Source organism: Mycobacterium kyogaense, assembly GCF_003254575.1.
Classification (GTDB): Bacteria; Actinomycetota; Actinomycetes; order Mycobacteriales; family Mycobacteriaceae; genus Mycobacterium; species Mycobacterium kyogaense.
The window spans coordinates 1-57103 of record NZ_QJUA01000001.1; the positions used below are offsets into that span (position 1 = coordinate 1).

The following is a 57103-nucleotide window of genomic DNA, read 5'->3' on the forward strand; positions in this document are numbered from 1 at the left end:
GAAGATGGTTATAAGAGACAGTGAGCCACCGGCGTCATGGGTCATGATCACCATCTTGTCGACCGCGCCGAATCTTGTCGACGCGGCCCCCACCGGGCGGGTCGTTTCGGCACGGGCGTGCCGGGTACTCCCGCCGCATGACCCGATTCGGCTACACCCTGATGACCGAGCAGAGTGGCCCCAAAGATCTTGTCCGATACGCTGTTTCGGCAGAACAAGCCGGTTTCGACTTCGAAGTCTCCAGCGATCACTACTTCCCGTGGCTGGCCTCGCAGGGGCACGCCCCCTATGCGTGGACAGTGCTGGGCGCGGTGGCACACGCGACCGAACGTGTCGAGTTGATGACGTATGTGACGTGCCCGACGATGCGCTATCACCCCGCCGTCGTCGCGCAGAAGGCGGCGACGCTGCAGATCCTCGCCGACGGCCGGTTCACCCTCGGGGTGGGCACGGGGGAGAACCTCAACGAGCACGTGGTGGGGCAGCGCTGGCCGACCGTCGCACGCCGCCAGGAGATGCTGCGCGAGGCGATCCAGATCATCCGCGAACTGCACACCGGTGAGCTCGTGGACTGGAAGGGCGAACATTTCGAGGTCGATTCGGCCCGCATCTGGGACGTGCCCGAGGTGCCGGTGCCGATCGCGGCGGCCGTCTCCGGGGACCGGTCGGTGGAGGCGTTCGCCCCGTTGGCCGACCACCTGATCGCCGTGGAACCCAAGAAGGATCTCGTCGACGCCTGGCACGACGCCCGGCGCGCGACCGGGCTTCCCGGAGACGTCCGGGTGATCGGTCAGATCCCGATCAGCTGGGACCCCGACCGTGACGCCGCCGTCGAGCGCGCGCACGACCAGTTCCGGTGGTTCGCCGGCGGGTGGGCGGTCAACGCCGACCTGCCGACGACGATGGGCTTCGACGGAGCCACCCAGTTCGTGCGACCGGAGGACACCGCGGACTCGATCCCGTGCGGGCCCGACCTCGACGCGATCGTCGACGCCGTCTCGGAGTACTGGAAGGCCGGGTTCACCGACATCGCGCTGGTGCAGGTCGGCGGCGATACGCAGGACGCGTTCCTGAGCGAGGCGGCGGGACCGCTGCTGGAGAAACTCCGCAACGCTGCGTCCTGAAAGGAGATCGACATGACGCGAGGTAGCGGAATCTACGACGACGAGAGCGGCTCTACGGCCGACAAGGCCGGGGACGCGGAGAAGGATCCCGACCGCGACACCCCGGACGTGGACAAGGACGGCGGCGAACCGACGGCCTAACGCGTCGAGACCGGGTCGTGGCGGCGCTTGGTCTCCAACCGGTACCACGTCCACCAGAACAGCAGCGCCGACGCGATCGACCCCGCCGCAGCCAGCCACTGCGAACTGAGGAACAGCCGCCACGCCGTCGGCTCGTCCTCGACGTGCGCCGCGATCGCGTGCAGCATCTGCACGGCACCGAGGGCGAGGCAGGCCGCACCGATGAGACCCGCGGCGACGACGAACACCGTGCGCAGCACGTAGCGCTGCGGACTCGGAGACATCACGGCGCGGATTCGTCCCGTGCGCGACAGCAGCAGCGCCGCCAGGCACGCCACGGCCAACGCGACCGCATCGGCGGCCAGCGTGTCCGACAGCCGGTGCGCCTGGATGATCACGGTGTACGCGCCCATGCCGACCGCCCACGTCAACGTCAGGAACATCGCGATACCGCGAAACCGGTACGGCATCACGATCATCGTCGCGAACAACAGGCACATCGCCGCCGTCGTGTGTCCGCTGGGCAGCGTGTTCTCCGCGAACTGCCCGTCCACCTCGGTCAGGTCGGGCCGCGTGAGCAGGTGGAACTTCAGGATCTGTGTCACCGCCTGGCCGCCCAGGATGACGCCCACCCCGGCAACGGCCAACCACACCTGACGACGCAGCAGGCCGATCGCCGCCACCAACACCGTGGCGGCGATCTGCGAGCTCACCGAGATGGTGTGGAACGCGCGCAGGGCAACCCGGTGCAGATCGGGATCCACCTGGTCGGCGCCGCGCAGCGCGGTGTCCTCGACACGCTGGCCGAGGGTGGTCTGCACGGCCAGGAGATACACCGCGACGAACACGAGCACCGCCACGATCAGCACGGCCGTCCACTGGCGGCGTGCGCGTCGGAGCCGGTCGTCGCCGACGTCGGCGATCCGCCGCCGTGCCCTCGTCACCGGGTGAGTGGGTGTCATGGTGATCCCCGAGAGTAGTCAGGTGCCGGTCCACCCGCCCGGTTCCGGAGGTAGCCGAGATCGGGGCGCGCTGGGGGGCCGAGTCACACCCCCCGTTCGCGCCGACGGGGGGCCGACCATGGCTGCATGACCAGAGCTCACGACGTCGACGTCCGCCACGGTCGGGCCTGGGTCGGCCCCGATCAGACGGTCCGCATCGGCTACACCGTGGCGACACCGGCGGAACCCACGAAGACCACGAAGACCACGAAGACCGTCGTGCTTCTCCACGGCGCCCCCCAGACCCGATACGAGTGGCGCAAGGTCATGATGCCGCTCGCTGCCGCCGGCTACCGGGTGATCATGCCCGACTATCGCGGCGCCGGTGCATCCGACAAACCCCGAGACGGATACGACACATGGACCATGGCCGGCGACATCTTCAGTCTGGTGCGCGAGACGCTGGGTGTGACGGAACCCATCTCGCTCGTCGGCCACGACCTCGGATCGATGCTGGCCCTGAGTTTCGCGCTGCGCTACCGCGACGACGTCGTGAGCGTGACCTTCATGGAGGCTCCGCTGCCGGGCACCGCGTACTACGACCGGCGAGTCGGGCAGAAGTCGGCGTGGCAGTTCGCCTTTCACGCCAACACCGACATCGCGGTGTACCTGACGCACGGACGTGAACGGTGGTACATCAACCGGTTCTTCGACGACTTGAGCTATCAGCCGGACGCGATCTCCGACGACGACCTCGACGTGTACGCCCGCGCTTACGAAGCGCCCGGAGCCATGCGGGCGATGTGTGAGGTGTACCGGGAACTCGACCGCGACGCCGACGACAACCGGGCCGCGCTGGCCGAACACGGCAAGCTCACCATCCCGGTGCTGGCCTCCGGCGGTGCCTCCAATCCTCTGGCCCGCAACTTCCGGGCGATGTGCGAAGAGGTCGCCCATTCGGTGACCGAGCAGCTCGTCCCCGACTGCGGCCACTGGGTGGCCGAGGAACAGCCGGAGTACTTCACCCAGATGTTCTGCGACTTCGACGCGTCCGCTCGCGACGCGCACAGTGGAAGATGGAGGAATCCGCAATGAGTGAAGTAACCCCGAAGACGATCGACATTGCTGGAAAGGCAGTGTCACGCTTGGGTTTCGGATCGATGAGATTCACGGGCCGCGGAATCTGGGGTGAGCCACAGGACCGCGACGAATGCATCGCCGTGGCCAGGCGGGCAGTCGAGTGCGGCGTGCAGTTCATCGACACCGCCGACTCCTACGGCCCGCACGTCGCCGAACAGATCCTGTTCGAGGCGCTGCATCCGTACCCCGACGACGTCATCATCGCGACGAAGGCCGGCTTGACCCGCAACGGGCCCGATGTCATCGACACCCCGTCCGGCCCGAAGCGACTCGGCCCTGCGGCATGGCCGCCGGTCGGACGGCCCGAGTATCTGCGGCAGCAGGTGCTGATGAGCATGCGCCGCCTGGGGGTCGACCAGATCGACCTGTTGCAGCTGCACCGGGTCGACCCGAAAGTGCCGTTGGCAGATCAGATCGGTGAGCTCAAGGCGCTGCAGGACGAGGGCAAGATCCGGCACATCGGAATGTCGCAGTGCACCGCCGAGCAGCTCGACGAGGCGCGCCAGATCGCCGAGATCGTCAGCGTGCAAAGCCGATTCAACGTCATGGATCGCAGTGCGGGCGACATGCTCGAAGTGTGTGAACGCGACGGGCTCGCGTTCATACCGTGGGCGCCGGTGGCCCAAGGCGGGCTCGATGCCGCACACCTTGCGCTCGCCGACGTGGCCCGCGCACACGGGTGCACGGTGGGCCAGGTGGCCATCGCCTGGTTGCTGCATCTCTCACCGGCGATGCTCCCGATCCCCGGCACCTCGCGCCGCGCACATCTGGAGGAGAACCTGGCCGCCGCCGAGGTGCACTTGACCCCCGAACAGATCCACCAGCTCAGCGCGGCTACGTAGAGGCGCCCACCGTCACGAGCGGCGCCAGCTGACCGACGGCGTCCGGATGCGACCCGCTCTCGACCGGGCAGTAGATGAACAGCCGCTGGTCGGGCGCACCCGCCACCTCGAGCGCCTCGAAGTGCAGGTGCAGCTCGCCGGCCTGCGGATGGCGGAACACTTTGTCCTCGCTGGTGCGTGGCCGCACGTGGTGGGTGGCCCAGAGGTCGTCGAACACAGAACTGAGTGCGGAGATCTCCTCGACCACCTGGGCGATGCGGTCGTCATTCGGGAAACCGGTCAGACCGGACCGGAGATTGCCGACGACCTGTGCGGCCACCTGGTGCCAATGGGTGTAGAAGTCATCGGCGGCAGGATCGAGGAACACCATGCGGGCGAGGTTGTCCGTGTCACCGAAGCCGCTGTACATCGCGCGAGCGGGCGCGTTGATCGCCAGGATGTTCATGCCGATGTCGACCACGTATGCCGGCACCCGCATGCCGTCGTCGAGGAGAGTCTGGACGCCCTTAGAAACCGTGGAGACCGTGGACACCGGCGTTGCGAGCGGGACGGGATGGACGAGGGAGACGAGGTAGGCGGTCGCGTGCCCATCGAGCCGCAGCGCACGTGCGAGCGCGCGAAGTACCTGCAGTGACGGTCGCTGCTCCCGTCCCTGTTCGAGCCGCCGGTAGTAATCGGTGCTCAACCCGGCGAGGAGAGCCAGCTCTTCGCGACGAAGGCCACGAACCCGGCGACCGTCGCCGGGCACCAGGCCGACGTCGCGCGGCGTCACCGCTTCCCGCCTCGCGCGTAAGAACGACGAGAGCTCCGCGGATCGGTACGTCATAGCTCAGAAAAGCGAGACGGCCCCGACCGGTATTCCCAGTCGGGGCCTCTCACCTGTCACACGAGTCGGGGTGGCGGGATTCGAACCCACGACCTCTTCGTCCCGAACGAAGCACGCTACCAAGCTGCGCCACACCCCGTGTGAAGCCACGACAGCGTATCGCACGGGGTGCGGAAGAAGCCAAACGCATGACACGCCGCGGGATGGAATGGGTATGTCAGTGGTGTTGTGCACACTAACGAACAGCAACAACCGAAACGAGGCGGGTCATGACCGGACTGGGTGCATCGCTCTACCTGGGCTTCTTCGCGCTGGCAGCGCTGTGGCTGTTCCTCACCTCGGACGGGCCGCTGACCCCGCTGTCGCGGAGGTCACACGATCAGGGCCAGGAGCCGGACCGTTCGAACTCGGCGAGCGCCTCGGCCGGTTCTGACGGATCGAGTCCGTGGCTGGTGAGCCACTCCTCGCGAAAGTAGGTGTCGGCGTAGCGTTCCCCGCCGTCGCACAGGAGCGTCACGATCGAGCCGGACCGGCCGGCCTCTGCCATCTCACACAGCAGCTTGAACGCACCCCACACGTTCGTCCCGGTCGACGGACCCACCCGTCGGCCCAGTACCCGGCTCACGTGATGGGCCGCCGCCACCGAGGCGGCATCGGGCACCACCATCATCCGATCGACCACACCCGGCAGGAACGACGGCTCCACCCGCGGCCGGCCGATGCCTTCGATGCGTGAGGACATCCCGGTGACCACGTGGGGGTCGTCGTGCACATACGACGGGTAGAACGCCGAGTTCTCCGGATCGACCACGCACAGTCGGGTCGGGTGCCTGCGATACCGCAGGTAGCGGCCGATCGTCGCGCTCGTACCGCCGGTGCCCGCCCCGACGACGATCCACTCCGGAATCGGATGGGTCTCGCGCACCATCTGGTCGAAGATCGACTCGGCGATGTTGTTGTTGCCGCGCCAGTCGGTGGCGCGCTCGGCGTTGGTGAACTGGTCGAGGTAGTACCCGCCCGTCTCCTCGGCCAGCCGCTGCGCCTCGGCATACACCTGCGCCGACTCGGTGACGAAATGGCAACGCCCGCCCTGGGATTCGATCAACGCCACCTTGGTCGCACTGGTCGACGCGGGCATCACCGCGATGAACGGCAACCCGATCATCGATGCGAAGTACGCCTCCGACACCGCCGTCGAACCCGACGAGGCCTCGATCACCGTCGTCCCCTCGCAGATCCACCCGTTGCACAGCGCGTAGAGGAACAGCGACCGCGCGAGCCGGTGCTTGAGGCTGCCCGTGATGTGGGTGCTCTCGTCCTTCAGATACAGCGCCAGATCGCAGTCGTGGCCCCACCGCGACGGCAGCGGATAGCGCAGCAGATGAGTGTCAGCGCTGCGGCGCGCGTCGGCCTCGATGAGCCGAACGGCGTTGTCGACCCAGGAACGGGACCGATCCTGCGCGGCGGAGGCGGCCGGGTGGCTCACCGCGCCGATACGGTCGGATGTGACTGTCCGGCAACGCTTCCCGCATCGGAACCACCGGTCGGAGCTGCGACCAGCGTCAACAACGTGGCCTCCGGCCGGCAGCAGAACCGCAGCGGCGCGAACGGCGACGTGCCGATCCCCGCCGACACGTGCAGCTGGGTGCGTGCACCCCACCGGGACGGGCCCTTGACCCGCGACCGGTCCAACTCGCAGTTGGTGACGATCGCGCCGTAGAACGGCAGGCACAGCTGCCCACCGTGAGTGTGCCCCGCCATCACGAGCTGATAGCCGTCGGCGGCGAAACGGTCGAGCACCCGCGGCTCGGGGGAGTGCGTCAACCCCAACGTCAGGTTCGCCGTCGGATCGGCCGCCCCTTCGACGGTCGCGTAGCGGTCCCGCGACAGGTGCGGATCGTCGACGCCGGCCGCAGCGATCCGCAGGCCCGCGACGTCGAGATCGCGGCGGGTGTGTGTCATGTCCAGCCAGCCGCGCTCGGTGAACGCCGCGCGCAGATCCTGCCAGGGCAGCGGTTCACCGTGAATGCGGTGCGTGGGCTTGGTCAGATAGTTCGCCGGGTTCTTCAGCCGTGGCGCGAAATAGTCGTTGCTGCCGAAGACGAACACCCCGGGCACCGACAGCAGGTCGCCGAGGGCCTGCACCACAGCCGGCACCGCCTTCGGGTGCGCCAGGTTGTCCCCGGTGTTGACCACCAGATCCGGCTCCAGGCCCGCGAGGTCACGGAGCCAGGCCTGCTTGCGGCGCTGCCCCGGACGCATGTGGATGTCGCTGATGTGCAACACCTTCAGCGGTGACGAACCCGGCGACAGCACCGGCATGGTCGCCTCCCGGACCACGAACGCGTTGCGTTCGATCACCGAGGCGTAGGCGATGCCGGCCACGAGCGTGCCGGCCGACACGAGGGTGGTGTTCTTTGCGGCGCTTTTCACCTTCGAACCAGCAGAACCAGGCATCGTTCAAGCGTACTGCCACCGGCTGAGCCGCGAGCGGCGCGCGCCGATCAGGGGGGTGGTGGCGGCGCGGGCGGCGGCGGGCCGAGCACCGGCACGGTGATCGGCGGCAGACCCGGGATGTTGATCACGGTCTCCCCGACCGGAGGCGGCGGGGCACCCGGCGGCAACGCGCCCGGCGGAGGCGGCGGCGGAGCCGGGGCGATGCCGTTGGAGATCTGGATCGTGATGATCGACCCCGGCACCGTCTGCCCACTCGGCGACGTCCCGACGACGGTGCCGTAGGACGACCCGCTGTTCACCGGGGTCGCCTGGTCGGCGACCTGGAAGCCGGCCTCGCGCAGCCGGGCGCGCGCAGTGTCCTGGCTCATCCCCGCCACGCTCGGCACCCGCGACCCGGGCGCGCCGTCGACGTAGCGCGGGTCGGTCGGCGGCAGCGTGACATCGGTGAACGGGGTGGTCAGGGGTTCCATCGCGGTGAACCAGGTGCGGGCCGGCTCGTTGCCGCCGAACAGATTTCCGTCGCCGCACTGACGCAGCGGGAACGAGCACAGTTCACCGGGGGAGTTGGAGTCGTCGTAGATGTAGTTCGCGGCCGCGAAGTGGTTGGTGAAACCCAGGAAGCCTGACGAGCGGTGCGCCTCGGTGGTGCCGGTCTTGCCGGACATCGGCAGGTTCCAGCCGACCGAGCCCGCCGCCCCGGCCGCGGTACCGCCGCCCTGGTCGTCCTTGCTCATCGCATTGGCCAGCGTGTTTGCCAGGCCCTCGGGCACCGCCTGCTCGCACGTCTCCGTCGTCACGGCGACCTCTTCGCCGCGGCGGTCCAGGACCTGCCCGATCGGGTTGGGCGGGCACCACGTGCCACCGGAGGCGAGCGTGGCGGCGACGTTGGACAGTTCCAGCGCGTTCACCTCGACCGGACCCAGCGTGAACGATCCGATGTTCTGGCGCTTGATGAAGTCGGCGAGGCTCTCGTTGCTCTCGGGGTCGTAATCCCTGGCCGTCCCGGGCAGCGCGTAGGAGCGCAGCCCGAGCCGCACCGCCATGTCGACCGTGCGCTGCACGCCGACCTGCGCGATCAGCTTCGCGAATGCGGTGTTCGGCGATGTCGCCAGCGCATCGGTGACGCTCATCTGACCGCGGTAGTTGCCCGCGTTCTGCACACACCAGGTAGCCGGTGGGCAGCCCTTGGCGCCGCCGGAGCCCAGCCCCTTGGCCTCGAACCGCGACGGCGCGTCGAGCGTGGCGTTGATGCCCATCCCCATGTCCAGGGCCGCGGCGGTGGTGAACACCTTGAAAATCGATCCGGCGCCGTCACCCACCAGGGAGAAGGGCTGCGGCTGCATCGTCTCCCCGGCGTCGAGGTTCAGCCCGTAGGTACGGTTGCTGGCCATCGCGAGCACCGGGTGGCTCTCCTTACCCGGCTGGATCACGCTCATCACGCTCGCGACGCCGTCCAGGTCGGGAGCCGCGATGCCGTCGATCGACGACTTGACCGTGTTCTGCACGTCGGGGTCCAGCGTCGTCTTGATCAGATAGCCACCCTTGGCCACCTGGTCCTTGCTGATCCCGGCGCGCGCCAGGTAGTCGAGCGCGTAATCGCAAAAGAACGCCCGGTCACCGGCGGCGATGCAGCCACGCGGAAGCTCCTTGGGCGTCGGCAGGATGCCCAGCGGCTCCTGCTTGGCGGCGCGCAGCGCATCCGCCTGGTCGGGGATGTTCTCGATCATCGTGTCGAGCACCAGGTTGCGCCGCGCCAGCGCGCCGTCGGGGTTGGTGTACGGGTTCAGCGTGCTCGTCGACTGCACCATGCCGGCCAACAGCGCGGCCTGCTGCCAGTTCAACTCCGAGGCGTTGACACCGAAGTAGGTCTGCGCCGCGTCCTGGATACCGAAGGCGCCGTTGCCGAAGGACACCAGGTTGAGGTAGCGGGTCAGGATCTCCGGCTTGGTGAAGGTCTTGTCCAGCGTGAGGGCCATCCGGATCTCGCGCAGCTTGCGCGCCGGCGTGGTCTCGATGGCGGCGCGCTTCTCGGCGTCGGTCTGGGCGATCACCAACAGCTGGTAGTTCTTCACGTACTGCTGCTCGAGCGTCGACCCGCCGCGGGTGTCGAGGTTGCCCGACAGGTAGCCCGAGAGGCCTGTCAGCGTGCCCTGCCAGTCCACACCGTTGTGCTCGGCAAACCTCTTGTCCTCGATCGAGACGATGGCCAATTTCATCGTGTTGGCGATCTGATCGCTGGGTACCTCGAAGCGCCGCTGGCTGTAGAGCCATGCGATGACGTTGCCCTTGGCGTCGACCATCGTCGACACCTGGGGGACCTCACCCTCGACCAGTTGGGCCGATCCGTTGGCGACCACATCGGAGGCGCGATTGGACATCAGGCCGATTCCGCCGACGACGGGGAACATCAGCCCCGCGGCGATCACGCTGGCCAGAAGTACGCACCAGGCGAGCTTGATCACCGTGACCGCACGCGGCGGCCCGGCCTTGTCCTCCTCCGGCATGGGTACAGAGTAGCGACGCCCGCTCAGCACACCGCCCCCGAGCGCCTCCTCCTGCCTCCTGGCAGGACCTGACAAACGCCGAGGTCGCGCACCAGGTTGGGCACTGTACCGCCGGGACTGCACGGTTGTCCCAAAAAAGTGGTCACGAACGTATTGCGCAAAACGCCGGTGACCACCTAAATTGAGCGCACAGTGCGATACAGGTCACACAAGGACCTCGCAGTGTGGCGTAGATCGCACCTAGGTGATCGACGTCGGGGAATCAGCCGTCTGCGTTGTCGGGGCGCGGCCAGAACTAAGGGGATCGCTGGTGTCAGTTACCAAGCCCGCCGCACGCAAGACCACGGAGAATCCTTCGGGCGATTCCATTCTGCACGGCGCGGAGGCAGAAGCCCGTATTGCTTGGGTTTCGCAAGCTCGGTGTCGCCAGACTGATCCCGACGAGCTGTTCGTCCGCGGCGCCGCACAGCGCAAGGCCGCGGTCATCTGCCGGCACTGCCCCGTCATCGCCGAGTGCGGCGCCGACGCTCTCGACAACCGCGTGGAGTTCGGTGTGTGGGGCGGGATGACCGAGCGTCAGCGTCGCGCCCTGCTCAAGCAGCACCCGGATGTGGTCTCCTGGTCGGACTTCTTCGCCGCTCAGCGCAAACACCGCAGCGCGGGCTAGAGGCTTAAGTCCTTCCCGGGCGTCAAAATTTGCCTGGGGTCATCTGATCGCCGACCGAGCGGCCTGACTGTGTCAGGCCGCTGTCGTCTCTCCGGTGATCTGATCGGCGATGGCGCGGAGCGCCTCGAGGTCCGACACGTCGAACGGCAGGGACGGCACACCAACGATCGCCACATGGGGGTTGGCGCCGGTGAAGCGCGACAGCAGCCGCACCTCCCGCTTGGCCGTCGACGCCCGGTCGGCATGCACCCGCAGCACCCCGGCCGTGAGCGAGCCCGGATCGGAGCCGTCCAACTGATCGGCGGCCTTGCTGGCCGTGTCTGAGTTCAGGTCGCACAGCGTCGGGTGGGTTCGGTTGAGGATCAGCCCGGCCAGCGGCATGCGCTCCGAGGACAGCCGGTCGACGAAGAACGATGCCTCGCGCAGGGCGTCCGGTTCCGCCGCCGAGACGACGACGAACTGGGTGCCGCGGCGCTTGAGGAGTTCGTAGGTCCGGTCGGCCTTCTCCCGGAACCCGCCGAAGGTCGCGTCCAGCGACTGGACGAAACCGGCTGCGTCCGAGAGCATCTGGGAGCCCAGGATCGTCGACATGCCCTTCATCGCCAGGCCCACCGCGCCGGTGACCAGGCGGCCGATGCCCCGGCCGGGTGCCAGCAGAACCCGCCACAGCCGGCTGTCCATGAAGCTGCCCAGCCGCTTCGGCGCATCCAGGAAGTCCAGCGCATTGCGCGACGGCGGGGTGTCCACGACGATCAGATCCCACTTGTCTTCGGCCAGAAGCTGTCCCAGCTTCTCCATGGCCATGTACTCCTGCGTACCCGCCAGTGACGTGGCCACGGTTTGGTAGAACTGGTTGTCCAGGATGGCGTCGGCGCGCTCGGATCCGGAGTACTGGATGACCATCTCGTCGAACGTCCGGCGCATGTCGAGCATCATCGCGTGCAACTCACCGGAGACCTCCGGCGCCAACGGGACACGCTGGGGGACGTTGCCCAGATCCTTGATACCGAGTGCCTGGGCGAGCCGCTTCGCCGGGTCGATGGTCAGCACGACGACGGTGCGGCCGTACTCGGCGGCCCGCAGCGCCATCGCGGCGGCCGTCGTGGTCTTCCCGACCCCGCCCGCGCCACAACACACGACGACGCGATTGGCCCTGTCGCGCAGGATCGACCCCATGTCCAGGGCCACCGGAGCGGTGCTCATCATCTGCCTCTCGTCACCGCACGCCCTGCTGGGCGAGCGCTTCGGCCAATTCGTACAGACTGCCGAGATCGACGCCGTCGGCGATTGCCGGCAGGTCGAGGCGCGGGACCGCGAGATCGGTCAGCTGCTCGGCGCTTTCCGCCCGCGCCGCGATACGCGTTGCGTGCTGGATCGTCTCGGTCAGCAGCCCTGCGAAATCGTTGTCCGACAACGTGATCCCTGCACTCGACAGTCCCGCGCGGACCTCGTCGGCGTCGATGCCGCCCTCGGCCGCCTTGGCCAGATCGTCAGGCGGTAGGTACGCCGGGATGTTGCGGTTGATGATCACCGAACCGATCGGCAGTTCCATCTCGCGCAGTTCGGCGATCGCCTCCAGGGTCTCCTGCACCGGCAGCGCCTCGAGCAGCGTGACCAGGTGGATCGCGGTGAGGTCGGAGTGCAGCAGCCGCACCACGCCGTCGGCCTGCGAGTGCACCGGTCCACCCTTGGCCAGATCGGACACCGCCTTGGTCACGTCGAGGAAGCGTGCGATCCGGCCCGTCGGCGGCGAATCGACGACCACCGCGTCGTAGTAGCCGTACTTGCCCTTGGCTTCCTTCGGGGTGCGGGTGACCACCTCTTTGATCTTCCCGGTGAGCAGCACGTCCCGTAGGCCAGGAGCGATCGTCGTCGCGAATTCGACGGCTCCGATGCGGCGCATCGCGCGCCCGGCCAGCCCCAGGTTGTAGAACATGTCGAGGTATTCCAAGAACGCGGCCTCGGTGTCGACGGCCAGGGCGTTGACCTGCCCGCCGCCCTCGGCGGTCGCGATCTTGACTTCCTCGTACGGCAGCGGCGGGACGTCGAAGAGCTGCGCAATGCCTTGCCGCCCTTCGACTTCCACGAGCAGCACCTTGCGCCCCCCGGCGGCCAGGGCCAGAGCCAGCGCGGCTGCGATCGTCGACTTACCGGTGCCACCTTTGCCGCTGACGAAATGCAGGCGCGCCTCGGTCAGCCGCGCCGGCCACGAACCGTGCGGTGAGCCCTCTGCTGTGGTTGCCACCACTGCATGCTAGCCATAGCGGTTCGGCCGCCGGATAAGCTCAGCCGCATGAGCGAATCGACCCGGTGGGAATACGCGACCGTCCCGTTGCTGACGCATGCGACCAAACAGATCCTCGACCAGTGGGGCGAGGACGGCTGGGAGCTGGTGTCGGTGCTGCCGGGTCCGACCGGCGAGCAGCACGTCGCTTACCTGAAGCGCGCCAAGTGACGTCCGGCGGGCAGGAGCGGAGCGACCCGGGGAATCGTCGGTGGTCCGAGCGGCTGGGCGAACTGGGTATCGCCCTGCCCGAGGTCGTCGCCCCGCTCGCGGCCTACGTGCCCGCGGTCCGTACCGGAAACCTCGTCTACACCGCCGGGCAGCTGCCCATCTCCGGTGGTGAGCTCGTCGAGACCGGCAAGGTGGGCGCCGAGGTGTCGGTCGAGGACGCCGCCCACCTGGCCCGTCGCTGCGCGCTCAACGCGCTCTCGGCCGTCGACGCCCTCGTCGGGATCGACGCGGTGGTGCGGGTGGTCAAGGTCGTCGGCTTCGTCGCATCCGCGCCCGGATTCGGCGGCCAGCCCGTCGTCATCAACGGCGCCTCGGAACTGTTGGGGGAGATCTTCGGTGACGCGGGTGCGCACGCCCGCTCGGCCGTCGGGGTGTCGGAGCTGCCGCGCAATGCACCGGTGGAAGTGGAGCTCATTGTCGAGGTCGCCGGAGGCGACGATTAGGCCGAGGTTCAGTAGATGGAGCACCCCGCGTACGGACTGCTGCGGCCGGTCACCGAGACCGCGTCGGTGCTGCTGTGCGACAACCCGGGGCGCATGACGCTCGACGGCACCAACACCTGGGTGCTGCGCGGCCCCGGCACCGATGAGATGGTGGTCGTCGATCCCGGCCCGGACGACCGCGACGAGCACATCGAGCGGCTCGCCGCGCTGGGCCGCATCACCCTGGTGCTGATCAGTCACCGGCACGAGGACCACACCGGCGGGATCGACCGGCTCGTCGACCTGACAGGCGCGGTCGTGCGGGCGGTGGGCAGCGGGTTCCAGCGGGGGATGGGCGGGCCCCTGGTCGACGGGGAAGTGATCGACGCGGCCGGGCTGCGCATCACCGTGATGGCCACGCCGGGCCACACCGCGGACTCGCAGTCGTTCCTACTCGACGATGCCGTGCTGACCGCGGACACCGTGCTGGGCCGCGGCACGACCGTCATCGACAAAGAGGACGGCGCCCTCGGCGATTACCTGGAGTCGCTGCACCGGCTGCGTGGTCTCGGCCACCGCACGGTGCTGCCCGGGCATGGTCCCGACCTCGACGATCTGGTCGCGGTCGCCGACGCCTACCTGGCGCATCGGCACGACCGCCTGGATCAGATTCGCGGTGCGCTGCGAGACCTCGGCGACGACGCCACGGCGCGGTCGGTCGTCGAGCACGTGTACACCGACGTCGACGAGAAGCTGTGGGACGTGGCCGAGTGGAGCGTGCAGGCGCAGTTGGACTACCTGCGCCGCTAGATCCCTAGCGGGCCCGCCTCGCCAGCCGCTCGGAGTCGCTGATCAGCACGCTCTTGCCCTCGAGGCGGATCCAGCCGCGGTGGGCGAAGTCGGCGAGCGCCTTGTTCACGGTCTCGCGGGACGCGCCGACGAGCTGCGCGATCTCTTCCTGCGTCAGATCGTGGGTGACGCGCAGCGCGCCGCCCTCCTGCGTGCCGAAGCGCTGGGCCAGCTGCAGCAGCTGCTTGGCCACCCGGCCCGGCACGTCGGTGAAGATCAGGTCCGCGAGGTTGTTGTTGGTGCGGCGCAGCCGGCGGGCGAGTACCCGCAGCAACTGCTCGGCGATCTCGGGGCGATCGGCGATCCACGCGCGCAGCGCCTCACGGTCCATCGACACCGCCCGCACCTCGGTGATGGTGGTGGCACTCGACGTGCGCGGGCCCGGATCGAAGATCGACAGCTCGCCGAACATGTCCGACGGTCCCATGATCGTCAGCAGGTTCTCGCGGCCATCCGGTGAACGCCGGCCGATCTTCACCTTGCCGGTGATGATGATGTAGAGCCGGTCGCCGGGCTCACCCTCGGCGAACACGGTGTGCCCGCGGGGAAAGTCGACAGGCTGGAGCTGCTTGGTCAGCGCGGAAACAGCGCTGGGTTCGACCCCTTGGAAGATTCCGGCCCTGGCCAGGATCTCGTCCACGTTGCCCCTTTGGAAGATGTTGGTGGTCAGACACGTCCAGCCGACGTCGGTGACGACGGCTGGATCAGTCTAGAGCCATGCCCTGTCGTGACCAGCCCACGCTACACAGAATTGGCATGTCGGGTCTGCTGAAACCCGTTATTGAGGCTGTGTGGGAACGACGCAGTCGTCGGCAAACCCGATGCGGCCGGCGCGCGCACGGGCGCCGCCGCCACCTCGCGCTCCACCCGCCGCCGGTTCTGGTCGCTGATCGCGGTGTCCAGTCCGTCGCGCACGAGTGCGTCGACGTCGCTGGCCTCGGCCTGACTCAGGAAGTCGGCAACCTCGGCTGCCGAGATGGTCTGCTCGCGCAGCCCGGCCTCCACCCTCTCGAGCCCGAAGGTCGCCAACATCAACAACCCGGGTATCAGCGCGACGAGCAACCACGACACATGCGGAAGTAAACACGGCCAAGGTCTCGGAGGGATCACGAAAAGCCCTCGTTAACGACCTTTCTGAGGTCGACTCGCCCTCTGCCGTGTCGGGGGTGGTCAGTACCCTGACGAGGTGACCGCGACGAGCCGTACCGGCAAATCGGTAGCCAAATGGGACCGAGAGACGCACCTGGGTCTGGTGCGGCGGGCCCGCCGGATGAATCGCACACTGGCCGAAGCATTTCCGCATGTGTACTGCGAGCTCGACTTCACCAACCCCCTCGAGCTCACCGTCGCCACCATCTTGAGCGCGCAGAGCACCGACAAGCGCGTCAACCTGACCACGCCCGCGTTGTTCGCCACCTATCGCACCGCGCAGGACTACGCCCAGGCCGACCGGGCGCAGCTCGAGGAACTGATCCGTCCCACCGGGTTCTTCCGCAACAAGGCGTCCTCGCTGATCCGGCTGGGGCAGGAGCTGGTCGAGCGGTTCGACGGCGAGGTGCCCGCCACTCTCGACGAACTGGTGACGCTGCCCGGCGTGGGGCGCAAGACCGCCAACGTCATCCTCGGCAACGCGTTCGACGTCCCCGGGATCACCGTCGACACCCATTTCGGCCGGCTGGCCCGGCGCTGGCGCTGGACCGCCGAAGAGGACCCGGTCAAGGTCGAGCACGCGGTCGGAGAACTGATCGAGCGTCGCGAATGGACGCTGCTTAGCCATCGGGTGATCTTCCACGGCCGGCGCGTGTGTCATGCCCGCAAGCCCGCCTGCGGGGTGTGCGTGCTCGCCAAGGACTGCCCGTCCTACGGCATCGGGCCCACCGATCCGCTGGTGGCGGCCCCGCTGGTGAAGGGCCCCGAAACGGAGCACCTGCTGGCCCTGGCCGGCCTCTAGAGCGCCGATGAGCACATCGGCACGGTGGAGCGTCGTGGCGCTGGTGGTCCTCATCGCGCTCGGCATCGCGCTGTTCAACGAGTTGGGTGACGATCCGGCCGGTCCCGACGCACCCGCGGAGCCCGGAGCGGTGTCCGCGCGCGACAAGCGGGACGCCGACACCCCCGCCGCCCTGGCGGGCCCGCGAGCCGAGGCCGCTCTGGCTGCCTGCCCGACCCCTGGTGCTGTCCCCGGGCCGGAGGTACTGCGGGGCATCGTCGTCGAATGCGCCGGCGACGGAGCCCCGGTCGACGTCGCGCGGGCGGTCGCGGGGCGGCCGACGGTGCTCAATCTGTGGGCCTACTGGTGCGGTCCGTGCGCCGACGAACTACCGGCGATGGCCGAGTACCAGCGCCGCGCCGGGTCGCAGGTCCAGGTCCTCACCGTGCACCAGGACGAGAACGAGACCGCCGGGTTGCTCCGGCTCGCCGAGCTCGGCGTGCACCTGCCCACACTGCAGGACGGCCGGCGCCAGATCGCCGCTGCGCTGCAGGTCCCCAACGTGATGCCGGCGACGGTGGTGCTGCGCGCGGACGGTAGCGTGGCGCAGATCCTGCCCCGGTCGTTTGCCACCGCCGACGAGATCGCCGCCGCAGTGGACCCGACGATAGGAGTGAGGTGAGCTGGGAGATCGCCGACGGTGAGCTGACGCCTGACGCCGCACCGCCCTGGTTGGCCCCGCTCGTCACCGATCCGACCTTGATCAAGGACGCCTACCGCCGCCGCGTCCCGGCCGAGGTCCTCGCCGCGCTGACCGCGGCCAACGCCACCGCAGCCGTCACCGGCGCCCGTCGCGACGCCGCCGTGCTCGTGCTGTTCTCCGGCCCGCAGGACGGCGCGCCCGGCGAGCTCCCCGCCGACGCGGACCTCCTGGTCACCGTCCGGGCCGCCACACTGCGCCATCACGCCGGTCAAGCGGCGTTCCCGGGCGGCGCCGCCGACCCGGGCGACCGCAGCCCCGTGCACACCGCGCTGCGTGAAGCCACCGAGGAGACCGCCCTTCAGGCGTCGCGACTGCGAACTCTGGCCACCCTGGACACGATGTTCATTCCGCCGTCGGGATTCCAGGTCGTACCGGTGCTCGCGTACTCCGCCGACCCCGGGCCCGTCGCGGTCGTCGACCAGTCCGAGACCGCCGTCGTCGCCCGGGTCCCCGTACGCGCGTTCGTCAACCCGGCGAATCGGCTCATGGTGTACCGCAAGGAGAACACCCGCCGCTCGGCCGGTCCGGCGTTCCTGCTCAACCAGATGCTGGTGTGGGGATTCACCGGCCACGTGATCGCCGCGATGCTCGACGTCGCCGGCTGGACGCAGCCCTGGGACACCGACTCCGTGCACGAACTCGGCGATGCAATGGCGCGTCTGGAGGCCGAGGGCAGCTACGGTGAGGTCCAACGATGACATCGTCACAGTGGCTGGACATAGCCGTACTCGCAGTAGCGCTGATCGCCGCCATCTCGGGCTGGCGATCCGGCGCGCCCGGTTCTGTGCTGGCCCTGGTCGGTGTCGTGCTGGGCGCGGTCGCCGGTGTGCTGCTGGCCCCGCACGTGGTGAACCACATCGACGGGCCGAGGACCAAGCTCTTCGTCACGCTGTTCCTCATCCTGGCGCTGGTGGTGGTCGGTGAGATCGCGGGTGTGGTCCTCGGGCGCGCGGTCCGCGGCGCCATCCGCAATCCCACTCTGCGCGTGGTGGACTCGGTGATCGGCGTGGCCGTGCAACTGGTGCTGGTGCTGACCGCGGCGTGGCTGCTCGGCACCGCCCTGATCTCCTCGCCGCAGCCGAACCTGGCCGCCGCCGTGCAGGGGTCGAGGGTGATCGCCGAGGTCGACTCGGTGGCGCCGAACTGGTTGCGCTCCGTCCCGGGCCGGCTGTCCGGGCTGTGGGACACCTCCGGGCTGCACGACGTCCTGAAGGACTTCGGCCCGACCCCGGTCGCCGCCGTCGACGCGCCGGACGCGTCGCTGGCCACCTCGGCCGTCGTCGGGACCACGCGATCCAGCGTCGTCAAGGTGCGCGGTGTCGCGACCAGCTGCCAGAAAGTGCTGGAGGGCAGCGGGTTCGTCGTCGCCCCCAACCGGGTGATGTCCAACGCCCACGTCGTCGCCGGGTCGGACAGCGTCACCGTCGAGGTCGACGGACAGACCTACGACGCCAAGGTCATCAGCTACGACCCCAACGCCGACATCTCGATTCTCGACGTGCCCAACCTGCCGTCCGCGCCGCTGCAGTTCGTCGACACCGAGGCCCCCGCCGGCACCGACGGCATCGTGATGGGCTATCCCGGCGGTGGTGACTTCACCGCGACGCCCGCGCGGGTGCGCGAGGTGATCGAACTCAACGGTCCCGACATCTACCGCAGCACCACCGTGACGCGCGAGGTGTACACGATCCGGGGCACCGTCAAGCAGGGCAACTCCGGCGGGCCGATGATCAACCGATCGGGCAAGGTGCTCGGCGTGGTGTTCGGTGCGGCCGTCGACGACGTCGACACCGGTTTCGTGCTGACCGCCCAGGAGGTGTCCCGGCAGATGGCCAAGGTCGGCAACGTCGCGCCGGTGGCGACGGGCGCCTGCATCAGCGGCTGATCAGCCGTACACCTGCCGAAGGAACCGGTCCAGCTGCGCGTTGACCGCTCCCGGCGCCTCTTCGTGTGCGAAATGTCCTGCGCCGTCGACAGATACGTAACGACCGTGCGGCGCGTACTTCTGGGTGCGGTACACCGGATCGGCGAGCACATACGGGTCGCTGTCGCCGCGCAGATGCAACACGGGCACCGCGATCGGGCGCTTCATCGAGCGCATGAATCGGCGACCCTCGCTGCGCAGCTGACTACGCACCGCCCACCGCTGGTACTCCAACGCTGAGTGAGCGGCCGACGGGATCTGGATCGCCCGCCGCAGCAGGGGCATCGTCTCGGCGAAGTCGTCGCTCGCCTGCCACGGGGCGCTGGACCGGGCGCGCACGATGCGCTCGAGTTCGGCGGCATCGTGGCGGGTCAGAGCACGTTCCGGCCACATCGGCAGCTGATAGCGCAGCATCGAGGGGAGCAGCGCCCGGCCTTGATCGCGGCGGCGCACCGTCGACGCCCGCAGCGCCGCCGGATGCGGCGAGCTGACCACCGCTATCGCGCGCACCACGCGCGGATGCAGCACCGCCGTGGCCCAGCAGACCAGGCCGCCGTCGGCGTGGCCCACCAGCGTCGCGGTGTTGTGTCCCAGCGCCCGCACCAGACCCGCCGTGTCGCCGGCGAGCGTCCACCCGTCGTATCCGCGCGGCGGCTTGTCGCTGCCGCCGTACCCGCGCAGATCGACCGCCACCACCCGCGCCCCCGACAACCCCCGTAGCTGATGCCGCCAGGACCACCAGAACGAGCCGAAGCCGTGCAGCAGGATCACCAGCGGACGGTCGGTCAGCGGCCGCGACTGATCGTCGGCACCCGACTCCCGCTCGGCCTCGACGACGTGAAAGCGAATGCCGTTGGCGTGCACGTCCAGATGGCGCCACGGTCCGCCGACGCGAACGACCGACGGATCGGGTGCGGCCATTACCAGCCGGACGGGTCCGTCGTCGCCGGCTGCTTGCCGTTCGTGGCCGTGCTCGAGCCCGTGCCTGCCGCGACAGCCTTCTTGTCGGCGCCGCCGCCGAACGCCTCGGGGATCTCCTTGACCGATTCGATGGTCTTGCGGGGACCTCGGATGCGCCTCACCTTGAGGAAGCCGATCAGGGCCAACACCGCGGTGACCACGACCATGAATCCGAACACGATCAGGAACGCCGCCCAGCGCCACAGCCACGTGTCGAGCAGCTCGGCGACGAAGAAGAAGAAAAAGAACGTGGAGTAGAACAACACCACCAGCGCCAAGATGAAGAAGACGCTGCCGGTCAGGCCCTTCTTCACGTCACGGGTGATCTCGGCCTTCGCGAGCTCGACCTCGGCGCGGACCAGGGTCGACACCTGGGCTGTCGCATCCTTGACCAGATCACCGATCGACGGGTCCGGCTTCGGCGCATGCGGGTCCACAAGCGGTATGGATGTCACCGTCGCCGGTGCGCCGTTACTGCGATCGCTCACAAGAGCTTCCTTCCCCGCATGTGATCTGGTCGCGGCTTATGTTGCCACGTGGCGTGAAACGAAACGATCCGGCGGTGACGTTAGACTGCCTTGATTCCTTCCATGGCGGGTCGGGCCGTGATCATCGGGGTATCGATTGGGGCGAGCGTGACGACGAACGACCAGCCACGAGTTCTTTCTGCGATCTTCGCGGTGCTGATGCTGCTCGGTGCGGGGCTCATCGGCGCCACCGGTGTCGCTCACGCGGCCGCTCCGGTCACCCTCGGCGGAGGTTCCGGTCTGGTCGTCAACGGCGACACGCTGTGCACCTTGACCGCGATCGGCTCCGACCGCAGCGGAAACCTCATCGGCTTCACCTCCGCGCACTGCGGCGGGCCCGGCGCAGTCGTCGCGAGTGAGGCCGAGCAGGATGCGGGCATCGTCGGGACGATGGTGGCCGGCAACGACGTGCTGGACTACGCGGTCATCAAGTTCGACCCGGCCAAGGTGCGTCCCGTCAACGAGATCAACGGGTTCCGCATCGACGGCATCGGACCCGACCCCACGTTCGGCGAAGTGGCGTGCAAGCTGGGCCGCACCACCGGCTACTCGTGCGGCGTCACCTGGGGACCCGGGCAGCAGCCCGGCACGATCGTCAACCAGGTGTGCGGACAGCCCGGTGACTCCGGCGCCCCCGTCACCGTCGACAACAAGCTCGTCGGCATGATCCACGGCGCGTTCTCCGAAGACCTGCCCACCTGCGTCGTCAAGTTCATCCCGCTGCACACGCCTGCAGTGACGATGTCGATCAACACCCAGCTGGCCGACATCACGGCCAAGAACAGGCCGGGCAGCGGGTTCGTACCCGTCGGCCCGGCCTGACGTCGGCCACGTCTCTCCGCGCACCGCGCGGCGCAACCGAATCGCGGCGCTGACGATCAGCGCGATCACCGCGCCGACACCCGCTGCGCCGAGCAGCGCGACACCCTGCGCGAGGTCGAAGTTCCAGCCGACGAAGTTGATCGTGGTGTGCACCGTGTTCTGCAGCACGAAGACCACCAGCGCGACGGCGAGCAGGAACGCAACGCTCAGCGAGAACTTCGCGGCGAAACCCGAACGACGGGCGGGGGTGTGCTCGGTGGTGCGGTGCGTGGTCATGGTCGATCCCTCTTTTCTGTGATCCGTTGTGTCACAGATGGAGACGGGATCGATCGGCGAAACCGAACGTCGCGCGGGCGTGACGCTGCACACCCGCGCGACAGGTTTACTTGCTGGCCCGGATCGCTTCGAAGACGCTGGGGTCGACGAGCGTGGACGTGTCACCGAGTTCGCGGCCCTCGGCGACGTCGCGCAGGAGCCGGCGCATGATCTTGCCGCTGCGGGTCTTGGGAAGCTCCGGGACGACGTGGATCTCCCGCGGCTTGGCGATGGGGGAGATCTCCCGGGCGACTTCGGCGCGCAACTCGTCGACCATCGACTCCTCCCCGCCGTGGGCGCTGGACTTGAGGATCACGAACGCGCAGATCGCCTGGCCCGTGTGCTCGTCGGAGGCGCCGACGACTGCGGCCTCGGCCACCCCGGAGTGACCGACCAGGGCCGATTCCACCTCCGCGGTGGAGATGCGATGCCCGGAGATGTTCATGACGTCGTCGATGCGGCCCAGGACCCAGATCTCGCCGTCCTTGCCGTAGCGGGCGCCGTCACCGGCGAAGTACCAGCCCTGCTCGGCGAAACGGGACCAGTAGGTCTCCTTGAACCGCTCCGGATCACCCCAGATACCGCGCAGCATCGACGGCCACGGCTTGTCGAGTACGAGGTATCCGCTGGCCTGCTCGCCGTGATCGGTGCCCGCGGCGAGCTCGTTGCCGTCGTCGTCGACGATCTTGGCCGAGATGCCGGGCAGCGCGCGCATTGCCGAGCCCGGCTTGCAGCTCGTGACGCCCGGCAGCGGGGAGATCATGATCGCGCCCGTCTCGGTCTGCCACCAGGTGTCGACGATCGGGGTCTTGTCCGCGCCGAACGCCATCCGGTACCAGCGCCATGCCTCGGGGTTGATCGGCTCGCCCACCGAGCCCAGCAGCCGCAGGCTCGACAGGTCGTGCTCGGCGGGGATCTGGCGGCCCCATTTCATGAAGGTACGGACCAGCGTGGGGGCGGTGTAGTAGACGGTGACGCCGTACTTCTCGATGGTCTCGAAGTGCCGGTGCTCGTTCGGCGAGGCGGGCGTGCCCTCGTAGACGACCTGCGTGACGCCGTTGGACAGCGGCCCGTAGACGATGTAGGTGTGCCCGGTAACCCAGCCGATGTCGGCGGTGCACCAGTAGACGTCGGTCTCGGGCTTGATGTCGAAGACGTTGAAGTGGGTGTACGACGCCTGCGTCAGGTAGCCGCCCGAGGTGTGCATGATGCCCTTGGGCTTGCCGGTCGTGCCTGAGGTGTAGAGCAGGAACAGCGGATGTTCGGAGTCGAACGCCTCCGGGGTGTGGTCGGTGGAGGCCTTGGGGACGACCTCGTCCCACCACAGGTCCCGCCCGTCGGTCCACGGCGTGTCGATACCGGTGCGGCGCACCACGAGCACGTGCTCGACCGGGCTGTCGTCACCGAGGCCGGCGATGGCGTCGTCGACGCCGTCCTTGAGCGAGACCGCCTGTCCGCGTCGGTACTGACCGTCGGTGGTGATAACGATCTTGGCCTGCGCGTCGTCGATGCGGGCCTTCAAGGCGCTGGCGGAGAAACCGGCGAACACCACCGAGTGCATCGCGCCGAGGCGGGCGCAGGCGAGCATCGCGATGATGGCCTCGGGCACCATCGGCATGTAGATCGCCACCCGGTCACCGGTGACGAGGCCGAGTTCGGTCAATGCGTTGGCGGCCTGGCAGACCTCGTCCTTGAGCTCGGCGTAGGTGATGGAGCGGGAGTGCCCGACCGGTTCACCCTCCCAGTGGATCGCGACGCGGTCGCCGTTGCCGGCCTCGACATGGCGGTCGACGCAGTTGTAGGCGACGTTGAGCGTGCCGCCCACGAACCACTTCGCGACCGGCGCCTCCGACCAGTCCAGCACGTCGGTGAAGGGCGTGTCCCACGCCAGCCGCTCGGCCTGGGTGCCCCAGAACGCCAGCCGGTCCGATTCGGCCTCGTCGTAGAGGGCCTCAGTCGCGTTGGCCTGGGCGCTGAACTCGGGGGCAGGCGGGTAGGAAGCCTGAACGTCGGCGTGCGTCTCGGTCATGACTGTGAGGGTAGTCACCCAACGTTGCATCGACGTTGGCGACTCACAACCGTCGCTGCGGGCGGCACCCGGGAGGCGACGAACGTGGCAACCGGCGCGCCGATCGGTCCGCCGACCATCGATTAGCGTGTGCGGGCGTGACCGATCCGCTTGCCCCGCTGACCACTCTGCCCGGCGTCGCCGAGGCGGGGGAGGAGGCGCGCGAGGCCCTGGGCCGGGCGCACCGGCATCGAACGAACCTGCGGGGCTGGCCGGGTACCGCCGCGGAAGCCGCGCTGCGGGCAGCCCGGGCATCGTCGGTACTCGACGGTGGTCCGTTGCAATTCGCCTCCCCCGACACCGACGGTGAGAAGGACCCGGTGCTCGCCGGGGCGCTGCGCGTCGCCGAAGCGCTCGAAGGTGGTCAAGGCTCTCTGATCGGGGTGTGGCGGCGCGCTCCGCTGCAGGCCATCGCCCGGCTGCACTCGCTGGCCGCGGCCGACCTCGTCGACGCCGATGCGCTCGGCCGGCCGCGTACCGATCCGGACATCGGCCGCCGACTGGAACTTCTCGCCGACCTCGCGACGGGCGGCACGCGGGTACCGGCCACCGTGCTGGCCGCGGTCGCGCACGGGGAGCTGCTGACGCTGGCCCCGTTCGGCAGCGCCGACGGCGTGGTGGCGCGCGGGGTGTCCCGGCTGATCACGATCGCCAGCGGACTGGACCCGCACGGGCTGGGAGTGCCGGAGATGCACTGGATGCGCCGGTCGGGGGACTACACCGCTGCGGCACGGGGTTTCGCGTCGGGAACGCCGGCCGGATTGACGGCGTGGCTGGTGCTCAGCAATGAGGCGCTGCATGCGGGCGCTCGCGAGGCGCTGTCCATCGCCGCCCCGGCGTCGTCCTGACGGGCCCTTCCGACCCGTCCTCCTGACCGTGTCCAGCAAAGCAAAAGCGGGCGGCGTTCCGAAGTAATTCGAAAAGTACTTCGGCGCGCCGCCCGCCAGCACGAGCCTCCGGTTACCATGCGTGCGTTGTGGGTTGCGTGGGTGGCCTCGGCGCTGTGCGATCCGTTTCGGCTGCGACCCCACCCAAAGGGCCGTCGTGGCCGTCCGATCTCCGCACTTACGCAGGCCCGCAACACTTTTGCCTGTTCCGCGGCATGTGCGCCGCGTGGGTTCCGGGACTCGTGCTGGGGAGCCGAGGTCGGGAGATCGAGCCTTCTCTTCCGGCTCGACCTTGGCCTCACCCGGCTTCCGTGGTTCCTTTGTACTACGTGACCGCGATCACATCAAGGGCCAAACGCGTCGGTTTCCCGATTCGTTACGCGGAGCTGTCCAGCTACCGCGGTGAAAGGTCAGAAGGCGAAGCGCCGCAGCAGGGTGTAGGTCAGTGCGCCCGCTGCCAGCGCGCTCACGCCGACAGCTGCTGTGGTCGCGACCGCGGCGCCAGACGGTGCGGGCAGCCGGTCGCGCAGCGACACGGGCTTGGAGAACGACCGCACCGGCCAGTCGCGGGCGGCGGCTTCTTTGCGCAGCGCTCGGTCGGGATTGACGACGGTCGGATGTCCGACCGTCGTCAACATCGGCAGGTCGGTGATCGAGTCCGAGTAGGCGTAGCAGTGCTCGAGCGCGTAACCCTCCCGGGCGGCCAGCGCGCGGATCGCCTCCGCCTTGCCTTCTCCGTAGCAGTAGAACGCGATGTCACCGGTGTAGCGGCCGTCCTCGACCACCATCCGGGTGGCCATCGCGTGGGTCGCCCCCAGGGCCCGCGCGATGGGCCCGACGATCTCCTCGCCCGATGCCGATACGACGACCACGTCGCGACCGCACAGCTTGTGGTCGGAGATCAGGTCTGCAGCTTCGGCAAAGACCAGCGGATCGACGATGTCGTGCAACGCCTCGCCCACCACCGACTTGACCTGTTCGACGTCCCACCCCGCGCACATCGTCGTGATGTGGGCGCGCATCCGGTCCATCTGGTCGTGGTCGGCACCCGACATCGTGAACAGGAATTGGGCGTAGGCGGATTTGAGGACCGTCCTCCGATTCATTAGCCCCTGGCTGAAGAACGGTTTGCTGAAAGCCAGCGTGCTCGATTTCGCGATGACCGTTTTGTCGAGATCGAAGAACGCGGCGGTACGCACGGGACGTTCGGGCGGGGGCGTCCCGCCGGTGGCTTCGGCGCCCGTCACAGGCTCGGAGGGGGTCACAGCGTCAGCATAAGACGCGTTCGCGTGACAAATTGCGGCAGATCGTACAAATTGGCAGTTCACGACACGTGTCTTCGACTGCAATCTTTTCTGGATCTGCTCCGACTTCTCTGCGGTGTGGTCTTGCGCCCGCCCGCGCAGGCGTGTGTATAGTGGGCATCACTCGGCTTATGCCGGGTGTGCATCAGCCCGACCCCCCGGGGCTGATACACGACGACCTCCGCCTCCTCCCCCCCTGGCGGGGGTCGTCCCTTTTCTGGGGTCATTCGCAATGCGGATAGGCCACTCCATTCCAATTGGTTGCGGAACGCCGTTTTCGGCGAAGTTCTTCCCGCCGATTCGCCGGCCTGTGGACAAGTCCACGGTCATCCACAGATCCGCGCGCGGCTCTGGCTGAGCACGGCGACGCCGCGCAGCCTGGGAAACATGACCGCTGCCGCCATCCTGATCGCCGTCTTCGACCCCGTCCTGCGCGGGCTGGTGGATCGGGTGGTCGCCGCCGCCGGGGTGCACGCGGTGCGCAGTGCCGACCCCTCGGACCGGCGCGTGTGGGCGGGCGCTGCAGCGGTCCTGCTCGATGCCGCGGCGGCCCGCTCGTGCGCACAACGCGGCATGACCCGACGCGCCGGGGTGGTCCTGATCAGCGGTGCTGCTCCCGATGGCGCGCACTGGGAAGCCGCCGTCGCGGTGGGGGCGCACCACGTCCTGACGCTGCCCGCCCAAGAGGCCGACCTGATGGCGGTGCTGACCGAGGCTGCCGACGAGGCGCGCGCCGGGGGACCCCGCGGCGCGGTGGTGGCGGTGATGTCGGGCAGAGGCGGGGGCGGCGCATCCGTGTTCTCGGTGGCCTTGGCCCGGGCCGCGAACGAGGCACTGCTCGTCGACGTGGACCCATGGGGTGGCGGTCTCGACCTCGTGCTCGGCAGCGAAACCGAGTCCGGTGTGCGGTGGCCGGATCTGACCCTGGCCGGCGGGCGGCTCGCCTATCCGGCCCTTCGGGCCGCGCTGCCGCGGGTCCAGCACGTCGCTCTCCTCGCGGGCAGCCGCGTGCTCGCGGGTGAACGCGCTGCCGGGGAGATCGATCCGCAGGCTCTGAGCGCTGTGATCGATGCCGGCGCCCGGGCGGCGGTGACGGTGGTGTCCGATGTCGCTCGCCGCCCCAGCGCGGCCACGGAGACAGCCTTGGCTGCAGCGGATCTGGTGGTTTTGGTCACACCCGCCGACGTGCGATCCTGCGCCGCCGCGACGGCGACGGCCCAGTGGGTGCTGGCCTGCAACCAGAACACCGGCCTGCTCGTGCGCGGGCCTTCCCCGGGCGGATTGAGGCCCATCGATGTGGCGCGCATCGTCGGCCTGCCCATTCTGGCGACGATGCGTCCCCAGCCGGGCCTGGATCAGAACCTGGAACGGGGCGGGGTGCGTCTTCGGGGAAACTCCCCGCTGGCGAGTGCGGCCCGGTCGGTGCTGGCCGTCCTGGAGACGAAGCCGCATCTCGAATCGCCGGGTGAGGTCGCCGCGTGAACGCGCCTCTGCTGGACCGGGTCCGTGAACGACTCGCGGCGGACGGTGTGCCGTTGAGGCCCAGCGTCGTGGCCGCCGCGATCCGCGCCGAGTCCGGCGGCGTGCTCGGCGACACCGAGGTGCTGACGAATCTGCGCGAACTGCAGACCGAGCTCGTCGGGGCGGGCGTCCTCGAACCGCTGCTGACGGCGCCCGGCACCACCGATGTGCTCGTCACCGCGCCTGACGCTGTGTGGGTCGACGACGGAACTGGTTTGCGACGCACCGGCGTGCGATTCGCTGACGAGGCCGCGGTCCGGCGCCTCGCTCAGCGGCTCGCGCTGACTGCCGGCCGCCGCCTCGACGATGCCCAACCGTGGGTCGACGGGCATCTCGCCGATCTGGGGAGTGCAGTCGGGAAAACGCTGAACGTACGGCTTCACGCGATGCTGCCGCCGATCGCCGCGGGCGGCACCTGTCTGTCACTTCGTGTGCTTCGCCCTGCCAGCCAGGATCTCGACGCGCTGGCGGCCACCGGCACCATCCCGGCCGAGGCGGCAACACTGCTGCACGGCATCATCGCCGCCCGGCTCGCGTTCGTGGTCAGCGGCGGTACCGGCAGTGGCAAGACGACCCTGCTGGCTGCGCTGCTCGGTGCGATACCCGCCCAGGAGCGCATCCTCTGCGTCGAGGACGCCGCAGAGCTGGCACCTCGCCATCCGCACCTGGTCTCGCTGGTGGCGCGAGCGGCCAACGTGGAAGGGGTCGGTGAGGTCACCGTTCGCGACCTGGTCCGGCAGGCCCTGCGGATGAGACCTGACCGCATCGTCGTCGGCGAGGTGCGCGGCGCCGAGGTGGTCGACCTGCTCACGGCTCTGAACACCGGTCACGACGGCGGCGCGGGAACCGTCCACGCCAACAGCCCCGGGGAGATCCCCGCCCGGTTCGAGGCGCTCGCCGCACTTGGCGGACTCGACCGGGCGGCCCTGCACAGCCAGCTCGGCGCGGCGATCCACGTCGTGCTGCACATGTCGCGAACACGGTCGGGTGGTCGCCGGCTCGCCGAGATCGGTGTACTGCATCGCGACAGGGACGGTCGGGTGTCCGTGCTGCCGAGCTGGAACGCCGACACGGGTCCGGGGGAGGGCGCCGACGCGCTCCGACAGCTCATCGACCGCAGGAGCCGGACATGACCGTGGCCGCGGTGGCGTTGGCGCTGGCCCTGCTGGTGCTGCCACCCGCGACGCGGGCGCCGATGCGACGCGTGGCGGCGCGGCCGCGTCGGCGACCGCCGGTGATGTTGGTGGCGCTGCTCGCCTGCGCCGCGCTGAGTGCTGTGGTCCCGATGACAGCGGTGCTGGCAGCCGCGACGATGCTGGCCGTGCTGCTGCTGCGCCGACGGTGGCGCACCAGGCGGCGGGCCAGCGCACGCGAGGCGACTGCACTGCACGGTGCTCTCGAGGTCCTGGTGTCCGAACTGCGTGTCGGGGCCCATCCCGTGGCTGCGATCGACACGGCGTCTTGCGAAATCGAGGGGCGCGTCGGGGAGTCGTTCGGCGCGGTCGCGGCCCGCGCGCACCTCGGAGCCGACGTGGTGTCGGGGCTGCGGGCGGAGTCACGACGCTCGCTGGTGCCGGGCCACTGGGACCGGCTGGCGGTGTGCTGGCAGCTCGCGCAGCGGCACGGGCTGGCCATCGCGTCTCTCATGCAAGCCGCCCAACGCGACCTCGCCGAACGCGAACGGTTCCGGTCCCGGGTGGATGCCGGGATGGCGGGCGCACGCACCACGGGCACGGTGCTCGCCGGGCTGCCGGTCCTGGGCGTGCTGATGGGCTGTGCGATCGGTGCCGACCCCCTCGGCTTCCTGCTCTCCGACGGCGCCGGTGGATGGCTGTTGTGGATCGGCACCGCGCTCGTCGGAGCCGGTCTGCTGTGGTCGGACCGCATCACGGCGTCGGTGCTGGGATGACCTGGGCCGCAGTGTCCCTGGCGCTGGCCGTTCTGGTGCTCCCGCAGCCGTCCGCCGCGCGCAGGCTCGGAGTGCGGCGGGTGCAGGCGCCGGGGCGAGGGGCGCCCCCGTCCGACGGACCGCTGGCGGTGGCGGCGGCGCTCGACGCGTTCGCGGCGTGCCTGCGCGCGGGCATGGCGGTGTCGACCGCTGCCGCAGCGGTCGCCGACGCGGCGCCGTACGCGCTGGCACACGTTCTGCGCCGCGGCGCGGACCTGCTGGCCCTGGGTGCGGACGCCGGCCGGGCCTGGGCAGACCCCGCCGACGACGGCGATGCCGGCGACGTCGGAAAGGCCCACGTGCGCGCCTATCTGCGCATGGCCCGCCGGTCGGCGGCCTCCGGGGCCGCGCTGGCGCAGGGTGTCGAAGATCTGGCCGCCACGCTGCGCGCCGAGGCGTCGGACGCTGCCGGCGCGAGGGCCGAGCGGGCAGCCGTGCTGATCGCCGGCCCGCTGGGGCTGTGCTACCTGCCGGCGTTCATCTGCCTGGGCATCGTGCCGGTCATCGCGGGGCTGGCCGGAGACGTCCTGCGATCAGGAATGTTGTGACAACCAACCAGGAGGACCTGCATGTTCACTCAACGACTCGCCGATCTGCGCGCGCGGCTACTCGTGCTCGCGGTTGCCGACGACGGAATGTCGACCGTCGAATACGCGATCGGGACCATTGCCGCCGCGGCGTTCGGGGCGATCCTGTACACCGTCGTGACGGGCGACTCGATCGTCAGCGCACTGACGAACATCATCACCCGCGCGCTGAACACGAACACCTAGATGCCGGTTTCGCGACCGTCGAGGCGGCATTCGCCATCCTCGCGCTCGTCGCGGTGGTGGCGGTCTGCCTGGCCGGGCTCACCGCGCTCACGATGCAGGTGCGTTGTGTCGACGCCGCCAGGGAAGCCGCCCGGTTGGCCGCGCGCGGCGACGAGGGCGTGGCTCTGGCGACCGCCCGCCAGATCGCGCCGCCGCATGCGGCGATCGAGCTCCGGCGCGACGGCGGATTCGTGGTCGCGACGGTCACGTCGCGCGCGGCACTCCTGCCGGGCATCGCGATCAACGCCCGGGCCGTCTCGGCACTGGAGCCGGGTGCATGACGACACCGGCGCAGCGAGCGTGCTGGCGGCGTTCCTGATCGCGGCAGTGGCCGCTGTCATGGCCGGCGGCGCCCTGCTCGGTTCGGCCGTGGTGGCCCGGCACCGGGCGGCCGCGGCGGCGGACCTCGCGGCGCTCGGTGCGGCGGCAGCGCTGCCGAGCGGTCGTGAGGCGGCCTGTGCGACGGCGGTTTCCGTCGCGCGGTCGATGGCCTCTACGGTGATCGGGTGCGACGTCGACGGGCTGGACGTGCTGGTGACCGCCGAGACGGCACCGGGTTTCGGCGCTGCGCTGGTCGGCCCGGCGACAGCCGCCGCCCGCGCGGGACCGCTCGGCGAGCCGGGGTTTACGTCGCTGTAAGGCGGGATACGCACCCCTCATGACCGGCCGCGAACTGCTCGCCGGCCGCTACGAGGTGCGCGGCCTGCTCGGTCGCGGCGGCATGGCCGAGGTCCGCGACGGCTGGGACACCCGCCTGTGCCGACCGGTCGCCGTCAAAGTGCTGCATCCTCAGATGGCCGACGATCCGGACCTGCGCCGCCGATTCGAGGTCGAGGCCAAAGCGGCGGCAGCGCTGGAGCATCCCAACGTCGTCGCCGTGCACGATTTCGGTGATCACGACGGGGCGCCGTTCATCGTGATGGAACGGCTGCCGGGCCGCACGCTGCACGACATCATGGGCGCAGGTCCCATGGCGCCGAACCACGTCCGTGCGCTCCTCGACGATGTGCTCGCGGGCTTGGGCGCCGCGCACGCGGCCGGCGTGCTGCACCGCGACATCAAGCCGGGCAATGTCCTGCTCTCCTCGGCCGGCGATCGGATGAAGGTCGCCGACTTTGGCATCGCCAAGACCGGTGGAAGTGCCGAGACCAAAACCGGCCAGATCATCGGGACCATGTGCTACATGAGCCCCGAACGGGTCACCGGGGCGCCGGCGTCGGTCGCCGATGACCTCTATGCCGTCGCGGTGATCGGCTACGAGGCGCTGATCGGGCATCGCGCGTTTCCCCACGACAATCCCGTGGCGTTGGCCCGCGCCATCGTCGACACCCAGCCGCCTCCGCTGAGCGATGTACGCCCCGACGTCGATCCCGTGCTGGCCGCGGTGATCACCCGCGGAATGGCGCGCGACCCGGCGCATCGGTTCGCGAGCGCCGACCACATGCGAGCGGCACTGGCCGGTGATCCCGCCGCGCTGGCGCCGCCACGGCCCGTTGCCCCCGCGCCCCGACCGGCCACCCGGGTCATGGCCGCGCCTCTGCCGCCGACGGCCGGATACCCGCCTCCCGCCCCGGTACGTGCGCGACCGGGGCGCCGGAACCCGCGCCGTTACGTGCTCGCCGGGGCCGCCATCGTCGCGGCGTTCGTCGTCTCGGCGTTGGCTCTGGCGCTCGATCCCTTCGGCTCATCACCCTCGCCGGCGTCGGTCAGCACGAGCACCAGCGTGACACCACCGCCGACGACGCCGAGCAGCGTGACTCCGGTGACATCGGCACCCGCGCCGGTCGTGGCGCCCCCGCCGCCACCCGCCGAGCCGCCTCGAGGGGGTCCGGGACCCGGCCGCGGGCACGGCAACGGCAACGGCAACGGCAAGAAAGACAAGCCCTAGCGGGCTCGAGACACCAAGCCCGGCGGGTTCAGCGCTCTTCCAGTCGGGCGTCGGACAACTCGTCGTCGGTCGGAAGACGCAACTCGGCAAGACCCCCGATGACCCCGTCGTGCAGTTCAATGCGATGCACCGTCACGTGCACCGGCGTCCATCCGCCGTCGCGGGCGATCACCCGCAGCACGCCCGACACCGAACCCGCGTCGAAACCCTTGGCCATCTCCGCGACCGCGGGGCGATCGTGCGGATGGATCGCTTGGTCGCTGGACATTCCTGCGCGCCAGTCGAAGAAGGGCGCGGGATCGTCGAGCCATTTGACGAGCATCCAGTGCGCGGGGTCGACCAGCGCGCGGTGGATGCCCGGCCGGGCCAAGCCGGCCAGGATGCGCTCGGCCAGCGAGGCTTCGCTGTTGTCCTTGCCCTCGTGCACGCTGCGCCAGTTCATCGCCCGGCACACCAGCCGCGGCGCCCCGTCCTCGTCGCCGTCGTCGTCGATCTCCTCGAGTGAGCGCGCCACGAAGCCGACGGTGATCTGCTCCCCGCGGTAATCGGCGACGTCCCACGTCGTGCAGATCGTCACGCCTGGCCGCGGCTTGATCAGCATGCTGATCACCTCTGCCTCGTGCGGATTGAGATCCCGGCGTGGCAGATCGTCGGCGAACGCGCGACCCTGCGTCGGCTGAGTCGCCGGATCCCAGCCGCCGATCTTCAGCGACTCGACCGTGTCCGTGGCGGCGCCGTTGGTGAGATCCCACAGCATCGACCCCACCTCGGGGCGAGGCGGCGGGTCTTCGTCGGCGGCGCCGATCCACATCTGCACCCCGTGGATGCGACCGTCGGACATCGCGACCACCTCGGTGCGGATCACGCAGTCGTTCTTCGGCGTGATGCTGCTCAGCCCGCTGCCACCGCGCACGGTTTCGCTGATCGCGGTTTGAATTGCCATCAGGTGGGGGTTGCGTCGGAGCAGAGACGAGATCGGGATCAGATTCTTGGTGTGGGCCCCCTGAGCGACCACGGTCGGTTCGCTCCCCAGCGTCTCCACGAGCATCCAGTCGTGGCTCATGAGGTGATCCTACCGAGCCACCGGCTGCGGGATCCGCATCAAAAAGCCGCTTCGGTATGTCGATATGGCCCGTGACGAGCACTTTCGGGTTGCCTCGGTGCACCTCGAACGGTAGGTTCCGAAGAGTCGAGGCGGGTACGGATTCCGTCGGCGGATCCGCGGCGATCGTCGAGGGGTCGGTCGTCACCCGCCGGTCTTCACCGCCGGGTCGTTCAGGGCGTCCAGCAGCAGGCGCAGGACGGTGAGCGCGCCCTCCTTGTCGAGCGGGTCGTTGCCGTTGCCGCATTTCGGTGACTGCACACACGATGGACACCCTGCTGGGCATTCGCACGCCTCGATCGCCGACGCCGTCGCAGACCACCACCGCGTGATGGCGCCGAAGCCCCGGGCCGCGAATCCGGCGCCGCCGGGATAGCCGTCGTACACGAAGATCGTCGGCAGCCCGTCCACCGGACCGACCGCGGTGGACACGCCACCGATGTCACCGCGGTCGCAACTGGCGATCAGCGGCAGCAGGCCGATGGCGGCGTGTTCGGCCGCGTGCAGCGACCCGGGGGTACGTAACGGATCGATTCCGCTGTCGGCCAGGGCTTCTGGTGTGATGGTGCACATCACTGCCATGGTCTCCAGTGTGCGCGTGGGCATGTCGAGCTCGCAGAAGTCGATGACCTCGCCGTCGAGACGGCGGCGCAGGTAACCGGTGACGGTGTTGCTCACGCACACCGGCACCAGGCCGAGCGTCACGGGGCCGTGCGTCGAACGTTCGCCGGGTCCGGTGACCGTGATGTCGGTCAATTCCCGTGCGAAGGTGGTGTATCCGGGATCTTCGGCGTGCACGAACGCGATGCCGTCCTCGAAGTCCAGAGAGTCAACCAGATAGCTCTCGCCCTGGTGCAGATAGACCGCACCCGGGTGTACCGAGGCGGCGGCCTGGCCGGCACCGGCGTTGCCCAGCATCCGGCCGGTGTCCGCCTCGAGGATCGCGATCTGACCACCGATCGATCCCCGGATGTCCACGGCGGGATGGGGATCGAGGCCGGGCGTCGGGAAGTATCCGCTGGGCCGGCGGCGCAGCAGTCCGTCGTCGACGAGTGCGCCGGCCACGGCCTCGGCGTCCCACATGCGGACTTCTGCGTCAGTCAGCGGCAGTTCAGTGGCCGCGCACAGCAATTGAGGGCCCAGCACGTAGGGATTGGCCGGGTCGATCACCACACGTTCGATCGGCTTGTCCAGGAGAGCGGCGGGATGATGCACCAGATAGGTGTCGAGCGGATCGTCGCGGGCGATGAGCACCACCAGAGCGCCCTGGCCGCGCCGGCCCGCCCGCCCGGCCTGCTGCCAGAACGACGCGACCGTGCCCGGAAAGCCCGCCAGCACAACAGCGTCCAGCCCGGCGATGTCGACACCGAGTTCCAGCGCATTGGTCGTCGCCATGCCACGCAATCGCCCGTCGGCCAGTGCGCGTTCCAATGTGCGGCGATCCTCGGCCAGGTATCCCGCCCGGTAGGAGGCCACCGCGGCGGCCAACTCCGGGTCGGTCTCCGCCAACCGCGTCCTGGCGCCCAGCGCCGTCAGCTCGGCACCGCGTCGGGACCGCACGAACGTCAAAGTTCGTGCGCCCTCGGTGATCAGGTCCGCCATCACGCGTGACGCCTCGGCGCCGGCGGAGCGGCGCACCGGTGCACCGTTCTCCCCGACGAGGTCGGTGAGCAGCGCCGGCTCCCACAGCGCCACGGTGCGGGCCCCCTGCGGTGAACCGTCCTCGGTGACCTCGATCACCGTCTGGCCGATCAGTTCGGCTGCGGTGATCGCGGGTTCGGCGGTGGTCGCACTGGCGAAGATCACGGTGGGCATCTGCCCGTCGGGGGAGTAGCGCGCGCACAGCCGCAGCAGCCGGCGCAGCACCATGGCGACGTTCGAGCCGAAAATGCCGCGGTAGTAGTGGCATTCGTCGACGACGACGAATTTCAGATGGCGCAGGAAAACCGCCCACCGGGCGTGGTTGCGCAACATCGACAGGTGGATCATGTCGGGGTTGGAGAAGATCCATCGGGAGCGTTCCCGGGCGAACCGGCGGACGTCGGCGGAGGTGTCGCCGTCATACGACGTCGGGGCGACGTCATCGAGCCCCGCCGCTGTGCTGAGCGAGGCGACGGCGCGCAACTGGTCGTGTCCGAGTGCTTTGGTCGGCGACAGGTACAGCGCCCGCGCCCGCGGATTGTGTGTCAGCGCCGTCAATATGGGGAGCTGGTAGCCGAGCGACTTGCCCGATGCTGTGCCCGTGCTGAGTACGACGTGCCGCCCCGCGTGGGCGTGCTCGGCGGCGGCGAGCTGATGTGACCACGGGGCGCCGATGCCGTGATCGGCGAACGCCTGCACCACATCTGAGGGTGCCCATGAGGGCCATGCGCGGGCGTGGGCGCGGCGGGCCGGCAAGTCGGCGACGTGGCGCAGCGGACGTTCCCCCGACGCGGTGCCGTCGACCGCGCAGGCGAGCAGCGCGCGGCCGAACCCCAGCGTCGGATCGGGCACCTCGGAGGCTTCCACACATCCCCTACGTCGTGTCGTACGTGAATTTCTGACTACATGATGCTGCGCAACTGCTTGTCGGACTGTCGCAGCAGCGTCAGACATGGTTGACTAACGGCGGTCGCAGCTCCTGTCTTCGTGTATACGCACTAGCAGGAACAACGTTGCGGTCGCGGTTCCTGCGAGGGTTGTAGGTCGGGTCGAGTTCCGAGCACTCCACGAAGGTATGGCGGTCGGAACGGGCCCGGTACACCGGATGTCGGTGAATCGCCCCGGTAAGAAGAGAAGGAAATTACGAAAGATGCCACAGGGAACTGTGAAGTGGTTCAACGCGGAGAAGGGCTTCGGCTTCATCGCCCCCGAGGACGGCTCCGCTGACGTTTTTGTCCACTACACGGAGATCCAGGGTTCCGGCTTCCGCACCCTGGAAGAGAACCAGAAGGTCGAGTTCGAGGTCGGCCAGAGCCCCAAGGGCCCTCAGGCCACCGGCGTTCGCGCCGTCTGAGTCACCTTAAGACCTGGCACCCCCGCGTCACCGCTCGTCGGCGGCGCGGGGGTGTTTCGTTTTGGCGGAACACGAGAACCGCAGCGCCGCGTCCGCGTCCGCATCCGCTGTGAAGATGGCCCGCTGGCCTACTGTCATCTGTGTGAGCCAGCTGTCCTTCTTCTCGGCTGAGTCGGTGCCGCCGGCCGTCGCCGATCTGACGGGGATGCTGGCCGGGCCGGGGCAGGCTTTGCTGGTCGCCGGCGTCCCTGGTCCGGCTGCGCGGCTGTCGGTGGTGGTGGACAGTTCGTGGCGCGCCGAGGGGCTGGCCGAGATGATCTCCGACGCGGGGCTCACGCCGGAGATCTCGCGCACCGACGAGAACACGCCGCTGGTGCGTACCGCGGTCGACCCCCGGTTGACCGTGATCGCGCGGGAGTGGACGCGCGGCGCGGTGAAGACGGTCCCGCCGCAGTGGCTGCCCGGACCGCGGGAGCTGCGGGCCTGGACGCTGGCCGCGGGTAGCCCGGAGGCCGACGACCGCTATCTGCTCGGGTTGGACCCGCACGCGCCCGACACCCATTCCGTGCTCGCATCGGCGATGATGCGAGTCGGAATTGCACCGACGCTGATCGGCACCCGCGGCTCGCGGCCTGCGCTGCGTATCAGCGGCCGACGGCGGCTGTCGCGCCTGGTAGAGAACGTGGGGGAACCTCCGGAGGGCGCCGAGCCGTTGGCGTCGTGGCCGCGTGTCTAGCGGCTGAGGGACAGGTGCTCGGCGGGGAGCCGGTTTGCGTCGGCACGCGCAGAGTGCGAAATTGTTCGTTGCCGGGGCGGGGTGGCGCAACGATGTGCGAGCCTGCCGACGGCACAGAGAATAAGTAGTAGGAGTCGAGACAGTGAACCGGATAGGTGGCTGACGGAGACCGCGACCGCGGTGGAAACGGCAGAGTGCGGCGGCTCGTCATAGTCGAGTCGCCTACCAAGGCGCGCAAAATCGCCGGCTATCTCGGGTCCAACTACATCGTCGAGTCGTCCCGCGGACACATCCGTGACCTGCCGCGCAACGCGGCCGACGTCCCGGCGAAGTACAAATCGGAGCCGTGGGCCCGTCTCGGGGTCAACGTCGAGGAGAACTTCGAGCCGCTCTACATCATCAGCCCGGAGAAGAAGAGCACCGTCGCCGAGCTGAAGGACCTGCTCAAGGGCGTCGACGAGCTCTATCTGGCGACGGACGGTGACCGCGAGGGCGAGGCGATCGCCTGGCATCTGCTCGAAACGCTCAAGCCGCGCGTCCCGGTCAAGCGCATGGTGTTCCACGAGATCACCGAGCCTGCGATCCGCGCTGCCGCCGAGGATCCACGCGATCTGGACAACGCGCTGGTCGACGCCCAGGAGACCCGCCGCATCCTCGACCGCCTCTACGGCTACGAAGTCAGCCCCGTGCTGTGGAAGAAGGTCGCGCCGAAGCTCTCCGCGGGCCGGGTGCAGTCGGTCGCGACGCGCATCATCGTGCAGCGTGAACGCGAGCGGATGGCGTTCCGCAGCGCCGGCTACTGGGATGTCACCGCCGAACTCGACGCCAGCGTCTCCGACGCGCAGGCCACGCCGCCGACGTTCACCGCCAAGCTGAACACTGTCGACGGGCGGCGTGTGGCGGCCGGGCGTGACTTCGATTCGCTGGGCGGGCTGAAGAAGCCCGACGAGGTGCTCGTCCTCGACGAGTCGGCGGCGAACGCGCTGGCCTCGGGCTTGCGCGGGGCGCAGCTGCAGGTGGCTTCGGTGGAGCAGAAGCCCTACACCCGCCGGCCGTACCCGCCGTTCATGACGTCGACGCTGCAGCAGGAGGCCGGGCGCAAGCTGCGGTTCTCCTCCGAGCGCACGATGAGCATCGCGCAGCGGCTGTACGAGAACGGCTACATCACCTACATGCGTACCGACTCGACCACGCTGTCGCAGTCGGCCATCAACGCGGCCCGCACTCAGGCCCAGCAGCTCTACGGCGAGGAGTACGTGCATCCGTCGCCGCGCCAGTACACCCGCAAGGTGAAGAACGCGCAGGAGGCGCACGAGGCCATCCGGCCCGCCGGTGACGTCTTCGCGACGCCGGGCCAGTTGCACTCCGCCCTGGACACCGACGAGTTCCGGCTCTACGAGCTGATCTGGCAGCGCACCGTGGCCTCGCAGATGGCCGATGCGCGCGGCACCACGCTGAGCCTGCGCATCGCGGGGCAGTCGTCGGGCGGCGAGCAGGTCGTGTTCAACGCCAGCGGCCGCACCATCACGTTCGCCGGCTTCCTCAAGGCGTACGTGGAGAGTCTCGACGAGCAGGCCGGCGGTGAGGCCGACGACGCCGAGAGTCGACTGCCGAACCTGACGCAGGGCCAGCGTGTCGACGCCAAGGGTCTGACCGCCGACGGGCACACCACGAGCCCGCCGGCCCGCTACACCGAGGCCTCGCTGATCAAGGCGCTCGAAGATCTGGGCATCGGCCGGCCGTCGACTTACAGCTCGATCATCAAGACCATCCAGGACCGTGGCTACGTGCACAAGAAGGGCAGCGCGCTGGTGCCGTCCTGGGTGGCGTTCGCTGTCATCGGCTTGCTGGAGCAGCATTTCGCGCGGCTGGTCGATTACGACTTCACCGCGGCGATGGAAGACGAGCTCGACGAGATCGCCGCGGGTAACGAGCGAAGGACCAACTGGCTGTCCAACTTCTACTTCGGTGGCGAGCACGGGGTGGACGGCTCGATCGCCCGGGCCGGCGGTCTGAAGAAGCTGGTGGGCGGCAACCTCGAGGAGATCGACGCGCGAGTTGTCAACTCCATCAAGCTGTTCGACGACGCCGAGGGGCGCGCGATCAACGTCCGCGTCGGCCGCAACGGCCCGTACCTCGAGCGGATGGTGGCCGATCCGGACAATCCGGGCGAGGTCAAGCCGCAGCGCGCCAACCTCAACGACGATCTGACGCCGGACGAGTTGACTCTCGAGCTGGCCGAGAAGCTCTTCGCCACACCGCAAGAGGGGCGATCGCTGGGCGTCGACCCCGAGACCGGGCACGAGATCCTGGCCAGGGACGGTCGGTACGGGCCGTACGTCACCGAGGTGTTGCCCGAACCGCCGGACGACGGCGAGGCGGGGGCGACGGCGAAGAAGGGCAAGAAGCCGACGGGTCCGAAGCCGCGCACCGGATCGCTGCTGCGGTCGATGGATCTGGAGACGGTGACGCTCGAGGACGCGCTCCGGCTGCTGTCGTTGCCGCGTGTGGTGGGCGTCGATCCGGCCAGCGGTGAGGAGATCACCGCGCAGAACGGTCGCTACGGCCCATACCTGAAGCGCGGCACGGACTCTCGTTCGTTGGCCACCGAGGAGCAGATGTTCGACATCACCCTCGACGAGGCGTTGAAGATCTACTCGGAGCCGAAACGCCGTGGCCGCCAGGGCGCGGCGACACCTCCGCTGCGTGAGCTGGGCAACGATGCGGCGTCGGGTAAACCGATGGTGATCAAGGACGGCCGCTTCGGTCCGTACGTCACCGACGGTGAAACCAACGCCAGCCTGCGCAAGGGCGACGACGTCATGTCGATCACCGACGAGCGAGCCTCGGAGCTGCTGGCCGACCGGCGCGCCCGCGGACCGGTGAAGAAGAAGGCCGCGGCGAAGAAGGCTCCGGCCAAGAAGACGGCCGCCAAGAAGGCGCCGGCGAAGAAGGCTGCAAAGAAGGCCTAGCCGCAGGACTCAGCGCGAGGACTTCGACACGTCGCCGCTGACCTCGACCTCGGGCGGGGTGACCAGTCCGACGGGCCGGGCCAGCTGAGTCGGGGCGGTGCGGCCGCGCAGGTTCACCGTCTCCCCGACGTCCCAGCACAGCGCCTCGGAGTCCAGGGCCTCGCTGACCGCGATCGCCGAGGCGAGCACGTGGCCCTTCTCCAGTTTCGCCAGCTCGGTGAGGCGCGCCGCTTCGTTGACGGGGTCGCCGATCACGGTGTATTCGAAGCGTGCCTGGGCGCCGATGTGGCCGGCGATCGCCCGCCCGGCCGACACTCCGATGCCGAATTCGGTCTCGCCCAGCACCTCAATCAGCTCGTCGTGTAGCTCGCGGGAGGCGGCCAGGGCGGCCCCGGATGCGTCGGGGTGTTCGATCGGTGCGCCGAAGATGGCCAGCGCGGCGTCGCCCTGGAACTTGTTGACGAACCCGCCGTGCCGGTTGACGGTGTCGACGACGACGCGGAAGAAGTCGTTGAGCAGGTTCACCACCTCGGCTGCGGGCCGGGTGGCCGCGAGGTTCGTCGAGCCGACCAGGTCGACGAACAGCACGGCCACGTCACGCTCCTGGCCGCCCAGCTCGGTGCCGCGCTCGAGCGCGCGGCGGGCGACGTCCTCGCCGACGTAGCGGCCGAACAGGTCACGCAGCCGCTGCCGTTCGGCCAGGTCGCGGACCATGTCGTTGAACCCGGCCTGCAGCAGGCCCAGCTCGCTGGCGTCGTAGATCTGCATGTGGGCGTTGTAGTTGCCGCGCTGTACCTCGCCCAGCGCCCAGCGCAGCTGCCGCAGCGGGTCGGCGATCGACATGGCCACCAGCACGGTGCTGGACAGCCCGATGACCAGGGCGACGATCGCCAGCAGCAGGATCGTGGTGATCACCCGGTCGGCCGGCGCGGTCAGGATCTCGAACTTGCTCGCGACGAGAGCGAGCAGGATGGCGACCAGCGGCACCCCGGTGGACAGCACCCATGTCAGCACCTGCCGCAGGATGACGCCGGGTGCGTGGAATTTCTCCGGGACCCCGCCGCGCAGGGCGGCCACTGCGACGGGGCGCAGCACGCGTTCGGACTGCAGGTAGCCGATGATCGCGGTGGCGGTCGCGCCGAGGCCGGTCGCGACGGCGACGACGGGGGCGGACTTGCTGGCCACCGGCCAGCTGGCCACGATGAACACCACCGACCCCAGCAGCCAGTTCGTCGCGCTGATCACCGAGCGGTAGAAGGGCATGCGCAGCGCCCGCATGCGGGCGACCTCGGTGTCGGCGGGGTCGCGGTCGCCGAGCAACATGTCGCGGCGCTGCCAGCGCATCACCGGGATCAGCATGCGCAGCGTCAGATACGACGCCACGGTGAACGACACGAACAAATAGCCCAGGAAGATCGACAGGTTGTAGGTCGGCAGGTCTTGCAGCTGGATCCGGTCCTCCGGGGGGAGCCCGAATCGCAGGAAGCCGAGCACCAGCAGTGCGCCGATGATGTCGGCCTGCAGCATGCCGAGCGTGAACACCGGCCAGGGGGTGCGCGCGACCCAGCGGACGAATGCACGGATTCGCCCCACCTCGATCGCTTCGGCAGCCACCAGATCACCGTATCGGGCAATGCTGACGCGTACGGGGCCTCTGGGACGGACGTGTCGGTTCGCAGCATTACTGTTATCGGCGATGGCGGGTGTTTTTTCGCGTCTGGTGGGCCAGGACGCTGTGGAGGCGGAATTGACCGCCGCGGCCTGGGCCGCACGTGGTGATTCCGCTCACAGCGGGGCCGCCGAGGTGGGCACGATGACCCATGCGTGGCTGATCACCGGTCCGCCGGGGTCGGGACGGTCGGTGGCGGCGCTGTGTTTCGCGGCTGCGCTGCAGTGCACCTCCGACGGTGTGCCCGGGTGCGGGGAGTGCCGGGCCTGCAGCACCACGATGGCGGGCACGCACGCCGACGTGCGCAGGATCATCCCGGAGGGGTTGTCGATCGGGGTGGACGCGATGCGCACGATCGTGCAGATCGCGTCGCGCCGGCCGGGGACCGGCCGCTGGCAGATCGTGGTCATCGAGGACGCCGACCGGTTGACCGAGGGCGCGGCCAACGCGCTGCTCAAGGTGGTGGAGGAGCCGCCGCCGTCGACGGTGTTCCTGCTGTGCGCGCCGTCGGTGGACCCCGAGGACATCGCGATCACGCTGCGCTCACGCTGCCGGCACATCGCGCTGGTCACCCCGGGGGTCGACGCGATCGCCAAGGTGCTGGTGGAGCGGGACGGGCTGCCGGAGGCCGACGCGGCGTGGGCGGCCTCGGTGAGCGGCGGCCACGTCGGCCGGGCCCGCAGGCTGGCCACCGATGAGCAGGCCCGCGAGCGGCGCAAGCGGGCGCTGGGTCTGGCGCGGGAGGCGGCGACGCCGTCGCGGGCGTATGCCGCGGCCGAGGAGTTGGTGCTGACGGCCGACGCGGAGGCGAAGGCGCTGACCGGGGATCGTAACGAGGCAGAGGCCGAGGAGTTGCGCACGGCACTGGGTGCCGGCGGCACCGGTAAGGGCACCGCCGGCACGATGCGCGGGGCGGCGGGCGCCCTCAAGGACCTGGAGAAGCGGCAGAAGTCCCGCCAGACCCGCGCCTCCCGCGATGCGTTGGACCGGGCGCTGATCGACCTTGCCACCTACTTCCGGGACGCGCTGCTGATCGCGTCGAGCGCGGCGGACATCGCGCCCAACCATCCGGACATGGCGGACAAGGTGGCTGCGATGGCCGCGCATGCCTCGCCGGCCGCGCTGTTGCGCTGTATCGAGGCGGTGCTCGAATGCCGCGAGGCGCTGGCGATCAACGTCAAGCCGAAGTTCGCCGTCGACGCGATGGTCGCGACCGTGGGCCAGGCGCTGCGCGGCTGAGCGCGGGGAGCGCGGCCACCGTTTTGGGTGCACGCGACGCCCTGCCGTAGACTCGTCCCGCCCGACCAGGCCGCCTTAGCTCAGTCGGTAGAGCGATTCACTCGTAATGAATAGGTCGGGGGTTCGATTCCCCCAGGCGGCTCCATCTTTCCTCGTCGTCTCCCGACGCCCCCTGACTCCCACCGACGACTAGGAGACAGTCATGACGACGTCGGTCACCGTTGCCGTCGCGCAGTTCGCCCCCGGTGAGGACAAGGACGTCAACCTCGAGGCCATCAGGGGTCACGTCACCGAGGCCGCGACGCAGGGCGCGAACCTGGTGGTGTTTCCCGAGTACGCGATGTTCACCGCGTCGACGATGGACGAGCGTTTCCTCGGTTCGGCGGAGCCTCTGGACGGGCCGTTCGTCTCGGCGCTGCAGGAGCTGGCGCGGCGCGAGGCGGTGACGATCGTCGCCGGCATGAACGAGACGACCGACGGCGCCGAGCAGATCCACAACACGCTGCTGGCGATCGACGACGGCGGCACGGTCACGGCCACCTACCGCAAGGTGCACCTCTACGACGCGTTCGGCTACACCGAATCCGAGGTCGTGCGAGCCGGCGAGATCGCCACCCCGCAGACATTCACCGTCGGCGCGCTGACCTTCGGCATGCAGACCTGCTACGACCTGCGCTTCCCCGAGTCCACGCGGCGGCTGGTCGACGCCGGCGCCGACGTCGTGCTGATCCCAGCGGAGTGGGTGCCCGGCCCGTTGAAGGAGAACCACTGGACCACGCTGGTGCGTGCCCGCGCGATCGAGAACACGGTCTACGTCGCCGCCGCCGACCAGTGCGGCCGGTTCGGCGCGGGCAACAGCATGATCGTCGATCCGATGGGTGTGGTGCTGGCCTCGCTGGGTGAGGACGCCGGGGTGGTGTCCGCGACGCTGAGTCCCGACCGCATCGAGCAGGTCCGCCAGAAGAATCCGGCGCTGACACTGCGCCGGTTCAGTATCGTCGAACGCTGAGGGGTCGAACGCTGAGGGTCACCGCGGGGCGAGGAAACCGACGGGCCCCGACGCCATGCACACCGACAGCGCGGCGGTGTTGGCGCGCACGGTGATCGCGTCGCCCGCACCGGGCAGCCGGACGAAGACCCGGTTCAGCCCGGGCCGCACCGGCACCTTGACCTGGTCTCCCTCACTGAGCTGCACGAGGATCGAACCATCGGAATTGGCAAGATAATTCAGCTCCGCCGTCCAGTCGGCGGGCAGCAGCGGCCCGTCGAGCGGCATGCGGACGGGGAAGTCGGGCTGCACCAGGTATCCGCACCGCGGATCGGGGCCGGGTCGAATGCTGCGCACCCACGTGACGACGGCGTCGACGAGCCGGCCTGAGGAGTCGAGCATCCTCAGATCAGTTGTGGCCGAGCTGAATTCAGGACGCTCGGAAAGCAGTGCGAACATGTGCGAGGTGAGGTTCTCCGGCCACGCCACCCGCTGCAGCACCAGCGGGTCGACTTCCTGGTCCAGCATCGGCGCGCTCGAGTCGGCGTGTGCGGCGGCCAGCCCGGCGCGTGCGTCGAGCAGGTACGCCTTGGTCGGGTTGTCGCGCCAGCTGGTCAGGAACGTCGAGGTCGAGTACAGGCTGCTCACCACGAAAAGTGTTGCTGCGCAGGCAAGAACGGGACGCTCCCACCGGGCCGGGGCGCGCCGCGCTGGTGCGAGCATGCCGATCGCGGCGAGCAGCGCCAGAACGACCACCAGGTCGGGCAGGTAGCGCAGTGTCTGCGCGAGTTCCAGTGCGGTGAAGCGGGAGGATCGCATCAGATAGATCGGCACCTGGCACGCCATCGCGTAGCCCAGCGCCACGGCCCACACCGCGCCCAGCCGCCGGCGCCGCGACACCGTCACCACCACTGCGGTCGCCAGCGCCACCCACCCGAGCACCATCACGGCCACCGGCGGGGTGGCCCACGGCGAGGCGGGCGCCCAGCGCTGCCACTCCCACGGTCCGCCCACCAGGCCGGGCACGATGCCATGGGTGACGGAGCGCCACAGCAACTCACCGGTCATCGCCAGGTCGAAGCTCCACCGCTGCTGGTCGACCACCGTGACGTAGACACCCACCCACGCCGCCGTCACCGCCAGGCACGCCAGCCACAGGGGGCGGCCGCGGCGCCACACCTGCCCGATGCTCACCGATGCGGTCACGTAGCCGTACACCGCGGCGATCGCGAACGCCGCGAACGGGACGATCGCCGCCTTCTCGAAGAACAGCAGCCCGCCGAAGAACGCGGTCGTCCCCGTCACCGCGTAGCGGACGGCCCCGGTGCGCACCAGCTGGATCGCATCGGCACACACCCACGCCAGCGCGGCCAGCATCGGCAGGGAGTTCAGCCCGGCCGCCCACCACGCGAAGCTCGGCACTGCCAGCGGTGTGAACAGGGCGAACGCCAACGGGGCCAACAGCGCCGGCCGCCACCCGAGGATCACGTGCAGGGCGCGCAGCAGCGCCAGAGCCGCGACCAGAGACAGCACCACCAGGCTGATCGCGGGGCCGATCCAGTTGAGCGGGGCGATCCTGGTGGTCAGGCCGGCGAGCAGGAACGCGCCAGGCATGACGTGGCCGTCGTGGTCGTCGAACAGATAGCCGGGCGAGAGCAGCGACTGGGTGCCGGCGCGGCCGACGAGGATCAGATCGTCCCAGTAGAAGTAGCCGCCGAACGCGAGGACCGCCCGAACGGCCAGGTGCAGCACGATGAGGGCGACGGCGGCGCGGGCGACCCATTTCATGACGCCTGCGACTGTACGGATGCGCGGGCCACGACGGTGCCGCCGGTATGGTGACCCCGTGCGCACACTGGTCACCGGGGCAGCCGGTTTCATCGGATCGACACTGGTCGACAGGTTGCTGGCCGAGGGTCACACGGTGATCGGGCTCGACGATCTGAGCTCGGGCCGCAGCGAGAATCTGGGGCCGGCCGAGCGGCACGACACCTTCGACTTCGTCAAGGCCGACATCGTCGACGCCGACCTGGTGTCCCTGCTCGCCGACGTCAAGCCGGAGGTGATCTTCCATCTGGCCGCTCAGATCTCGGTCAGCCGCTCGGTCACCGAGCCGGTGTTCGATTCCAGCGTCAACGTGGTGGGAACGGTGCGCCTCGCCGAAGCCGCCCGGCTGGCCGGCGTCCGCAAGGTCGTGCACACCTCGTCGGGCGGGTCCGTGTACGGCGCCACGCCCCGCTATCCCACCGATGAGAGCAACCCCCTCGACCCGGCCTCGCCGTATGCGGCCAGCAAGGTCTGCGGCGAGGTGTACTTCGGGATGTTCCGCAACCTCTACGGGCTGGACTGCAGCCACATCGCGCCCGCCAATGTGTATGGGCCGCGCCAGGATCCGCACGGTGAGGCCGGCGTCGTCGCGATCTTCTCCCGCGCGCTGCTCGCCGGGCGGCCGACGAAGATCTTCGGCGACGGATCGGATACGCGTGACTACGTGTTCGTCGACGACGTCGTCGACGCGTTCGTTCGTGCCTCCGGGGACGCGGGCAGCGGGCAGCGCTTCAACATCGGCACCGGCGTGGAGACCTCGACGCGGCAGCTGCACACCGAGATCGCGTGCGCTGCAGGCACATCCGATGAGCCCGAGTTCCACCCGCCGCGCCTGGGCGACGTGCGCCGGTCCTGCCTGGACAACAGCCGGGCCGGCGAGGTGCTGGGCTGGCAGCCGCAGGTCCGGCTCAGCGACGGGGTCGCACGGACTGTGGACTACTTCCGCAACGAAGTCTGATCCCCGTCCGGCTCGCGTGCGTTCTGCAGCGCCACGGCGCGGGCCAGCCGGGTGTATTTCAGCTCGATGTCCTTGAACCGCATGTACGTCGACAGTGTGGTGAACGCGAACGCGATGATCAGCACGTACTCCAGCAGATCGGTGCCGCGGTCCACGCCCAGCCAGTTCGCGACCACGGTGGTGTCGTCGGGACGCAGGATCGCGTAGATGCCGGCGATCACGAACAGCACGTAGCCGACCTTCACCCACGCCTTCGAGCGGGCGCTGCCGCGCGAGCGCAGCAGGTACACCAGCAGCGCGAGCACCGATGCGATCAGCAGTACCTGGATCCAGTTCATCGGGTGGTCCTCCTGCGCAGCAGGCCGTCGAAGACGATGTTGACCCCGTTGAGCAACGGCTGGCCTTTGGCCTTCGAGTAGTCGGTGTAGCGGATGTCGACGGGCACTTCGGCCACCCGCCAACCGTTTTCGTGGGCGAGGACGATGAATTCGCCGGCGTGTCCCATCCCGCTGATGGTCAGGTCGAGTTCATCGGCGACGCGGCGGTTGAACACCCGCAGCCCGTTGTGTGCGTCGGTCAGGCCGAGGCTGCGGTTGCGCCGGCTCAGCGTCGCCGCCGTCCGCAGGACCAGCCGCTTGAGCAGCGGGGTCTGGGTCGGGCCGCCGGCGAAGCGGCTGCCGACGACGAGGTCGACGTCGCCGGCGCGCAGGCGGTCGACCATCGTGACGACATCGTCGACCCGGTGCTGGCCGTCGGCGTCGAACGTCGCGAACAGCGCGGCGCCGGGCCGGGCACGGGCGTATTCGACACCAGTCTGGATGGCCGCCCCCTGGCCCAGGTTGACCGGATGGGTGACGACGTGCGCGCCGGCACGCAGTGCGGCGTCCCCGGTGCCGTCGCTGCTGCCGTCGTCGACGCAGACCACCTGGGGGAACACGGCGCGCACCTCACCGATGACCTCCTCGATCACCGTCGCTTCGCAGTAGGCGGGGATCACGATCCACACGTCGCGGGAGCGCTGGTCAGAGGGGCCGGAGATGTCGATGCGCAACAAAGTACACCGCCTAGCGTGGCGGAATTCTGGCAAGGGCGACGAGGTGAACGGCGATGCCGAGCAGCGGACCGCACAGCAGCGCCACGACGGTCCGCACCTCGAGGTCGAGCGGCAGTGCCAACAGCGCCGCGGCGGCGACCGTCGCCGACACCCAGCCGACGGCGTAGGCGCGCTGCAGCGCCGCGGCGACCGCGGCGGCCCCGGTGAGCGTGAGCAACGCGATCATCACCGCCGCCGCGGTCAACCAGCCCAGCAGGACTCCGTCGGCCACGTAGTCGGCGCCGAAGGCCTCCCGCAGCAGCCACGGGCCGAACACCGCGGCCGCGGCCACGCCGACCGCGCCCAGCACCACCACGGCCGCCGCCGGGACGATCAACGCCCGCAGGCGATGTGCGCGCTGATCCACGAAGTGGGCGATCAGGTTGCCCTGCATCGCAGTCAGCGGTACGAGCAGCGGGGCGCGGGTCAGCGTGACGGCCAGGATCACCACACCGCCGGCGGCGCCGAGATCGCCCGAGGTGGCCTTGAGTAGCACCGGAAAGCCCATCACCAGCACGGCGCTGGCCCCGGCCGCGGCGATCGAATGGCCGGCGCCGCGCAGGAACGTCGCCGTGGTGCCCGGGGTGTGCAGGCGGGCCGCCGCGCGGGTCACCGGTGAGCCGGCCAGCATCAGCAACCAGCCCACCGCGCCCGCGACGGTCGCCCACAGATAGCCGCCCAGGCCCCAGCCGAGCGCGAAGCTGCCCGCGGCGACCGCGACCCGCAGCAGCGCGTCGGCGACCATCAGCGCGCCGTACTCCGACCAGTTGTTTCCTCCGGCGAGCAGGCCCAGCAGGGTGGTGTGCACGCAGAATCCCGCCAGTCCCGCGGCCAGCAGGGCCACGCTGAGCAGGCGGGCGTCGGCGAACACGTGGCCGGCCCACAGCGGTGAGGTGACGGCGATCGCGGCCGCGGCGGCCAACCCGACCCCGATACCGATCCGCACCGGGCTGGTGCGCTGACCACCGGGCTCGATCGTCGCGGCCTGCCGGACCTCCCGCGTGGTTTCCTGCAGCAGCCCGAACGCGGCGCCGCTGGCGAGGCCGAAGGCGCCCCAGAACACCCCGAACACCGAGAACCCGGCGGGCTCGAGGTCGCGGGCGGCCAGATAGAGCACGGCGTATCCGCACAGCGCCGACACCGCGGTGGCGGCTCCGACGCGCACGACGCTGCTGCGCGTGACCGCGCCCGGGCCGACGGTCGCGTCGGTCACGGATTGTCCAGCGGCGGAACGGCGGTGGCGTAGAGCCAGGCCGCCCACAGCGGGCGCAGCGACTCGTCGGCGTAGCGGGCCGCCAGCCCGATGAAATCGTCGGTGACCACGCTCGAGTGCCGGTGCCTGGTCGTCCACTCCTTGAGGAGGGCGAAGAACTGCTTGTCGCCCAACCTATTTCGCAGCGTGTGCAGGGTCAGCGCGCCGCGCTTGTAGACGCGGTCGTCGAACATGTCGCGGGGACCGGGGTCGGCGAGGACCAGATCCTGCGCAGAATGCGTCAGACGGTAGTGGTAGTGCCGGGCCCACTCATCTGCGCTGCGCTGCCCGCAGTGTTCCGACCACAACCATTCGGCGTAGCAGGCGAAACCTTCGTGTAGCCAGATGTGGCGCCACCGCTGCACGGTGACGGAATTGCCGAACCACTGGTGGGCGAGCTCGTGGGCGATCAGCCGTTCGGCGCCGCGCTGCCCGTCGCAGTGGTTGGCGCCGAAGATCGAGATGCCCTGGGCCTCCAGAGGGATCTCGAGGTCGTCGTCGGTGATCACCACCGTGTACCCGGTGTCGAGCGGGTAGGGGCCGAAGAGCTTGGTGAACAGTTTCATCATCTGGCCCTGCCGGCCGAAGTCGTGAGCCACCCGATCCCGCAGCCGCTCGGGGGCCACAGCGTGGATCGACACCCCGTTCTTGGCGATGCGGTGCCGTTCGTACATGCCGATCTGCAGCGTGATCAGGTACGTCGACGTGGGCTCGGTCTGTTCGTAGGTCCACGTCGTCATCGCCGCCCGCACCCGCCGGTGCAGCAGCTTGCCGTTGGCCAGCGCGAAATACGGGCTCTCCGTGCTGATCTGGATGCCGAAGCTGGCCTTGGCGCTGGGGTGGTCGTCGCACGGGAACCACGACGCCGCACCGTTGGGTTGACCGGCGACCAGGGCGCCCTCGGTGAGTTCCTCGAAACCGACCGCACCCCACATCGATCGGACCGGGCGTGGCGTGCCGCCGTAGCGCACGACGATCGTCATGGCCGCGCCCGCGCGCAGTTTCTCGGCCAGGCTGATGTGCAGTTTGCCGTTCGAGGTGCGGAAGTTGCCCGGCCGCTTGCCGTTCACGGTGACCTTCGACACCGACAGCGCCGCGGAGAGATCCAGGGTGAACGTCTGAAGTTCGGCGAGCGTGACCGCGGTGATGGTGGCCGAGCCGGTCAGCCGGTTGATCGCGACCTTGTACTCGAGGTCGAGTTCGTAGCGCGACACCCGATAACCGAAATTGCCGGTGCCGGGCAGATACGGGTCGATGACCGGTGGCGTTCCCTTCTTGGCGGCCTGCTTGCGGGCCCTCACGCGGCCGCCGGCTTCTTCGCCTTGCCGCCGGTGTCCGCGCGTTTCTTGCGCGGCGGCAGCCACGGCGCGATCGGATTGCCCTGCCACCGGGTGGACGGCGGCACCTCGTCGCCGCGCACCACCAGCGACGCCGGGCCGACGGTGGCGCCGGCCCCCAGACGTGCCGCGGGCAGCGCGACACAGTGCGGGCCCAGCGTCGCACCGGCGTCGAGCACCACCGTGTCCATCCGCATGATCCGGTCGTGGAACAGATGGGTTTGCACCACGCAGCCGCGGTTCACCGTCGCACCGTCACCGAGCGTCACCAGATCGGCTTCGGGCAGCCAGTACGTCTCACACCACACTCCGCGTCCGATCGTCGCGCCCAGTCCGCGCAGCCACACGTTCATCACCGGAGTACCCGACGCGGCCCGGGCGAACCACGGCGCCGCGACGACCTCGACGAACGTGTCCGACACCTCGTTGCGCCAGACGAACGACGACCACAGCGGATGTTCGATCGCGGTGATGCGGCCCACCAGAAGCCATTTCGCTGCGACGGCGATCCCGCCGGCCACCGCTCCCGCGATCAGCAGCGCCAGTCCGGTCAGCAGCGCGGCACCCAGCCAGCCGACCGTTCCCGCCAGGGCCTGCGCGGCCAGCAGCACCCCGATGCCGATCGCGAACGTGACGACGACGGGCACGAACCTGAACGTCTCGACCACCGCGCGCAGCACACGCAACCGCGTCGACGGGTGGAACGTGCGCAGCGCGTCGGCCGCCGTGGGTTGGCGGCGCAGTCGCATCGGCGGACTGCCCAGCCACGACGAGCCGGCCTTGGCTTTGTGCGGGGTCGCCGAGAGCACCGCGACCAGACCGTCGTCGGGGACCCGGCGGCCGGGCTGGGTGATGCCGGAGTTGCCGAGGAACGCCCGCTTGCCGACCGTCGCGCGCGCCACGTGGATCCAGCCGCCGCCCAGCTCGTAGGAGGCGACCATCGTGTCGTCGGCGAGGAACGCGCCGTCCTCGACGACGGTGAACTTCGGGATCAGCAGCGCGGTCGAGATCTCGGTGCCCTTGCCGATCTTCGCGCCCAGCAGTCGCAGCCACCACGGCGTCGCGAGTCCGGCGTAGATCGGGAACAGGTAGGTGCGCGCCCCGTCCATCAGCCGTTCGGTCGCCCACAGCTGCCATCCCGATCGGCTGCGCACCGGGTGGTAGCCCTCGTGCAGGCCGACGGCGAGCAGGCGCACCCCGATCACGGTCAGCGCGGCGTAGACACCCATTGCCGCCGCGGTCGCCGGGATCGTCGCAGCGAGTGCCGGCAGCAGCGCGTCGGTCAGCGTCGCGGTGCCCGCCACGGCCCAGCCGATCACGGCGAGCCCGGCGGCCAGCGCGGCCAGCGGCAGCGCGCCCAGCAGCATCGAGGTCACGCCGTATACCGCCACCCACACCGGGGCGCGCGGCGGCCGGTGGTCGGGCCACGGGTGTTTGGCCTTGCCGGACTTCACTGCCGGCGAGCCCTTCCAGTACTGCCCGTTCTTGACCTTGCCGACGACGCCGGAGCCCGGCGCCACGTCGGCGTTCTTGCCGACCACGGCCCCGGGCAGCAGCGTGGTGCGCGCGCCGATGGTCGAGTCGTTGCCGATGGTGATGGGCCCGACGTGGAACTCGTCGCCGTCGATCCAGTGTCCGGTGAGGTCCACCTCGGGTTCGATCGAGCAGCGGTGCCCGATCCGCAGCATGCCGGTGACGGGCGGCGCGGAGTGCAGGTCGACCCCGCTGCCCACCGAATTGCCCAGGGCGCGTGCGTAATACACCAGCCAGGGCGCGCCGGCCATGTTCTCCGCGCCGCTCGCGTCGGCGAGCCGCTCGGCCAGCCAGATGCGCAGATGCACCGACCCGCCGCGCCGGTAGGTGCCCGGCGTGAGCGTCCCGACGAGGATGCGCGCGCCCAGCACCGCGATGCCCATCCGCCCGGGCGGGGACACGAACAGCAGGAAGCCGGCGAGGATCCACCACCAGCTCAGCGGCCGCGCCCATCCCACCAGGTCGGTCGCGGCGGCGAGGTTGTTGGCGACCGCCAGCCACACCACCCACTGCATGCCGGTCAACATGGCCAGCGGCACCGTCAGCGCCACCTGGACGGCCTGGGTCAGCCGGGACACCGGGCGCACGGTCCTGGTCTCGACGGCCGGCGGTGGCTCCAGCTCGTCGAGATATCCGGCGAGCGAGCCCAGGCGCGGATGGTCGTAGAGGTCGGCGACGGTGACCTGCGGGTAGCGCTGCCGCAGCACAGCGATCAGCTGGGCGGCACTGAGCGATCCGCCGCCGAGGGCGAAGAAGTCGGCGCCCGGGCCGTCGATCGGGGCGGCGAGCACGTCGCGCCACAGTCCGGCGAGCCAGCCGAGCGTGCCGCCGAGCTCGGCCGTGGTGTCGTCGTCGGCGGGCCCGACGGGCCAGGGCAGCGCATCGCGATCCACCTTGCCCGACGTGCGGGTCGGCAGTTCGTCGACGACCACCAGCCGCGGCACCAGCGCCGCGGGCAGCGACTCGGCCAGCCGGGCCCGGGCGCTGGTCAGATCGAAGCCGGCGCCGGGTGCGGCGACGACGTAGCCGACGAGCAGCGGGGTGCCGCTGGCGGTGCGACGCACGGCCGCTGCGCCGCCGCTGACCCCGGGCAGGTGCACGAGCGCGGTGTCGACCTCGCCGAGTTCGATCCGTCGACCGCCGACCTTGACCTGGTCGTCGGCGCGTCCCATGAAGTAGAGGCCGTCGTCTTCGAGCCGGACCAGGTCACCGCTGCGGTAGGCGCGGCTCCACGCCAGCGTCGGGAGTGCGCCGTACTTCTCGGCGTCCTTCTCCGGGTCGAGGTAGCGGGCCAGCCCGACCCCGCCGATCACCAGCTCGCCGACCTCGCCGACGGGCACCGGGTTCCCGGAGGCGTCGACGACGGCCAGGTCCCAGCCGGGCAGCGGCAGCCCGATGCTGACCGGGCCGGTGCCCGTGAGCCGCGCCGCACACGCCACCACGGTGGCTTCGGTGGGGCCGTAGGTGTTCCACACCTCCCGGCCCTCGACCGCCAGGCGCGAGGCCAACTCCGGTGGGCACGCCTCGCCGCCGAAGATCAGCAGCCGCACCGCTTCGAGCGCCTCGGCCGGCCACAGCGAGGCCAGCGTCGGCACCGTGGAGACCACGGTGATGTCCCGCGACACCAGCCACGGGCCCAGGTCCATGCCGCTGCGCACCAGCGAGCGCGGCGCCGGAACCAGGCACGCACCGTGCCGCCAGGCCAGCCACATCTCCTCGCACGACGCGTCGAACGCCACCGACAGCCCGGCCAGCACCCGGTCACCCGGGCCCAGCGGATTGTCCTGCAGGAACATCTCGGCCTCGGCGTCGACGAACGCCGCGGCGTTGCGGTGGGTGACCGCGACCCCCTTCGGAGTGCCCGTCGACCCCGAGGTGAAGATGATCCAGGCGTCGTCGCGGCTCAACGGAGCCGTGGCACGCCACCCGCGCGACGTACCGGGGCCCCGGATCAGGCCGCGTTCGGTGATCACTCCCACGACGTCGGCCTCGGTGAACACCAGTTCGGCCCGCTCGGGCGGATCGTCGGCGTCGACGGGCACGTACGCCGCGCCCGCGGCGAGGGTGGCCAGGATCGCGACGTAGAGCGCATAGCTGCCCGACGGCATCCGGATGCCGATGCGGTCGCCGCGGCCGATGCCGCGCACCGCCAGCCACGCCACGCTGTCCTCGACGTCGGCGATCAGCTCGGCATAGGTGAGCTGCACGGTGCCGTCGTCCAGAGCCGTCGCGTCGGGGTGGCGCCGCGCGGTGTCGTAGAGGATGTCGATCAGCGTGCGCGCGGGCGGGGCCTGGGCAGACAGCAGGTACTGGTCGGGGATCGCCGAGGTTGGATCCGGTGCTGTCACGGGTACAAACTACTCATTGCGCGAGGCTGCTTCTCGCCGTCGGGTGGCCGCTGATTCGCGTGTCGACGGCGCGCCTGGCAGAATCGCCCGCTTGGAGGGGAGTATTCCTTCGCCGCAGTGTCGTCATCACGTCGCCCGCCTGAGGGCGACCGGTGCTGCGGGCCGGGCGCCGGAGACGGCGGCGGTGGAAGAGACCTCCGGCGTTGAACGACGACCGGAGGTTTGATGAACGTCAGTGCTCTCGAGTGGGGGATCACGCTCAGCGTGACCATCGCGATCCTGCTCTTCGATGTGATCGTGATCGGGCGTCGCCCCCATGAGCCGTCCAAGCGGGAAACCGGCACCGCGCTGACGATCTACGTCGGCCTCGCCATCGCGTTCGGCGTGTGGACGTGGTTCTTCCACGGCAGCCAGTACGGCGTGGAGTTCTTCGCCGGGTGGCTCACCGAGTACAGCCTGTCGGTGGACAACCTGTTCATCTTCTTGATCATCATGGCGAGCTTCAAGGTGCCGCGGGTGTATCAGCAGCAGGCGCTGCTCGTCGGCATCATTCTTGCGTTGATCTTCCGCGGCATCTTCATCGCTTTGGGCGCCGTCGCGATCGAGCAGTTCTCCTGGGTCTTCTACCTCTTCGGCGCGTTCCTGGTGTACACCGCGATCAAGCTGGTGCGCGACACCGACCACGATGACGACGGCGAGAACGGCGTGGTTCGGTTCGCCCAGAAGCACCTGAAGTTCACCGACACCTGGGACGGCTTGAAGCTGTGGGTGAAAGAGAACGGCTCCGGACGATTGATGACGCCGATGTTCCTGGTGATCATCGCGCTCGGCACCACCGACCTGCTGTTCGCGCTCGACTCGATCCCGGCGATCTACGGCCTGACCCGGGAGCCCTATCTGGTGTTCGCGGCCAACGTGTTCGCGCTGATGGGTCTGCGTCAGCTGTACTTCCTGCTCGGCGACCTGCTCAAGCGGCTGGTGTATCTGTCGCAGGGGTTGGCGTTCATCCTGGGCTTCATCGGGGTGAAGCTGCTGCTGCACGCGCTGCACGAGAACGAGGTGCCGTTCATCAACGGCGGCGAGCCGCTGAAGGTGCCGGAGATCCCGACGCTGGCCAGCCTGGGCGTCATCGTCGTCACGCTCGCGATCACCACGGCGGCGAGCCTGTACAAGACCCGGGTGCACGACGTGCGCAAGAACGGTGAGGCTCCCGAGGCGGCTGACGAAACGGATCCCGCGGCGGACACCAGCCGCTGATTCCGTTGCGCTCGCCCTGATTGGAACGGGTGCGCACATAGTTGGACCTGGTTAGCGTGGGCTCATGCGGATCTTTCTCGAGGATGACGCCGGGCTGCGCGAGCTCACCGACGGTGGTCAGCCGACCATCCGGGTTGCGGCTCCTGACCTGCAGCGGGCCCGTCAGGTCCGCTCGCGTATCCGGTCGGGTCCGGGAAATGCAGCGGTGATCCTGGACGTGACGGTCGCCGTCGCCGGGGATTTCCGCGCGGCGCGAGGAGCGTTCGGTGAACTCGGTGCCACCTCGGGGGACACGATCCGCTACGCGGGCACCGTCGCCGGGTTGGCCGGGCTCGTCGGCGACATCGCGTCGGCCGGGGTGGCCGACGGGGTGACGCTGATCGGCGCGTCGCCACAGCAGGACCTCGACCGCATCGGGCGGGACGTGTTGCGCGTCCTGAGCGCCCGCGATCAGGCCCGCGCGTCCTGAAGCGCCGCGTCGATCAGGCGCGCGTAGCGCAGCGAGCGGGTGGTGCCCGTCGTGCCTCCACCCATCTTGTTCATCACGTAGGCGAACGTCGCCCGTCGGTCGAGGTCCATCACGACCAGTGAGCCACCCCAGCCGCCCCACCAGCAGACTCTGCCGGGCGGGACGGCGGGCACGCTCTCGGGCGTCGGCAGGCCGAAACCGAGGCCGAAGCGCAGCGGAATGCCGAGGACGAGGTCGGTGCCGTGCGACTGCTCGACGAAGATCTGGTCGATGGTGGCGGGGGAGAGCACCTTCGTGCCGTCGACGGCGCCGCCCAGCGATATCGCGCGCAGCGCGCGCACCAGCCCGCGGGCGTTGCCGTGGCCGTTGGCGCCGCCGATGTCGGCGGCTCGCCACGGTGCGGTCTCGGCGACCGCGACACCGTAGGCGCCGGGTGGGAACGCCGCGAAAGTCCGGACCGCCGGGTGGTCGGGGCCGAGCCGGTCCAGGCCGCGGTCGCGGGGTGGGGGAGCGAGCAGCTCGGCGATGCGGGGCTCGTCGGATTCGCGTGCGCCGATTTGTACGTCGGCGGCAAATCGCTCGGAAATGCTCTCGCGGACAACGTCTTTGAGGCGCGTGCCGGTGATGCGCCGGATCACCTCGCCGATGAGGTGGCCGTAGTTCATCGCGTGGTAGCCCGACGCGGTGCCCGGCTCCCACCACGGGGTCTGGTCTGCCAGATGGGCGGTGGCACGCTCCCAGTCGTAGATGTGCTCGACGTCGAACGGCACCTGCCAGCCCGACACTCCTGAGGTGTGTGCGAGCAGGTGGCGTACCTCGATGCGGTCTTTGCCGTGCGCCCCGAATTCCGGCCAGTATCTGGTGACCGGCGCGCCGGGGTCGAGCTCGTTGGCGTCGATGAGCAGCAGGGCCGCCAGTGCGGTCAGCGTCTTGGTGCAGGACCAGAAGTTGACGATCGTATCCTGTTGCCAGGCAACGGTTTTGGCTCGATCAGCGTGGCCGCCCCACATGTCGGCGACGAGTTCACCGTCGACATCGACGGCCAGTGACGCGCCGAGCTCCTCGCCCGCCTCGATCTCGTCGGCCAGGGCGGCGGCGAGGCGGTCGAAGCGAGGCTCCCACTGACCGTGCACGGCACCACGCATAGGGGCGAGCCTATGTGGTGCTGGCGGTCACCAGTTGTCGTAGCCGCCCTCGGGGCCGAGCATGCGTTCCAGCCGGGTGCGGTTGATCTTGGCCAGTTCGTTGCGCA

The 57103-nt window shown here is 69.5% G+C and carries 53 protein-coding genes, 2 tRNA genes and 2 pseudogenes (1 of these 57 cut by a window edge); 31 read left to right on the forward strand and 26 right to left on the reverse strand.

From position 1 onward, the window contains the following. Positions 1-137: 137 nt before the first annotated feature. Complete coding sequence (locus tag DMB80_RS00005) at positions 138-1124, forward strand: LLM class F420-dependent oxidoreductase (RefSeq protein ID WP_111508010.1); 987 nt, start codon at positions 138-140, stop codon at positions 1122-1124. Positions 1125-1136: 12 nt separating this feature from the next. Beyond that, positions 1137-1265 (forward strand): hypothetical protein, encoded by a 129-nt coding sequence (locus tag DMB80_RS28770; RefSeq protein ID WP_276131509.1) that lies wholly within the window; start codon positions 1137-1139, stop codon positions 1263-1265. Here the strand turns inward: DMB80_RS28770 and DMB80_RS00010 are convergent. After that, positions 1262-2188, reverse strand: coding sequence for a phosphatase PAP2 family protein (locus tag DMB80_RS00010; RefSeq protein WP_240430937.1), 927 nt, complete (start codon positions 2186-2188; stop codon positions 1262-1264). The genes DMB80_RS28770 and DMB80_RS00010 overlap by 4 nt on opposite strands. Before the next feature lie 144 nt (positions 2189-2332). Here DMB80_RS00010 and DMB80_RS00015 point away from each other — a divergent pair, with 144 nt between their 5' ends. Together DMB80_RS00015 and DMB80_RS00020 are read left to right on the forward strand one after the other, a co-directional pair. Next, a complete protein-coding gene (locus tag DMB80_RS00015) occupies positions 2333-3280 on the forward strand; it encodes an alpha/beta fold hydrolase (RefSeq protein ID WP_111508012.1) in 948 nt (315 codons plus the stop codon). Beyond that, complete coding sequence (locus tag DMB80_RS00020; protein ID WP_111508013.1) at positions 3277-4167, forward strand: aldo/keto reductase; 891 nt, start codon at positions 3277-3279, stop codon at positions 4165-4167. The genes DMB80_RS00015 and DMB80_RS00020 overlap by 4 nt, the downstream gene beginning before the upstream one ends. Here the strand turns inward: DMB80_RS00020 and DMB80_RS00025 are convergent. The 5 genes from DMB80_RS00025 to ponA2 form a co-directional block, all read right to left on the reverse strand. Beyond that, positions 4160-4993: a helix-turn-helix domain-containing protein gene (locus tag DMB80_RS00025; RefSeq protein WP_111508014.1), complete on the reverse strand. Its 834-nt coding sequence runs from the start codon at positions 4991-4993 to the stop codon at positions 4160-4162. The two genes, DMB80_RS00020 and DMB80_RS00025, sit on opposite strands and share 8 nt — an antisense overlap. Positions 4994-5058: 65 nt before the next feature. After that, a tRNA-Pro gene (locus DMB80_RS00030) sits at positions 5059-5132 on the reverse strand. Between the two features lie 240 nt (positions 5133-5372). Beyond that, positions 5373-6479, reverse strand: coding sequence for an L-cysteine desulfhydrase Cds1 (gene cds1, locus DMB80_RS00040; protein ID WP_111508016.1), 1107 nt, complete (start codon positions 6477-6479; stop codon positions 5373-5375). Next, on the reverse strand, positions 6476-7450 hold the full coding sequence (locus DMB80_RS00045) for a metallophosphoesterase (protein WP_111508017.1): 975 nt from the start codon (positions 7448-7450) through the stop codon (positions 6476-6478). The genes cds1 and DMB80_RS00045 overlap by 4 nt, the downstream gene beginning before the upstream one ends. Positions 7451-7497: 47 nt before the next feature. Continuing rightward, positions 7498-9954: a transglycosylase/D,D-transpeptidase PonA2 gene (ponA2, locus tag DMB80_RS00050; protein WP_111508018.1), complete on the reverse strand. Its 2457-nt coding sequence runs from the start codon at positions 9952-9954 to the stop codon at positions 7498-7500. Between the two features lie 310 nt (positions 9955-10264). On the opposite strand from ponA2, the gene DMB80_RS00055 reads away from it, so the two are divergent. Further along, entirely contained in the window at positions 10265-10621 is a 357-nt protein-coding gene (locus DMB80_RS00055; RefSeq protein WP_046365143.1) for a WhiB family transcriptional regulator, read from the forward strand. Between the two features lie 72 nt (positions 10622-10693). On the opposite strand, the gene bagB is transcribed toward DMB80_RS00055, so the two are convergent. Both bagB and bagA read right to left on the reverse strand, forming a co-directional pair. Continuing rightward, complete coding sequence (gene bagB / locus DMB80_RS00060; protein ID WP_111508304.1) at positions 10694-11824, reverse strand: ATPase BagB; 1131 nt, start codon at positions 11822-11824, stop codon at positions 10694-10696. A gap of 13 nt (positions 11825-11837) precedes the next feature. Next, a complete protein-coding gene (bagA, locus tag DMB80_RS00065) occupies positions 11838-12869 on the reverse strand; it encodes an ATPase BagA (RefSeq protein ID WP_240430939.1) in 1032 nt (343 codons plus the stop codon). Positions 12870-12914: 45 nt separating this feature from the next. On the opposite strand from bagA, the gene DMB80_RS00070 reads away from it, so the two are divergent. Genes DMB80_RS00070 through DMB80_RS00080 form a run of 3 tightly spaced genes read left to right on the forward strand, consistent with a single transcriptional unit; the run spans position 12915 to position 14368 of the window. Continuing rightward, positions 12915-13076: a Sp36 family protein gene (locus DMB80_RS00070; RefSeq protein ID WP_110798036.1), complete on the forward strand. Its 162-nt coding sequence runs from the start codon at positions 12915-12917 to the stop codon at positions 13074-13076. After that, positions 13073-13579 (forward strand): RidA family protein, encoded by a 507-nt coding sequence (locus tag DMB80_RS00075; protein WP_111508019.1) that lies wholly within the window; start codon positions 13073-13075, stop codon positions 13577-13579. The genes DMB80_RS00070 and DMB80_RS00075 overlap by 4 nt, the downstream gene beginning before the upstream one ends. A 15-nt stretch (positions 13580-13594) precedes the next feature. Next, positions 13595-14368 (forward strand): MBL fold metallo-hydrolase, encoded by a 774-nt coding sequence (locus DMB80_RS00080; protein ID WP_111508020.1) that lies wholly within the window; start codon positions 13595-13597, stop codon positions 14366-14368. 4 nt (positions 14369-14372) lie between these two features. Here DMB80_RS00080 and crp read toward each other — a convergent pair whose 3' ends face one another. Both crp and DMB80_RS00090 read right to left on the reverse strand, forming a co-directional pair. After that, on the reverse strand, positions 14373-15047 hold the full coding sequence (gene crp / locus DMB80_RS00085) for a cAMP-activated global transcriptional regulator CRP (protein WP_046365140.1): 675 nt from the start codon (positions 15045-15047) through the stop codon (positions 14373-14375). A gap of 101 nt (positions 15048-15148) precedes the next feature. Beyond that, complete coding sequence (locus tag DMB80_RS00090; RefSeq protein ID WP_111508021.1) at positions 15149-15478, reverse strand: hypothetical protein; 330 nt, start codon at positions 15476-15478, stop codon at positions 15149-15151. Positions 15479-15677: 199 nt separating this feature from the next. On the opposite strand from DMB80_RS00090, the gene nth reads away from it, so the two are divergent. Genes nth through marP form a run of 4 tightly spaced genes read left to right on the forward strand, consistent with a single transcriptional unit; the run spans position 15678 to position 18985 of the window. Beyond that, the gene (gene nth / locus DMB80_RS00095; protein ID WP_172835745.1) at positions 15678-16358 is read left to right on the forward strand and encodes an endonuclease III; all 681 of its coding nucleotides are present in this window, start codon (positions 15678-15680) and stop codon (positions 16356-16358) included. A 7-nt stretch (positions 16359-16365) separates the two neighbouring features. Then, positions 16366-17019, forward strand: a complete 654-nt coding sequence (locus DMB80_RS00100) for a TlpA disulfide reductase family protein (RefSeq protein ID WP_111508023.1) — start codon at positions 16366-16368, stop codon at positions 17017-17019. Beyond that, positions 17016-17798: an NUDIX hydrolase gene (locus DMB80_RS00105; RefSeq protein ID WP_111508024.1), complete on the forward strand. Its 783-nt coding sequence runs from the start codon at positions 17016-17018 to the stop codon at positions 17796-17798. The genes DMB80_RS00100 and DMB80_RS00105 overlap by 4 nt, the downstream gene beginning before the upstream one ends. Continuing rightward, positions 17795-18985, forward strand: a complete 1191-nt coding sequence (gene marP, locus DMB80_RS00110) for an acid resistance serine protease MarP (RefSeq protein WP_046365135.1) — start codon at positions 17795-17797, stop codon at positions 18983-18985. Before DMB80_RS00105 ends, marP begins: the two co-directional genes overlap by 4 nt. On the opposite strand, the gene DMB80_RS00115 is transcribed toward marP, so the two are convergent. Together DMB80_RS00115 and DMB80_RS00120 are read right to left on the reverse strand one after the other, a co-directional pair. Continuing rightward, positions 18986-19945: an alpha/beta fold hydrolase gene (locus DMB80_RS00115; protein WP_111508025.1), complete on the reverse strand. Its 960-nt coding sequence runs from the start codon at positions 19943-19945 to the stop codon at positions 18986-18988. Beyond that, positions 19945-20472, reverse strand: coding sequence for a phage holin family protein (locus tag DMB80_RS00120; protein ID WP_111508026.1), 528 nt, complete (start codon positions 20470-20472; stop codon positions 19945-19947). The genes DMB80_RS00115 and DMB80_RS00120 overlap by 1 nt, the downstream gene beginning before the upstream one ends. A gap of 198 nt (positions 20473-20670) precedes the next feature. Between DMB80_RS00120 and DMB80_RS00125 the strand changes: the two genes are divergently transcribed. Continuing rightward, positions 20671-21333 (forward strand): S1 family peptidase, encoded by a 663-nt coding sequence (locus DMB80_RS00125; RefSeq protein ID WP_046365144.1) that lies wholly within the window; start codon positions 20671-20673, stop codon positions 21331-21333. 30 nt (positions 21334-21363) lie between these two features. On the opposite strand, the pseudogene DMB80_RS00130 reads toward DMB80_RS00125, so the two are convergent. Both DMB80_RS00130 and acs read right to left on the reverse strand, forming a co-directional pair. Then, positions 21364-21609 (reverse strand): annotated as a pseudogene (locus DMB80_RS00130) (lipopolysaccharide assembly protein LapA domain-containing protein); the annotation flags it as partial. A 106-nt stretch (positions 21610-21715) separates the two neighbouring features. After that, positions 21716-23677: an acetate--CoA ligase gene (gene acs, locus DMB80_RS00135; protein ID WP_111508027.1), complete on the reverse strand. Its 1962-nt coding sequence runs from the start codon at positions 23675-23677 to the stop codon at positions 21716-21718. Positions 23678-23814: 137 nt separating this feature from the next. Here acs and DMB80_RS00140 point away from each other — a divergent pair, with 137 nt between their 5' ends. Then, positions 23815-24564 (forward strand): oxidoreductase, encoded by a 750-nt coding sequence (locus DMB80_RS00140; protein WP_111508028.1) that lies wholly within the window; start codon positions 23815-23817, stop codon positions 24562-24564. Between the two features lie 449 nt (positions 24565-25013). On the opposite strand, the gene DMB80_RS00145 is transcribed toward DMB80_RS00140, so the two are convergent. Then, positions 25014-25850 (reverse strand): HAD-IB family hydrolase, encoded by an 837-nt coding sequence (locus DMB80_RS00145; RefSeq protein ID WP_162231994.1) that lies wholly within the window; start codon positions 25848-25850, stop codon positions 25014-25016. A 444-nt stretch (positions 25851-26294) separates the two neighbouring features. On the opposite strand from DMB80_RS00145, the gene ssd reads away from it, so the two are divergent. From ssd to DMB80_RS00185, 8 genes and pseudogenes are all read left to right on the forward strand, one after another. Beyond that, positions 26295-27389: a septum site-determining protein Ssd gene (ssd, locus tag DMB80_RS00150; protein WP_111508029.1), complete on the forward strand. Its 1095-nt coding sequence runs from the start codon at positions 26295-26297 to the stop codon at positions 27387-27389. After that, a complete protein-coding gene (locus tag DMB80_RS00155; RefSeq protein ID WP_111508030.1) occupies positions 27386-28561 on the forward strand; it encodes a TadA family conjugal transfer-associated ATPase in 1176 nt (391 codons plus the stop codon). Before ssd ends, DMB80_RS00155 begins: the two co-directional genes overlap by 4 nt. Then, complete coding sequence (locus DMB80_RS00160) at positions 28558-29337, forward strand: type II secretion system F family protein (RefSeq protein ID WP_111508031.1); 780 nt, start codon at positions 28558-28560, stop codon at positions 29335-29337. Before DMB80_RS00155 ends, DMB80_RS00160 begins: the two co-directional genes overlap by 4 nt. Then, on the forward strand, positions 29334-29924 hold the full coding sequence (locus tag DMB80_RS00165) for a type II secretion system F family protein (protein WP_111508306.1): 591 nt from the start codon (positions 29334-29336) through the stop codon (positions 29922-29924). The genes DMB80_RS00160 and DMB80_RS00165 overlap by 4 nt, the downstream gene beginning before the upstream one ends. A gap of 21 nt (positions 29925-29945) precedes the next feature. Then, on the forward strand, positions 29946-30149 hold the full coding sequence (locus DMB80_RS00170) for a DUF4244 domain-containing protein (RefSeq protein WP_111508032.1): 204 nt from the start codon (positions 29946-29948) through the stop codon (positions 30147-30149). Positions 30150-30178: 29 nt separating this feature from the next. Next, positions 30179-30469, forward strand: a pseudogene (locus DMB80_RS00175) (TadE family type IV pilus minor pilin); the annotation flags it as partial. Then, the gene (locus tag DMB80_RS00180) at positions 30462-30827 is read left to right on the forward strand and encodes an Rv3654c family TadE-like protein (protein ID WP_111508033.1); all 366 of its coding nucleotides are present in this window, start codon (positions 30462-30464) and stop codon (positions 30825-30827) included. The pseudogene DMB80_RS00175 and the gene DMB80_RS00180, both read left to right, overlap by 8 nt. Positions 30828-30846: 19 nt before the next feature. Then, positions 30847-32076: a serine/threonine-protein kinase gene (locus tag DMB80_RS00185; protein ID WP_111508034.1), complete on the forward strand. Its 1230-nt coding sequence runs from the start codon at positions 30847-30849 to the stop codon at positions 32074-32076. Positions 32077-32104: 28 nt separating this feature from the next. Here DMB80_RS00185 and DMB80_RS00190 read toward each other — a convergent pair whose 3' ends face one another. Together DMB80_RS00190 and DMB80_RS00195 are read right to left on the reverse strand one after the other, a co-directional pair. Beyond that, entirely contained in the window at positions 32105-33139 is a 1035-nt protein-coding gene (locus tag DMB80_RS00190; RefSeq protein WP_111508035.1) for a PAS domain-containing protein, read from the reverse strand. Between the two features lie 183 nt (positions 33140-33322). After that, entirely contained in the window at positions 33323-35656 is a 2334-nt protein-coding gene (locus DMB80_RS00195; protein ID WP_420812105.1) for a DEAD/DEAH box helicase, read from the reverse strand. A 313-nt stretch (positions 35657-35969) separates the two neighbouring features. On the opposite strand from DMB80_RS00195, the gene DMB80_RS00200 reads away from it, so the two are divergent. From DMB80_RS00200 to topA, 3 genes are all read left to right on the forward strand, one after another. After that, on the forward strand, positions 35970-36173 hold the full coding sequence (locus DMB80_RS00200) for a cold-shock protein (protein WP_006243848.1): 204 nt from the start codon (positions 35970-35972) through the stop codon (positions 36171-36173). Positions 36174-36315: 142 nt separating this feature from the next. After that, entirely contained in the window at positions 36316-36909 is a 594-nt protein-coding gene (locus tag DMB80_RS00205) for a hypothetical protein (protein WP_111508309.1), read from the forward strand. A gap of 155 nt (positions 36910-37064) precedes the next feature. Then, complete coding sequence (gene topA, locus DMB80_RS00210) at positions 37065-39881, forward strand: type I DNA topoisomerase (protein ID WP_111508036.1); 2817 nt, start codon at positions 37065-37067, stop codon at positions 39879-39881. Between the two features lie 9 nt (positions 39882-39890). On the opposite strand, the gene DMB80_RS00215 is transcribed toward topA, so the two are convergent. Further along, positions 39891-41579 carry an adenylate/guanylate cyclase domain-containing protein gene (locus DMB80_RS00215; protein WP_240430956.1) on the reverse strand — a complete coding sequence of 563 codons (1689 nt, stop codon included), beginning with the start codon at positions 41577-41579 and terminating at the stop codon, positions 39891-39893. On the opposite strand from DMB80_RS00215, the gene DMB80_RS00220 reads away from it, so the two are divergent. From DMB80_RS00220 to DMB80_RS00230, 3 genes are all read left to right on the forward strand, one after another. After that, complete coding sequence (locus DMB80_RS00220; protein WP_111508038.1) at positions 41578-42789, forward strand: DNA polymerase III subunit delta'; 1212 nt, start codon at positions 41578-41580, stop codon at positions 42787-42789. The two genes, DMB80_RS00215 and DMB80_RS00220, sit on opposite strands and share 2 nt — an antisense overlap. Positions 42790-42858: 69 nt before the next feature. After that, positions 42859-42934 (forward strand) — tRNA-Thr (locus DMB80_RS00225). 57 nt (positions 42935-42991) lie between these two features. Continuing rightward, on the forward strand, positions 42992-43798 hold the full coding sequence (locus DMB80_RS00230; protein ID WP_111508039.1) for a carbon-nitrogen hydrolase family protein: 807 nt from the start codon (positions 42992-42994) through the stop codon (positions 43796-43798). 18 nt (positions 43799-43816) lie between these two features. On the opposite strand, the gene DMB80_RS00235 is transcribed toward DMB80_RS00230, so the two are convergent. Next, on the reverse strand, positions 43817-45658 hold the full coding sequence (locus DMB80_RS00235; RefSeq protein ID WP_205538413.1) for a hypothetical protein: 1842 nt from the start codon (positions 45656-45658) through the stop codon (positions 43817-43819). Here DMB80_RS00235 and DMB80_RS00240 point away from each other — a divergent pair. Then, positions 45624-46562: a GDP-mannose 4,6-dehydratase gene (locus DMB80_RS00240; protein ID WP_205538417.1), complete on the forward strand. Its 939-nt coding sequence runs from the start codon at positions 45624-45626 to the stop codon at positions 46560-46562. The genes DMB80_RS00235 and DMB80_RS00240 overlap by 35 nt on opposite strands. Here DMB80_RS00240 and DMB80_RS00245 read toward each other — a convergent pair. Genes DMB80_RS00245 through DMB80_RS00265 form a run of 5 tightly spaced genes read right to left on the reverse strand, consistent with a single transcriptional unit; the run spans position 46541 to position 54125 of the window. Then, positions 46541-46900, reverse strand: coding sequence for a DUF2304 domain-containing protein (locus DMB80_RS00245; RefSeq protein ID WP_111508042.1), 360 nt, complete (start codon positions 46898-46900; stop codon positions 46541-46543). The two genes, DMB80_RS00240 and DMB80_RS00245, sit on opposite strands and share 22 nt — an antisense overlap. Further along, positions 46897-47616 (reverse strand): glycosyltransferase family 2 protein, encoded by a 720-nt coding sequence (locus DMB80_RS00250; RefSeq protein ID WP_111508043.1) that lies wholly within the window; start codon positions 47614-47616, stop codon positions 46897-46899. Before DMB80_RS00250 ends, DMB80_RS00245 begins: the two co-directional genes overlap by 4 nt. Before the next feature lie 10 nt (positions 47617-47626). Then, on the reverse strand, positions 47627-48868 hold the full coding sequence (locus DMB80_RS00255) for a polysaccharide biosynthesis protein (protein ID WP_111508044.1): 1242 nt from the start codon (positions 48866-48868) through the stop codon (positions 47627-47629). Then, entirely contained in the window at positions 48865-50208 is a 1344-nt protein-coding gene (locus tag DMB80_RS00260) for a M1 family metallopeptidase (protein ID WP_111508310.1), read from the reverse strand. The genes DMB80_RS00255 and DMB80_RS00260 overlap by 4 nt, the downstream gene beginning before the upstream one ends. Beyond that, entirely contained in the window at positions 50205-54125 is a 3921-nt protein-coding gene (locus tag DMB80_RS00265; RefSeq protein ID WP_111508045.1) for a Pls/PosA family non-ribosomal peptide synthetase, read from the reverse strand. The genes DMB80_RS00260 and DMB80_RS00265 overlap by 4 nt, the downstream gene beginning before the upstream one ends. A 225-nt stretch (positions 54126-54350) precedes the next feature. Here DMB80_RS00265 and DMB80_RS00270 point away from each other — a divergent pair, with 225 nt between their 5' ends. Both DMB80_RS00270 and DMB80_RS00275 read left to right on the forward strand, forming a co-directional pair. Continuing rightward, a complete protein-coding gene (locus tag DMB80_RS00270) occupies positions 54351-55382 on the forward strand; it encodes a TerC family protein (RefSeq protein WP_111508046.1) in 1032 nt (343 codons plus the stop codon). Positions 55383-55446: 64 nt separating this feature from the next. Beyond that, positions 55447-55851 carry a hypothetical protein gene (locus tag DMB80_RS00275; protein ID WP_111508047.1) on the forward strand — a complete coding sequence of 135 codons (405 nt, stop codon included), beginning with the start codon at positions 55447-55449 and terminating at the stop codon, positions 55849-55851. Here the strand turns inward: DMB80_RS00275 and DMB80_RS00280 are convergent. Next, positions 55833-56996: a serine hydrolase domain-containing protein gene (locus DMB80_RS00280; RefSeq protein ID WP_111508048.1), complete on the reverse strand. Its 1164-nt coding sequence runs from the start codon at positions 56994-56996 to the stop codon at positions 55833-55835. The two genes, DMB80_RS00275 and DMB80_RS00280, sit on opposite strands and share 19 nt — an antisense overlap. Before the next feature lie 27 nt (positions 56997-57023). Next, positions 57024-57103, reverse strand: the 3' end of a protein-coding gene (locus DMB80_RS00285) for a 2-oxo-4-hydroxy-4-carboxy-5-ureidoimidazoline decarboxylase (RefSeq protein WP_111508049.1). Its footprint extends 442 nt past the window's final position; only the last 80 of its 522 coding nucleotides appear in the window; its start codon lies off the right edge, out of view; its stop codon occupies positions 57024-57026.

Excerpts from the sequence above, each read along its gene's own strand:
- DMB80_RS00270 (WP_111508046.1), top strand. The coding sequence starts at position 54,351 with ATGAACGTCAGTGCTCTCGAGTGGGGGATCACGCTCAGCGTGACCATC.
- DMB80_RS00280 (WP_111508048.1), bottom strand. The coding sequence starts at position 56,996 with ATGCGTGGTGCCGTGCACGGTCAGTGGGAGCCTCGCTTCGACCGCCTC.
- DMB80_RS00245 (WP_111508042.1), bottom strand. The coding sequence starts at position 46,900 with ATGAACTGGATCCAGGTACTGCTGATCGCATCGGTGCTCGCGCTGCTG.
- DMB80_RS00170 (WP_111508032.1), top strand. The coding sequence starts at position 29,946 with ATGTTCACTCAACGACTCGCCGATCTGCGCGCGCGGCTACTCGTGCTC.
- DMB80_RS00005 (WP_111508010.1), top strand. The coding sequence starts at position 138 with ATGACCCGATTCGGCTACACCCTGATGACCGAGCAGAGTGGCCCCAAA.
- DMB80_RS00220 (WP_111508038.1), top strand. The coding sequence starts at position 41,578 with ATGGCGGGTGTTTTTTCGCGTCTGGTGGGCCAGGACGCTGTGGAGGCG.
- DMB80_RS00045 (WP_111508017.1), bottom strand. The coding sequence starts at position 7,450 with ATGCCTGGTTCTGCTGGTTCGAAGGTGAAAAGCGCCGCAAAGAACACC.
- DMB80_RS00185 (WP_111508034.1), top strand. The coding sequence starts at position 30,847 with ATGACCGGCCGCGAACTGCTCGCCGGCCGCTACGAGGTGCGCGGCCTG.
- DMB80_RS00100 (WP_111508023.1), top strand. The coding sequence starts at position 16,366 with ATGAGCACATCGGCACGGTGGAGCGTCGTGGCGCTGGTGGTCCTCATC.
- bagB (WP_111508304.1), bottom strand. The coding sequence starts at position 11,824 with ATGAGCACCGCTCCGGTGGCCCTGGACATGGGGTCGATCCTGCGCGAC.
- DMB80_RS00230 (WP_111508039.1), top strand. The coding sequence starts at position 42,992 with ATGACGACGTCGGTCACCGTTGCCGTCGCGCAGTTCGCCCCCGGTGAG.
- DMB80_RS00190 (WP_111508035.1), bottom strand. The coding sequence starts at position 33,139 with ATGAGCCACGACTGGATGCTCGTGGAGACGCTGGGGAGCGAACCGACC.
- DMB80_RS00115 (WP_111508025.1), bottom strand. The coding sequence starts at position 19,945 with ATGGCCGCACCCGATCCGTCGGTCGTTCGCGTCGGCGGACCGTGGCGC.
- marP (WP_046365135.1), top strand. The coding sequence starts at position 17,795 with ATGACATCGTCACAGTGGCTGGACATAGCCGTACTCGCAGTAGCGCTG.
- DMB80_RS00020 (WP_111508013.1), top strand. The coding sequence starts at position 3,277 with ATGAGTGAAGTAACCCCGAAGACGATCGACATTGCTGGAAAGGCAGTG.
- ssd (WP_111508029.1), top strand. The coding sequence starts at position 26,295 with ATGACCGCTGCCGCCATCCTGATCGCCGTCTTCGACCCCGTCCTGCGC.
- DMB80_RS00275 (WP_111508047.1), top strand. The coding sequence starts at position 55,447 with ATGCGGATCTTTCTCGAGGATGACGCCGGGCTGCGCGAGCTCACCGAC.
- DMB80_RS00235 (WP_205538413.1), bottom strand. The coding sequence starts at position 45,658 with ATGAAACCGGCTGCCCCGGTGACCAGTGTGCGCACGGGGTCACCATAC.
- DMB80_RS00015 (WP_111508012.1), top strand. The coding sequence starts at position 2,333 with ATGACCAGAGCTCACGACGTCGACGTCCGCCACGGTCGGGCCTGGGTC.
- nth (WP_172835745.1), top strand. The coding sequence starts at position 15,678 with ATGAATCGCACACTGGCCGAAGCATTTCCGCATGTGTACTGCGAGCTC.
- ponA2 (WP_111508018.1), bottom strand. The coding sequence starts at position 9,954 with ATGCCGGAGGAGGACAAGGCCGGGCCGCCGCGTGCGGTCACGGTGATC.
- DMB80_RS00080 (WP_111508020.1), top strand. The coding sequence starts at position 13,595 with ATGGAGCACCCCGCGTACGGACTGCTGCGGCCGGTCACCGAGACCGCG.
- DMB80_RS00200 (WP_006243848.1), top strand. The coding sequence starts at position 35,970 with ATGCCACAGGGAACTGTGAAGTGGTTCAACGCGGAGAAGGGCTTCGGC.
- DMB80_RS00160 (WP_111508031.1), top strand. The coding sequence starts at position 28,558 with ATGACCGTGGCCGCGGTGGCGTTGGCGCTGGCCCTGCTGGTGCTGCCA.
- DMB80_RS28770 (WP_276131509.1), top strand. The coding sequence starts at position 1,137 with ATGACGCGAGGTAGCGGAATCTACGACGACGAGAGCGGCTCTACGGCC.
- acs (WP_111508027.1), bottom strand. The coding sequence starts at position 23,677 with ATGACCGAGACGCACGCCGACGTTCAGGCTTCCTACCCGCCTGCCCCC.
- DMB80_RS00165 (WP_111508306.1), top strand. The coding sequence starts at position 29,334 with ATGACCTGGGCCGCAGTGTCCCTGGCGCTGGCCGTTCTGGTGCTCCCG.
- DMB80_RS00070 (WP_110798036.1), top strand. The coding sequence starts at position 12,915 with ATGAGCGAATCGACCCGGTGGGAATACGCGACCGTCCCGTTGCTGACG.
- DMB80_RS00125 (WP_046365144.1), top strand. The coding sequence starts at position 20,671 with ATGCTGCTCGGTGCGGGGCTCATCGGCGCCACCGGTGTCGCTCACGCG.
- DMB80_RS00025 (WP_111508014.1), bottom strand. The coding sequence starts at position 4,993 with ATGACGTACCGATCCGCGGAGCTCTCGTCGTTCTTACGCGCGAGGCGG.